The 56,560-nt window shown below is 67.0% G+C and carries 51 protein-coding genes (2 of these 51 only partly in view); 28 read left to right on the top strand and 23 right to left on the bottom strand.

Annotation, left to right across the window (positions count from 1 at the left end; translation table 11 throughout):
• Together ettA and BLV97_RS20775 are read left to right on the top strand one after the other, a co-directional pair.
• A protein-coding gene (ettA, locus tag BLV97_RS13100) for an energy-dependent translational throttle protein EttA (RefSeq protein WP_035846560.1) crosses the window boundary here: on the top strand, positions 1–1,115 show its 3' portion. The gene continues 541 nt to the left of window position 1, outside the view; only the last 1,115 of its 1,656 coding nucleotides appear in the window; its start codon lies beyond the left edge, outside the window; the stop codon is at positions 1,113–1,115.
• Between the two features lie 63 nt (positions 1,116–1,178).
• Entirely contained in the window at positions 1,179–1,964 is a 786-nt protein-coding gene (locus BLV97_RS20775; protein ID WP_143037532.1) for a DUF3800 domain-containing protein, read from the top strand.
• A 51-nt stretch (positions 1,965–2,015) separates the two neighbouring features.
• Here BLV97_RS20775 and BLV97_RS13095 read toward each other — a convergent pair whose 3' ends face one another.
• Together BLV97_RS13095 and BLV97_RS13090 are read right to left on the bottom strand one after the other, a co-directional pair.
• On the bottom strand, positions 2,016–3,509 hold the full coding sequence (locus BLV97_RS13095) for a TrkH family potassium uptake protein (RefSeq protein ID WP_244521024.1): 1,494 nt from the start codon (positions 3,507–3,509) through the stop codon (positions 2,016–2,018).
• Between the two features lie 21 nt (positions 3,510–3,530).
• Positions 3,531–3,953 carry a tellurite resistance TerB family protein gene (locus BLV97_RS13090; RefSeq protein WP_035846562.1) on the bottom strand — a complete coding sequence of 141 codons (423 nt, stop codon included), beginning with the start codon at positions 3,951–3,953 and terminating at the stop codon, positions 3,531–3,533.
• A 111-nt stretch (positions 3,954–4,064) separates the two neighbouring features.
• Here BLV97_RS13090 and BLV97_RS13085 point away from each other — a divergent pair, with 111 nt between their 5' ends.
• Together BLV97_RS13085 and BLV97_RS13080 are read left to right on the top strand one after the other, a co-directional pair.
• A complete protein-coding gene (locus BLV97_RS13085; protein WP_035846564.1) occupies positions 4,065–5,651 on the top strand; it encodes a lysine--tRNA ligase in 1,587 nt (528 codons plus the stop codon).
• Positions 5,652–6,001: 350 nt separating this feature from the next.
• Positions 6,002–6,829, top strand: a complete 828-nt coding sequence (locus BLV97_RS13080; protein ID WP_035846566.1) for a sulfite exporter TauE/SafE family protein — start codon at positions 6,002–6,004, stop codon at positions 6,827–6,829.
• Between the two features lie 110 nt (positions 6,830–6,939).
• On the opposite strand, the gene BLV97_RS13075 is transcribed toward BLV97_RS13080, so the two are convergent.
• From BLV97_RS13075 to BLV97_RS13045, 7 genes are all read right to left on the bottom strand, one after another.
• Positions 6,940–7,422 carry a hypothetical protein gene (locus tag BLV97_RS13075; RefSeq protein ID WP_051646317.1) on the bottom strand — a complete coding sequence of 161 codons (483 nt, stop codon included), beginning with the start codon at positions 7,420–7,422 and terminating at the stop codon, positions 6,940–6,942.
• Positions 7,423–7,470: 48 nt separating this feature from the next.
• Positions 7,471–7,881 carry an RcnB family protein gene (locus tag BLV97_RS13070; protein WP_035846569.1) on the bottom strand — a complete coding sequence of 137 codons (411 nt, stop codon included), beginning with the start codon at positions 7,879–7,881 and terminating at the stop codon, positions 7,471–7,473.
• 385 nt (positions 7,882–8,266) lie between these two features.
• Positions 8,267–9,142, bottom strand: coding sequence for a 3-hydroxyisobutyrate dehydrogenase (mmsB, locus tag BLV97_RS13065; protein WP_035846570.1), 876 nt, complete (start codon positions 9,140–9,142; stop codon positions 8,267–8,269).
• The gene (locus BLV97_RS13060) at positions 9,139–10,194 is read right to left on the bottom strand and encodes an enoyl-CoA hydratase/isomerase family protein (RefSeq protein ID WP_035846572.1); all 1,056 of its coding nucleotides are present in this window, start codon (positions 10,192–10,194) and stop codon (positions 9,139–9,141) included. Before BLV97_RS13060 ends, mmsB begins: the two co-directional genes overlap by 4 nt.
• The gene (locus BLV97_RS13055) at positions 10,194–11,339 is read right to left on the bottom strand and encodes an acyl-CoA dehydrogenase family protein (RefSeq protein WP_035846574.1); all 1,146 of its coding nucleotides are present in this window, start codon (positions 11,337–11,339) and stop codon (positions 10,194–10,196) included. The genes BLV97_RS13060 and BLV97_RS13055 overlap by 1 nt, the downstream gene beginning before the upstream one ends.
• Positions 11,340–11,428: 89 nt before the next feature.
• Positions 11,429–11,848, bottom strand: coding sequence for a hypothetical protein (locus BLV97_RS13050; protein WP_035846576.1), 420 nt, complete (start codon positions 11,846–11,848; stop codon positions 11,429–11,431).
• An 82-nt stretch (positions 11,849–11,930) separates the two neighbouring features.
• Positions 11,931–13,430: a CoA-acylating methylmalonate-semialdehyde dehydrogenase gene (locus BLV97_RS13045; protein WP_035846578.1), complete on the bottom strand. Its 1,500-nt coding sequence runs from the start codon at positions 13,428–13,430 to the stop codon at positions 11,931–11,933.
• A 132-nt stretch (positions 13,431–13,562) separates the two neighbouring features.
• Between BLV97_RS13045 and BLV97_RS13040 the strand changes: the two genes are divergently transcribed.
• From BLV97_RS13040 to BLV97_RS13025, 4 genes are all read left to right on the top strand, one after another.
• Positions 13,563–14,456 carry a LysR family transcriptional regulator gene (locus tag BLV97_RS13040; protein WP_035846579.1) on the top strand — a complete coding sequence of 298 codons (894 nt, stop codon included), beginning with the start codon at positions 13,563–13,565 and terminating at the stop codon, positions 14,454–14,456.
• 234 nt (positions 14,457–14,690) lie between these two features.
• On the top strand, positions 14,691–15,122 hold the full coding sequence (locus BLV97_RS13035) for a CBS domain-containing protein (RefSeq protein WP_035846581.1): 432 nt from the start codon (positions 14,691–14,693) through the stop codon (positions 15,120–15,122).
• A gap of 116 nt (positions 15,123–15,238) precedes the next feature.
• On the top strand, positions 15,239–15,727 hold the full coding sequence (gene coaD / locus BLV97_RS13030) for a pantetheine-phosphate adenylyltransferase (protein WP_035846583.1): 489 nt from the start codon (positions 15,239–15,241) through the stop codon (positions 15,725–15,727).
• 143 nt (positions 15,728–15,870) lie between these two features.
• The gene (locus tag BLV97_RS13025; RefSeq protein WP_051646318.1) at positions 15,871–16,713 is read left to right on the top strand and encodes a DsbA family protein; all 843 of its coding nucleotides are present in this window, start codon (positions 15,871–15,873) and stop codon (positions 16,711–16,713) included.
• A 61-nt stretch (positions 16,714–16,774) separates the two neighbouring features.
• On the opposite strand, the gene gap is transcribed toward BLV97_RS13025, so the two are convergent.
• Positions 16,775–17,776 carry a type I glyceraldehyde-3-phosphate dehydrogenase gene (gene gap / locus BLV97_RS13020; RefSeq protein ID WP_035846585.1) on the bottom strand — a complete coding sequence of 334 codons (1,002 nt, stop codon included), beginning with the start codon at positions 17,774–17,776 and terminating at the stop codon, positions 16,775–16,777.
• Positions 17,777–17,910: 134 nt separating this feature from the next.
• On the bottom strand, positions 17,911–18,054 hold the full coding sequence (locus BLV97_RS21215; protein ID WP_035846587.1) for a hypothetical protein: 144 nt from the start codon (positions 18,052–18,054) through the stop codon (positions 17,911–17,913).
• A gap of 173 nt (positions 18,055–18,227) precedes the next feature.
• Between BLV97_RS21215 and BLV97_RS13010 the strand changes: the two genes are divergently transcribed.
• The 4 genes from BLV97_RS13010 to BLV97_RS12995 all read left to right on the top strand — a co-directional run bounded on the left by BLV97_RS13010 (position 18,228) and on the right by BLV97_RS12995 (position 22,791).
• On the top strand, positions 18,228–19,172 hold the full coding sequence (locus BLV97_RS13010; protein ID WP_035846589.1) for a DUF808 domain-containing protein: 945 nt from the start codon (positions 18,228–18,230) through the stop codon (positions 19,170–19,172).
• Between the two features lie 236 nt (positions 19,173–19,408).
• Complete coding sequence (gene tkt / locus BLV97_RS13005; protein WP_035846612.1) at positions 19,409–21,430, top strand: transketolase; 2,022 nt, start codon at positions 19,409–19,411, stop codon at positions 21,428–21,430.
• A gap of 403 nt (positions 21,431–21,833) precedes the next feature.
• Positions 21,834–22,403 (top strand): hypothetical protein, encoded by a 570-nt coding sequence (locus BLV97_RS13000; RefSeq protein ID WP_035846592.1) that lies wholly within the window; start codon positions 21,834–21,836, stop codon positions 22,401–22,403.
• Entirely contained in the window at positions 22,396–22,791 is a 396-nt protein-coding gene (locus BLV97_RS12995; protein ID WP_035846594.1) for a cell division protein ZapA, read from the top strand. The genes BLV97_RS13000 and BLV97_RS12995 overlap by 8 nt, the downstream gene beginning before the upstream one ends.
• Positions 22,792–23,055: 264 nt before the next feature.
• On the opposite strand, the gene BLV97_RS12990 is transcribed toward BLV97_RS12995, so the two are convergent.
• From BLV97_RS12990 to bcp, 7 genes are all read right to left on the bottom strand, one after another.
• Positions 23,056–24,270, bottom strand: a complete 1,215-nt coding sequence (locus tag BLV97_RS12990; RefSeq protein WP_035846618.1) for a glycosyltransferase family protein — start codon at positions 24,268–24,270, stop codon at positions 23,056–23,058.
• Between the two features lie 16 nt (positions 24,271–24,286).
• A complete protein-coding gene (locus tag BLV97_RS12985; RefSeq protein WP_035846620.1) occupies positions 24,287–25,051 on the bottom strand; it encodes an HAD-IIB family hydrolase in 765 nt (254 codons plus the stop codon).
• On the bottom strand, positions 25,048–26,826 hold the full coding sequence (locus BLV97_RS12980) for a sugar phosphorylase (protein ID WP_051646320.1): 1,779 nt from the start codon (positions 26,824–26,826) through the stop codon (positions 25,048–25,050). The genes BLV97_RS12985 and BLV97_RS12980 overlap by 4 nt, the downstream gene beginning before the upstream one ends.
• A 162-nt stretch (positions 26,827–26,988) precedes the next feature.
• On the bottom strand, positions 26,989–27,504 hold the full coding sequence (locus BLV97_RS12975; protein WP_035846622.1) for a bactofilin family protein: 516 nt from the start codon (positions 27,502–27,504) through the stop codon (positions 26,989–26,991).
• Positions 27,494–28,834 carry a M23 family metallopeptidase gene (locus BLV97_RS12970; protein ID WP_035846681.1) on the bottom strand — a complete coding sequence of 447 codons (1,341 nt, stop codon included), beginning with the start codon at positions 28,832–28,834 and terminating at the stop codon, positions 27,494–27,496. The genes BLV97_RS12975 and BLV97_RS12970 overlap by 11 nt, the downstream gene beginning before the upstream one ends.
• A 322-nt stretch (positions 28,835–29,156) precedes the next feature.
• Positions 29,157–29,993 (bottom strand): ferritin-like domain-containing protein, encoded by an 837-nt coding sequence (locus tag BLV97_RS12965; RefSeq protein ID WP_035846624.1) that lies wholly within the window; start codon positions 29,991–29,993, stop codon positions 29,157–29,159.
• Positions 29,990–30,457 (bottom strand): thioredoxin-dependent thiol peroxidase, encoded by a 468-nt coding sequence (bcp, locus tag BLV97_RS12960; protein WP_035846626.1) that lies wholly within the window; start codon positions 30,455–30,457, stop codon positions 29,990–29,992. Before bcp ends, BLV97_RS12965 begins: the two co-directional genes overlap by 4 nt.
• Positions 30,458–30,548: 91 nt before the next feature.
• Here bcp and BLV97_RS12955 point away from each other — a divergent pair, with 91 nt between their 5' ends.
• Together BLV97_RS12955 and queA are read left to right on the top strand one after the other, a co-directional pair.
• On the top strand, positions 30,549–33,956 hold the full coding sequence (locus tag BLV97_RS12955; protein WP_051646321.1) for a YhdP family protein: 3,408 nt from the start codon (positions 30,549–30,551) through the stop codon (positions 33,954–33,956).
• Positions 33,957–34,130: 174 nt separating this feature from the next.
• Positions 34,131–35,183 (top strand): tRNA preQ1(34) S-adenosylmethionine ribosyltransferase-isomerase QueA, encoded by a 1,053-nt coding sequence (gene queA / locus BLV97_RS12950; protein WP_092164092.1) that lies wholly within the window; start codon positions 34,131–34,133, stop codon positions 35,181–35,183.
• Positions 35,184–35,234: 51 nt separating this feature from the next.
• On the opposite strand, the gene ssb is transcribed toward queA, so the two are convergent.
• On the bottom strand, positions 35,235–35,732 hold the full coding sequence (ssb, locus tag BLV97_RS12945) for a single-stranded DNA-binding protein (RefSeq protein ID WP_035846632.1): 498 nt from the start codon (positions 35,730–35,732) through the stop codon (positions 35,235–35,237).
• Positions 35,733–36,168: 436 nt separating this feature from the next.
• Here ssb and argE point away from each other — a divergent pair, with 436 nt between their 5' ends.
• The 5 genes from argE (at position 36,169) to BLV97_RS12920 (ending at position 41,127) form a co-directional block, all read left to right on the top strand.
• On the top strand, positions 36,169–37,338 hold the full coding sequence (gene argE / locus BLV97_RS12940) for an acetylornithine deacetylase (protein WP_035846634.1): 1,170 nt from the start codon (positions 36,169–36,171) through the stop codon (positions 37,336–37,338).
• A 509-nt stretch (positions 37,339–37,847) separates the two neighbouring features.
• A complete protein-coding gene (locus tag BLV97_RS12935; protein ID WP_051646322.1) occupies positions 37,848–38,720 on the top strand; it encodes a UDP-2,3-diacylglucosamine diphosphatase in 873 nt (290 codons plus the stop codon).
• Between the two features lies 1 nt (position 38,721).
• Entirely contained in the window at positions 38,722–39,858 is a 1,137-nt protein-coding gene (locus BLV97_RS12930) for a ceramide glucosyltransferase (RefSeq protein ID WP_035846636.1), read from the top strand.
• Between the two features lie 4 nt (positions 39,859–39,862).
• Entirely contained in the window at positions 39,863–40,438 is a 576-nt protein-coding gene (locus BLV97_RS12925) for a DedA family protein (protein WP_035846638.1), read from the top strand.
• Entirely contained in the window at positions 40,435–41,127 is a 693-nt protein-coding gene (locus BLV97_RS12920; RefSeq protein ID WP_035846641.1) for a glycosyltransferase family 2 protein, read from the top strand. Before BLV97_RS12925 ends, BLV97_RS12920 begins: the two co-directional genes overlap by 4 nt.
• Positions 41,128–41,277: 150 nt before the next feature.
• Here the strand turns inward: BLV97_RS12920 and BLV97_RS12915 are convergent, their stop codons facing one another.
• The 3 genes from BLV97_RS12915 to BLV97_RS12905 are packed head-to-tail and all read right to left on the bottom strand — an operon-like array spanning position 41,278 to position 43,408.
• On the bottom strand, positions 41,278–41,751 hold the full coding sequence (locus BLV97_RS12915; protein ID WP_035846643.1) for a CinA family protein: 474 nt from the start codon (positions 41,749–41,751) through the stop codon (positions 41,278–41,280).
• Positions 41,748–42,251 carry a phosphatidylglycerophosphatase A family protein gene (locus BLV97_RS12910; RefSeq protein ID WP_035846644.1) on the bottom strand — a complete coding sequence of 168 codons (504 nt, stop codon included), beginning with the start codon at positions 42,249–42,251 and terminating at the stop codon, positions 41,748–41,750. The genes BLV97_RS12915 and BLV97_RS12910 overlap by 4 nt, the downstream gene beginning before the upstream one ends.
• The gene (locus BLV97_RS12905; RefSeq protein WP_035846646.1) at positions 42,248–43,408 is read right to left on the bottom strand and encodes a bifunctional 2-C-methyl-D-erythritol 4-phosphate cytidylyltransferase/2-C-methyl-D-erythritol 2,4-cyclodiphosphate synthase; all 1,161 of its coding nucleotides are present in this window, start codon (positions 43,406–43,408) and stop codon (positions 42,248–42,250) included. Before BLV97_RS12905 ends, BLV97_RS12910 begins: the two co-directional genes overlap by 4 nt.
• A gap of 197 nt (positions 43,409–43,605) precedes the next feature.
• Here BLV97_RS12905 and dusB point away from each other — a divergent pair, with 197 nt between their 5' ends.
• The 9 genes from dusB to hflX all read left to right on the top strand — a co-directional run bounded on the left by dusB (position 43,606) and on the right by hflX (position 55,758).
• Positions 43,606–44,583 (top strand): tRNA dihydrouridine synthase DusB, encoded by a 978-nt coding sequence (dusB, locus tag BLV97_RS12900; RefSeq protein ID WP_035846649.1) that lies wholly within the window; start codon positions 43,606–43,608, stop codon positions 44,581–44,583.
• Entirely contained in the window at positions 44,580–45,677 is a 1,098-nt protein-coding gene (locus BLV97_RS12895) for a two-component system sensor histidine kinase NtrB (protein WP_035846651.1), read from the top strand. Before dusB ends, BLV97_RS12895 begins: the two co-directional genes overlap by 4 nt.
• Before the next feature lies 1 nt (position 45,678).
• On the top strand, positions 45,679–47,055 hold the full coding sequence (locus BLV97_RS12890; RefSeq protein WP_035846653.1) for a sigma-54-dependent Fis family transcriptional regulator: 1,377 nt from the start codon (positions 45,679–45,681) through the stop codon (positions 47,053–47,055).
• Positions 47,056–47,166: 111 nt separating this feature from the next.
• Positions 47,167–49,479, top strand: coding sequence for a sensor histidine kinase NtrY-like (locus BLV97_RS12885; protein ID WP_081825208.1), 2,313 nt, complete (start codon positions 47,167–47,169; stop codon positions 49,477–49,479).
• A complete protein-coding gene (gene ntrX, locus BLV97_RS12880) occupies positions 49,476–50,879 on the top strand; it encodes a nitrogen assimilation response regulator NtrX (RefSeq protein ID WP_035846655.1) in 1,404 nt (467 codons plus the stop codon). Before BLV97_RS12885 ends, ntrX begins: the two co-directional genes overlap by 4 nt.
• A gap of 280 nt (positions 50,880–51,159) precedes the next feature.
• Complete coding sequence (trkA, locus tag BLV97_RS12875) at positions 51,160–52,536, top strand: Trk system potassium transporter TrkA (RefSeq protein ID WP_035846657.1); 1,377 nt, start codon at positions 51,160–51,162, stop codon at positions 52,534–52,536.
• 1 nt (position 52,537) lies between these two features.
• Positions 52,538–54,046: a potassium transporter TrkG gene (locus BLV97_RS12870; protein WP_035846659.1), complete on the top strand. Its 1,509-nt coding sequence runs from the start codon at positions 52,538–52,540 to the stop codon at positions 54,044–54,046.
• Positions 54,047–54,215: 169 nt separating this feature from the next.
• Positions 54,216–54,449, top strand: coding sequence for an RNA chaperone Hfq (gene hfq, locus BLV97_RS12865; protein ID WP_035846661.1), 234 nt, complete (start codon positions 54,216–54,218; stop codon positions 54,447–54,449).
• 22 nt (positions 54,450–54,471) lie between these two features.
• Positions 54,472–55,758 (top strand): GTPase HflX, encoded by a 1,287-nt coding sequence (gene hflX, locus BLV97_RS12860; RefSeq protein WP_092164091.1) that lies wholly within the window; start codon positions 54,472–54,474, stop codon positions 55,756–55,758.
• A gap of 105 nt (positions 55,759–55,863) precedes the next feature.
• Here the strand turns inward: hflX and BLV97_RS12855 are convergent, their stop codons facing one another.
• Positions 55,864–56,560: the 3' portion of an NAD(P)-dependent oxidoreductase gene (locus tag BLV97_RS12855; RefSeq protein WP_035846663.1), read on the bottom strand. Its footprint extends 179 nt past the window's final position; only the last 697 of its 876 coding nucleotides appear in the window; its start codon lies off the right edge, out of view; its stop codon occupies positions 55,864–55,866.

The raw sequence follows: 56,560 nt of genomic DNA, 5'->3' as shown, positions 1-56,560 counted from the left end.
TGCTGGACGAGCCGACCAACCATCTGGACGCCGAAACCATCGCCTGGCTGCAAAAGCACCTGATCGAATACAAGGGCACGATCCTGTGCGTCACCCACGACCGCTACTTCCTGGACGACATCACGTCGTGGATCCTGGAGCTGGAGCGCGGCCGCGGCATCCCCTATGAGGGCAATTATTCCGCCTGGCTGGAGCAGAAGGCCAAGCGGCTGGAACAGGAGGCGCGCGAGGACAAGGCCAAGCAGAAGGTGCTGGAGAAGGAACTGGAATGGATCCGCGCCGGCGCCAAGGCGCGCCAGGCGAAATCCAAGGCGCGGATCTCGGCCTATGAGAAGCTGGCCGAGGAAAGCGTCAAGGATCGGGTCGGCAAGGCGCAGATCATCATCCCCAACGGCCCGCGCCTGGGCGGCAAGGTGATCGAGGCAGTCGGCCTGAAAAAGCACATGGGCGACAAGCTGTTGATCGAGGATCTCAGCTTTTCGCTGCCGCCGGGCGGCATCATGGGGGTGATCGGCCCCAACGGCGCCGGCAAGTCGACGCTGCTGAAGATGATCACCGGCCAGGAAGCACCCGACGCCGGCAGCATCACGATCGGCGACACCGTCAAGCTGGCCTATGTCGACCAGTCGCGCGACGCGCTCGATCCCGATCACAACGTCTGGGAGGAAATCTCGGGCGGGGCCGAGCTGATCCATCTGGGCGATGCCAGCGTGGCCAGCCGCAGCTATGTCGGGGCCTTCAACTTCAAGGGCGGCGACCAGCAGAAGAAGGTGGGCCTCTTGTCGGGCGGCGAGCGCAACCGGGTGCACATGGCCAAGCTTCTGAAGGAAGGCGGCAACGTGCTGCTTCTGGACGAGCCGACCAACGACCTGGACGTCGAAACCCTGCAGGCGCTGGAAGCGGCGATCGAGGATTTCGCGGGTTGCGCGGTGATCATCTCGCACGATCGCTTCTTCCTCGACCGGCTGTGTACCCATATCCTGGCCTTCGAGGGCGACGCGCATGTCGAGTTCTTCGAGGGCAACTTCGAGGATTACGAGGCCGACAAGATCCGCCGTCTGGGCCCCGACGCGGCCGAGCCGAAGCGGGTGAAGTACAAGAAGTTCACGAGGTAAATGCTGACTTGATATCTGCATTCAATTGATCAACTCTCCCCCTGCGGGTGAAAGGGGGAGATCTTGACTTCTTATGTTTTCTTGGCCGACGAGAGCGGCAATGTCACGCAAGAGGCCGGCATTTCGGATGAGGTTGGGCCGTCCCGATATTTGTGTATGGGAGGAGTGCTTATCCCAAGCGATTCACTCTCAGAGGTCCATCTTGCGCTAGATGGTGTCGCGAGAAAGTTTAAAAAGAAGAATAAACTGCACGCGACTGACATTAGCCATGTGCAAAAAGTGTTTCTTGCGAGAGAAGTCCTAGGGCTGAAGTTTCCAATGTTTGGGGTAGTCAGTGATAAACATACACTGGGAGGCTTCAAAAATCTTTCTGGGGGGAAGGCTCAGGATTACTACAATCGTACGGCGCTTTACTTGTTAAGTCTGCTAGGGGTATTTCTTAACTCATCCAATATTTCTGGGGATGATGTCGCTATTGTGTTCGAGGAGCGGACGCATGACTATGGGCGCTTCAAGAACTATGTTCGAAGGGTAAAATCTAGGCCGACCGGGGACTTTGTCGATGGGATACCTTACATAAGCCCTGATCTTATTTCCTCGAAGCGGAAAGAGGATGAGCATGGATTTGCGATTCCGGATTTAATCGCCCATGCGGTCTTCTCTGCATTTGATAGAAACAGGAATAACTTCGGAATTACCGAGGCGCGATACCTGTCTGAGATGATGCCCGCGTTCTGCGAAAAAGGGGTAGCCAAAAGATTTTACCCCATTCAGCGAGAAAAGATGAGAGATGTGTGTGAACCCACAGTCGATCTGATGAAGGCGTATGGGTTCGAACTTGGGAGTTGAGGTTAGGGCTTACCATTCGCACGCGGGACTTAGACGTTTCCTTGCCACATCCTAAGCCCGCCAGAACCGCGGCAGCAGCAGCACATAGCCCGCGACCATCCCCAGCCGGCCCATCAGCATGGCGATGATCATCAGCCATTTGGCGGTGGTGTCGAAATTCACCATCGTGCCGGTCGGCTGGGTGGCGGTGCCGAAGACATAGCCGATATTGCCGATCGAGGTCCAGATCGCCATCAGTGCGCTCTCGATGTCCACCCCGGTCAGGCTGACCCCGATCGACAGCACCAGGATCGTCACCAGATAGCCGGTCAGATACATGATCAGCGGGTTCATCACCTCGTCGTCCAGCACCACGCCATCATAGCGCACCACCGACAGGCGGTTGGGCGAATGCACCTTCTGGATCTGCGCCTTGATCGCGGCGAACAGGATCTGGGTGCGAAACACGCTGAACGCGCCCGAACTGGACGACGAACACCCCCCGATCAGCCCGACCGCCAGCGCCACCACCACCGGGAACGGCCCCCAGGAATTCACGTCGGCCGAGGAAAATCCGGTGCCGGTGAAGATCGACACGATGTTGAACAGCGACTGGCGCACGATCGTCTCGACCGGGGTTTCCGAGGTCGCCAGGCGGTAGACGACCACCAGGCCGACGGCGATCGCGATCCAGCGCAGGAAGGCGCGGACCTGCGGGTCGCGCAGCATCGGGCGGTAGCTGCCGCCCATCATCTGCACGAAGCGGATATAGGGCAGGGCCGACATGATCATGAAGAACGACCCCGCATATTCGGCCGCGCCGGCATATTTGCCGAACGAGGCGTCCGAGGTGGAAAACCCCCCCGTCGCCACGGTGGCGAAGGCGTTCACCACGGCGTCGAGCAAGGTCATGCCGAACACCATGTAGGTGCTGATGCAGGCCAGCGTCAGCAGCACATAGAAGGCCAGCAGCCGCCGGGCGATGTCGGTGGCGCGCGGCAGCACCTTGCCCATCGTGTCGAAGCCCTCGGTGCGGAAGAACTTCATCCCGCCGACGCGCATCACAGGCAGGAAGATCATCGCCACGAAGGCGATCCCCAGCCCCCCCAGCCAGTTCAGGATGCCGCGCCACAAAAGCACCCCCGGCGGCAGGTTGTCGAGATGCGGGATCACCGAGGACCCGGTCGTGGTGATGCCGGATACGGCCTCGAAATAGGCGTTGGTAAAGCTGATATGCGGCGCGCCGACCATGAAGGGCAGGGCGCCGAACAGCGGGATGAAGGCCCAGATCCCGGTGGTCAGCAGGAACGCCTCGCGCACGGTGAATTCACCCGCGGTCTCTAACCCCGATCGGCACGACAGCGCGATCATCGCGCCGGTGACGCCGGTCACCATCGCGGATTCGAAGAAGGCTTCCCAATTGCGGGCACCGACCAGCAGATCGACCGTCAGCGGCGCCAGCATCGCCAGCCCCAGCGCCACAAGCAACAGCCCCAGCACGAAGCCGACCGAGCGGATGTCGATCAGCGCGGCGTCATGGGCAGTGGCGTCCCTGGTGGCCGTCACGACCGCCTCGCGGGTCTGGCGTCAGGCATGGGTGAACCGCGCCCGCGCGCCGCGTTCGATCGCGGCGGCATGGAGACGGTCGATGTTCAACTCGTAACGCACTTCCTCAAGCAGCCGCAATTCGGTCTCGCTCAGGGATCCGTCCGCGGCGGCCACGTCGCACGACAGCGCATAGGCGGTCTCGTACAGGCGTTCGGGCAGGGCGTCGCGGATCAGCCCGAACAGCGCGTCCAGCCCGTCCTCTTCCTCGAACAGATCGAACACCACCTGCGAGATCTGCTTGAAGCGGTCGGCGTCGTAATCCTCGAACACCGGCAGCGTGTTCACGATACCCTGGATCATGAACAGCTCGGACGAGCGGATCGTCTCATCCGAGGCCGAAACCGCGATCATCAGCGCGATCAGGCTGTCTTGCGGCGTCATGGATGCGGTGTCGAAGGTCATGGGCGTCCTTTCCTTGTTGCGGCGCAGAATATTGACCCGGCCCGACGCGGGCAATAGGAGAGGGGGCCGCGTGAGACAAGGGGTTTCGCGCGCCGGACGAGGATGTGAACGATGACGGACCTTCGCGACGCCGCGATGAACTCGAAAGCCTGGCCGTTCGAGGAAGCCCGCCGCATCCTCAAACGCTACGAGGGCGCGCCGCCCGAAAAGGGCTATGTGCTGTTCGAGACCGGCTACGGCCCTTCGGGTCTGCCCCATATCGGCACCTTCGGCGAGGTCGCGCGCACCACGATGATCCGCCGCGCCTTCGAGGCGATCAGCGATATCCCGACGCGGCTGATCTGTTTCTCGGACGACATGGACGGGATGCGCAAGGTGCCCGAGAACGTGCCCGATCGGGACCTCCTGCATGCCAATATCCAGAAGCCGCTGACCAGCGTTCCCGACCCGTTCGGCGAATATGAAAGCTTCGGCGACCACAACAACGCCATGCTGCGGCGGTTCCTCGATACCTTCGGGTTCGAGTACGAATTCTATTCGGCCACCGAATTCTACAAGTTCGGCCAGTTCGACGAGGTGCTGCTGCGCGCCGCCGAACGCTATGACGACGTGATGGCGGTGATGCTGAAATCGCTGCGCGAGGAACGCCAGCAGACCTATTCGATCTTCCTGCCGATCCACCCCGAGACCGGCCGCGTCCTTTATGTGCCGATGAAGCATGTCGACGCCCGGGACGGCACCGTCACCTTCGATGACGAGGACGGGCGCGAATGGACGCTGCCGGTCACCGGCGGCAACGTGAAGCTGCAGTGGAAGCCCGATTTCGGCGCCCGCTGGGCCGCGCTTGGCGTCGATTTCGAGATGTACGGCAAGGACCATTCCACCAACACCCCGATCTACGACCGGATCTGCGAGATCCTGGGCGGCCGCAAGCCCGAGCATTTCACCTATGAACTCTTCCTCGACGAGAACGGCGAGAAGATCTCGAAATCCAAGGGCAACGGGCTGACCATCGACGAATGGCTGACCTATGCCTCGACCGAAAGCCTCAGCTATTACATGTTCCTCAAGCCGAAGACGGCAAAGCGGCTGTCGTGGGACGTGATCCCCAAGGCGGTGGACGAATACCACCAGCAGCTGCGCGCCTTCCCCGATCAGGACATGGTGGCGCGGGTGAACAATCCGGCCTGGCATATCCACGCGGGCCAGCCGCCGGCCAGCCACATGGTCGTACCCTTCGCGATGCTTCTGAACCTGGCTTCTGTCGCGGCGGCCGAGGACAAGGCGGGGCTGTGGGGCTTCATCCGGCGCTACGCCCCCGAGGCCAGCCCCGAGGCCAACCCCGATCTCGACGCGGCGGCCGAATTCGCGGTGCGCTACTTCCGTGATTTCGTGGCGCCCTCGCGGCAGTTCCGCCCCCCCACCGCGTCCGAGCGTGCCGCGATCGAGGATCTGCTGGCCCGGTTGCGGGCCTGGGACGGCGGCGCCGATCCCGAAGAACTGCAAAGCATGGTCTTCGCCGTCGGCAAGGACCATGGCTTCGAGAACCTGCGCGACTGGTTCCGCGCCCTCTACGAGGTGCTGCTGGGCCAAAGCCAGGGTCCGCGTTTCGGCGGTTTCATCGCGCTCTACGGCGTCGAAGAGACCGCGGCGCTGATCGAGAAGGCCCTGGCCGGCAAGCTGACGACCGCCGAGTAACCCAAGCCGGGCCTCGGCCCCGCTGCGGGCCCGATCCCGCCGGCCTGATTTCACCCGGGTGACGACGGGGGCGCGAAGACGGGCGCCCGAAGACGGGGACGCGGCGTGGCCCGTGCGGGCGGGCGGGGCCGGGGGGCGTCTTCGCCCAGGGCAGGGCGGGCCTTTGGGGCCTGGCCGGACCACGGCGCGCCGGACCGGTCATGGCGCTTACTTCGGCAGTTGCGCCGCTGTGGCCTGCGCGTCGCGGCATGTGGCTGTGATGCGACACAAGGACGGGGCGGCCTCTGGCCCCCGATCCTGCGCCGGGGTAAGAGGCCAGGGACGATTCTGCACCGCGAAAGGCCCCCTATATGCCCGATATGTCGCTTCTCCTGCCGATGCTGGTGCTGCTGCTTGTGATCGGCGCCTTTGCCGGGGTGATTTCGGGATTGCTGGGCGTGGGTGGTGGGATCATCCTGGTGCCGGCCTTCTTCTACGCCTTCGGCTATCTCGGCTATGGCGGCCCGGGGCATCCGCAGCTGATGCAGATCTCGATCGCGACCTCGCTGGCGACGATCATCTTCACTTCGATACGCTCGGTGCTGGCGCATCACCGCAAGGGCGCGGTGGATTGGCATATCCTGAAGACCTGGGCGCCGGGGATCGCGGTGGGCGCGGTGCTGGGAATGCTGGTCGTGTCACATCTGCGCACCCATACCCTTCAGGCGATCTTCGGCGAACTGGCGCTGGTGGTGGCCTTCTACCTGGGCCTTGGCCGGTCGGAATGGCGGCTGGGGCAGGCGATGCCGGGGGGCTGGCTTCGTGCCCTGCTGTCGCCGCTGATGGGGTTCTTGTCGGTGCTGATGGGGATCGGAGGCGGCAGCTTCGGCGTCCCGTTGATGAGCCTTTACAACTCGCCGATCCACCGCGCGGTGGCGACGGCGGCGGGGTTCGGCGTCACCATCGCCGTGCCCTCGGTGATCGGCTTCCTGCTGACCCCGGTGCCGAGCGCGCCGCCGTTCACGGTGGGGGCGGTCAACCTGCCGGCCTTCGTGGTTATCATCACCATGACGATGATCACGGCCCCCCTGGGGGTGAAGCTGGCGCATGCGATGGATCCCAAGCCCTTGAAACGGATCTTTGCGCTGTTTCTGTTCGTCGTCGCGGTGAACATGATCCGCAAGGCCTTCGTCGGCTGAGGCGCCTCGCCTCCCCCGTGGGGGCGGGGGCGGGGGCGGCGAAGGTGCCGGGGCCGCAGGCTTCCGACAAGAGCGGGCACGAGCGGGCGGTGGCCGCGGCGCCGGTGCCGCTAGTTGTTGAGCAGCCCGTTGATCAGGCCGACCTCGTCCATCACGGTCATCATGTTGCTGTCCACCCGCAGCACGCGGTCATGATCGACGACCACATAGTATTGGCCGTAGGGTGGGCGCGGAAGGTTGTAGGTGCGCCAGTTGCTCAGCACGCGGAACTCGCCTTCGCGCAGATGCTCGCCGCGGTACCAGGCGCCGTCGCGCTCGCCCTCGCCGCGGTCGCGCCACCGGCGGCCATGGTCTTCCTCGCCGTCGCGCCGGTGCTCACGCCGGTGCTCACGCCGCTGTTCGCGCCAGTGCTCGCGCCGCTGTTCACGCCAGTGCTCGCGCCGGTTGTCGTGCCAGTCGTCACGATGATCGACATGGATGTGGAAATTACCGTCGTCGCCGCCGTCGGCCAGGGCGGGATTGCCCAGCGATACCGTCAGCACGGCCACCGCGGCGGAAATCGACAGGGCCGACAGAATGGGTTTGTGTTGCATCGTTTCCTCCGGGATTGAAGGGGTGGCGGAATTGAAGGGGACGGGGGACTAGCCGACGCCCAGGATCGTGTCCACCTTTCCGACCGAGGCCACGACCTTCCAATCGCGCATGTCGACACGCAGCACCTGGGTGCCAAGTGCGACATAGACCTCGCCGGAGGGCGGCGGCGGCAGGCGATAGCGCTTGTAGGAGGCGATCAGGTGAAAGTTGAATTGCCCGATCTTGTCTCCCGCGCGCCAGACCCGCTCATACTGGCCGTTGCCCCAGGGGTTGAGAATGGCGCCGCCGTCTTCCGCCGACGCGCTTGGGGTGGGCGCGACGGGCGTGGGGCGCGGCTTCGGTTGCGGGCTCTGCGCCGGTGCGCCGGCAAAAGCGCCGGCCCCAAGGCCAAGGGCCGCGGCGATGACGGCGGCAACCGACAAGGGGGCGACGCGGGACGAAACATGGGCGCACATCATCTTTTCCTCCTGGTTGCAATCTGTGCCGGAACAACCGCTGGCAGGCGGTCCGGGTTCCGGCCGAAGCGGAGGAGCGCCACACAAAGGCGTGCCGGGCGTGTGAAACCGGCCCGGCGGCGAGGACCGGCGCACGAGGCCGAACGGATCGAACGACAGCGCCCCGCCGGACGCCGATCTGGCGCACATGCGGGCCGTGCGCGCCTGCGCTACGTGGGGAAGCGGACGCGTCCGGCAAGGAAGAAGAAGTCCGGCAAGGAAGAGACGGTATCGCCGCGGCGCCGGCCTGGCCGATCAGGCGGCAGCCCGTAACTCGGCGCCCCGGAAGGCGGCGGGGCGGCAGGTGGCAGTGCGGGTCAGTGCCGGGCGCGGACGGCCAAGTGCCGCGTCACTTGTCGCGTCCGCGGCGCTCGAACCGCGGCAGCATGGCCGAAAAGTCGCGGCCTGCGCCGTCCTCGTGCTCGACGAACCGGGCGTAAAGCGCCATCGCCTGGGCGCCCATCGGCGTGTCCGCATCCACCGCCTCGGCGGCCTGCTGGGAAAGGCGCAGGTCCTTCAGCATCAGGTCCGCGGCGAAGCCGGGCTTATAGTCGTTGTCGGCCGGGCTTTGCGGGCCGACGCCCGGCGCCGGGCAATAGCTGTTCATCGACCATGAAGATCCCGAAGAGGTCGACACCACATCGAACATCTTGGCACGGTCGAGGCCCAGCTTGTCGGCCAGCGCGAAAGCCTCGCAGGTGACGATCATGGTGGCGCCCAGGATCATGTTGTTGCAGATCTTCGCCGCCTGGCCGGCCCCCGAGGCGCCGCAATGCACGGCCTTCTGACCCATCACCTCGAACAGCGGCGCGACGGTGGCGAAGGCGGTGTCGTCGCCGCCGACCATGAAGGTCAGCGTGCCCGCAGTGGCGCCGCCGACGCCGCCCGAGACCGGCGCGTCCAGCGCGCCCAAACCCGCCGCGCGCGCCTGGTCGGCCACCGCGCGGGCGCTGTCCACATCGACGGTGGAGCAATCGCAAAACACCGTGCCCGCCGTCATCGCGGGGATGATCTGATCGGCCACGTCACGCAGGATCTTGCCGTTCGGCAGCATCGAGATCACCACCTCGGCGCCATCGGCCGCGGCGGCGGCGGTGGCGGCGCGGGTGACACCCTCGGGGCAGGGGGCGGCGGGGTCGAAGCCGGCCACCTGATGACCGGCCGCGACCAGGTTGGCGGCCATGGGGGCACCCATGTTGCCCAGTCCGATAAATCCGATATTCATGCACTTTCCTCCTCGAAAGTCAGTTCCTCGTCGCCCAGCGGCGCCAGCATCGCGGCGACCTCTTCGGCCGAGGGCTCGGCGCCGGCGTGGCGCCAGCGGGGATTGCGGTCCTTGTCGATGATCTGGGCGCGGATCCCTTCCAGGAAATCCGCGTGCTGTAGCGCGCGATGGGTGAACCGGTATTCCAGGGTCAGCGCGTGGCGCAGGCTGGGCGCTCGGCGCACCGCCTGCAACAGCGCCAGCGTCGCCGCCGCCGACAGCGGCGAGGCCCGGTCCAGCGCCGCGAGGGTATCCGTGGCGAAGCCTGACTCGGCCTGCGTCAGCGCGGCGCGGATCGCGGCCAGGTCAGGCCCGGCGAAGGCGCGGTCGATCTGGGGGCGCAGCGCTTTCAGCTGGCCTTCGGGCGGCATTGCGGCGGCCTTGGTGACGGCATCCGGGCGGCCGGTTTCCACCAGCGCGGCGCGCAGCGCGGGCCAGGCGGCCTGGGGGACGAAATGATCGGCAAATCCCGCCAGGATCGCGTCCTCGGGCGCCATCCGGGCGCCGGTGGTGCCCAGATATTCCCCCAGCCGCCCCGGCGCGCAGGCCAACAGGAAGGTGCCGCCGACATCGGGGATCAGCCCGATGCCGCATTCCGGCATCGCCATGCGGGTGCTTTCGCACACCACGCGGTGCCCGACGTGACAGCCCAGCCCCACGCCGCCGCCCATGACGAAGCCCTGCATCAGGCTGACCACCGGCTTGGGATATTCGAAAAGCCGCGCGTTCATGCGGTATTCTTCGCGCCAGAAGGTTCGGGCCGGGGCATAGTCGCCGCGCATTCCCTGGGCGTGGATCGCCGCGATATCGCCGCCGGCGCAGAAGGCGCGCTCGCCCTCGGCCTCGATCAGCACCAGATGCACCTGCGGGTCGGTCTGCCAGGCGATCAGCGCCGCGTCGATTGCGCAGCACATCGGATGGGTCAGCGCGTTCAGCGCCTTCGGTCGGGTCAGGCGGATGACGCCCGCGCGCCCCTCGCGGGTGATCGAGACGTCTTCGTCCGCCCCGGCCATCAGCCGCGCTCCGCCAGCATCGCGCGGCTGATGATCAGGCGCATGATCTCATTCGTGCCCTCCAGGATCTGATGGACGCGCAGGTCGCGCACGATCTTCTCGATCCCGTAATCGGCCAGATAGCCATAGCCGCCATGCAGTTGCAGGCATTGGTTGGCCACGTCAAAGGCGGCATCGGTGACGTAAAGCTTGGCCATGGCGCAGAACTTGGTGGCGTCGGGGGCGGCATTGTCCAGCTTCCACGCCGCCTGACGCAGGAAGGTGCGGGCCGATTGCAGCTTTACCTCCATCTCGGCCAGCCGGAATTGCAGCGCCTGGAACTGGTCGATGGGGCGGCCGAAGGCGCGGCGCTCGCCCATATAGGCCAGCGTCGCGTTCAGCGCCGCCTGTGCGCCACCCAGGGCCGAGGCCGCGATGTTCAGCCGCCCGCCGTCCAGCCCCGCCATCGCATAGCTGAAGCCGCGCCCTTCCTCGCCCAGCAGGTTCGCCGCCGGCACCTTGCAATCGTCGAACTGCACCTGCGCGGTGGGCTGGGCGCGCCAGCCCATCTTGTCCTCGAGCCCGCCGAAGGACAGCCCCGCGCTGCCGTCCTCGACGATCAGGGTGGAAATGCCCTTGGGCCCCTCCTCGCCGGTGCGGCACATCACGACATAGACGTCGGAATAGCCGCCGCCCGAGATGAACGCCTTGGTGCCGTTCATCACATAGCCGTCGTTGGTCTTCTCGGCCCGGCAGCGCAGCGCCGCCGCGTCCGAGCCAGAGCCGGGTTCCGTCAGAGCGTAGGAAAACACCTTGTCCATGCGGGTCAGCGCCGGCAGCCAGGCGGACTTGACCTCCGCGCTGGCGAACTTGTCGATCATGCCGCCGCACATGTTGTGGATCGACAGGAACGACCCCACCGCCGGGCAGGACATCGCCAGCGCTTCGAACACCAGGGTCGCGTCCAGCCGCGTCAGGCCCGACCCGCCATATTCCTCGGAGACATAGATCCCGCCCAGACCAAGCGCGCCGACCTTGGGCCACAGACCCTTGGGGATGGTGCCCTGGGCTTCCCAGGCGCGGGCATGGGGGGCGATGTGCTCTTGCCCGAAGTCCCGGGCCATCTCGAAGATGGCTTGCTGCTCGTCGCTCAGTGCAAAATCCATGAACGCCTCCCGCCGAATAAATTGAACGCTTGTTTAATTCGCAAATCCTGGGGCCCCATTGCAAGCCCGAAACTGGGGCGGCGCGCGCATTATCCGGCGCCGGCCAGCAGCTCGGTCAGGCTGCACTCTGGCTGGCCGAGGATCTCCAGCGCTTCGGCCTCGGTCCCGGCGGTGCGCATCACGATCCCGTCGAGTCCCTCCCACGAGCGGCGCACGATTGCGGCCATCTCGTGGGCGATGCGGGTGGGCGCGTAATAGACCAGCACCGTCTGACGGCCTTGTTCGAGGAACGTCTCGGCCTTCTGTGCCTGGATCTGCAGAATCCGTGCGTAATCGGCATCATACCCGGTCACAGCCGCCAGATCGACCAATTGCTTCTGGCCCGGGGCGCGGTCCGGGTGGCGGCTGTAGGCGGCCAGGGCCTTTTGGGTGTCGTCAGGATGCACGAAGCCTTCATAGCGGACATAGACCAGACCGCGGCGCGGAAGGATGGTAAAACTGACCGACATGAAGGCTCCCTGAAGTGGATACGAACAACAAAGGGGCACCGACATTCGCCGGCACCCCCAGTTTATCAGCGAAAATGGCGCGTTAGTCCATCTGCTTGAAGTGGAACTCGCCGCCTTCCTTGATGCCCGAGAACCAGCGCTGGGTGACAGTCTTGGTGCGGGTGTAGAACTTGAACGCGTCGGGGCCGTACTGGTTGAGATCGCCAAAGGCCGATTTCTTCCAGCCGCCGAAGCTGTGATAGGACAGCGGCACCGGGATTGGGAAGTTGATCCCCACCATGCCCACGTTCACCTTGTTGGCGAAGTCGCGTGCGGTGTCGCCGTCGGCGGTGAAGATCGCCGTGCCGTTGCCGTAGGGGTTGTCCTTCACCAGCTTCAGCGCGTCGTCATAGGTCTTGGCGCGCACCTGGCTAAGCACCGGGCCGAAGATCTCTTCGCGGTAGATGTCCATCTCGGGGGTGACGTTGTCGAACAGCGAGGCGCCGACGAAGAAGCCGTTCTCGTAGCCCTGCAGCGAGAAGCCGCGCCCGTCGACTACCAGTTTGGCGCCCTGCGTGACACCCGCTTCCACCAGCCCGTCGATGCGGGCCTTGGCGGCGGCGGTGATGACCGGGCCGAAGTCGATGTCGTCGCCCGCGGTATAGGGGCCGACCTTCAGCTTCTCGATCCGCGGCACCAGGCGTTCGATCAGCGCGTCGGCGGTCTTTTCGCCCACCGGCACCGCGACCGAGATCGCCATGCAGCGTTCGCCCGCCGCGCCGAAGCCCGCGCCTACCAGCGCGTCGGCGGCCTTGTCGAGGTCGGCGTCGGGCATGATGACCATGTGGTTCTTGGCGCCGCCGAAGCATTGCGCGCGCTTGCCGTTGGTCGCCGCGCGGCCATAGATATACTGCGCGATCGGGGTGGATCCGACGAAGCCCACGGCCTGGACCGTGTCATTGTCAAGGATCGCGTCGACCGCTTCCTTGTCGCCGTTGATGACCTGCAGCACGCCGTCGGGCAGGCCGGCCTCTTGCAGCAGTTCCGCCAGACGCAGCGAGGTCGAGGGGCAGCGCTCGGACGGCTTCAGGATCATCGCGTTGCCCGAGGCCAGCGCCGGGCCCATCTTCCACAGCGGGATCATCGCGGGGAAGTTGAACGGCGTGATGCCCGCGACCACGCCCAGCGGCTGGCGCATGGAATAGAGGTCGATGCCCGGGCCGCCGTCATTGGTGTATTCGCCCTTCAGCATATGGGGGGCGCCCATGCAGACCTCGATCACCTCCAGCCCGCGCTGCACGTCGCCGCGCCCGTCGGGCAGGGTCTTGCCGTGTTCGCGGCTGACCAGTTCGGCCAATTCGTCCATATGCTTGTTGATCAGGGCGCCGAAGGCCATCATCACCCGCGCGCGACGCTGCGGGTTGGTCGCGGCCCAGCCTTCCTGCGCCACGGCTGCGGCGGCGACCGCGGCGTCCAGCTCGGCCTTGGTGGCCAGCGGCACGCGGGCCTGCACCTCGCCCGTCGCGGGGTTCATGACATCGGCGAAGCGTCCCGACGTGCCCTTGACGTGCTGGCCGCCGATCCAATGGGTCAGTTCTTGCATCCTATCCTCCCGGATTTGGTTCTGGCGCAGCATAGGCTTGCGTTTTTGCCGGATAAAGGGGCAAGTTCTCAAAAGAGTTTTGCATAATTGCAGGTGTCGCGGGCGTATTTGGGGAACAATGAAAGGGCAGGGATGGCGGATTGGGACGATCTGAAGGTGTTTCTGGCGGTGGCGCGGGCCGAGAGCCTGAGCCGGGCCGGGCGGGTTCTGCGGATCGATCCGGCGACCGCGGGGCGGCGGGTGGCGCGGCTGGAAGAGGCTTTGGGGGCGCGGCTGTTCGCCAAATCGCCGCAAGGCTATGCGCTGACGGCCGCCGGGGCGCGGCTGCTGGATCATGCGGTGCGGGCGGAACAAGCGGTGGCGGGCGCGATCAGCGAATTGCGCGACGAGGCCGATCTGCTGTCGGGGCAGATCCGCATCGGTGCGCCGGATGGCTGCGCGGCCTATATCCTGCCGCAGGTGGTGGCGCGGATCGCGGCCGATCATCCCGGGCTGGAGGTGCAGATCGTGTCGCTGCCGCGGGTTTTCAGCCTGTCCAAGCGCGAGGCCGACATGGCGATCGGCGTCAGCCCGCCGGCGGCGGGGCGGCTTTCGGTGCAGAAGTTGACCGATTACCACCTGCATCTGGCCGCCAGCCGCGACTATCTGGACCGCCACCCGCCGATCGAGAGCCCCGCCGATCTGAAGGCGCATCGCTTCGTCGGCTATATCCCTGACATGATCTTCGACAAGGAACTGGATTACCTCGACGAGGCCGGCGGTGCCGACCTGGCGCTGGCGTCGAACTCGATCGCGGTGCAGCTGGCCTGGGCGCGGCAGGGGGCGGGGCTGGCGGTGATCCACGCCTTCATGATGCCCGGCGCGCCGGAACTGGTGCCGGTGCTGCCCGACCGGATCCGCCTGACCCGCGCCTATTGGCTGATCCGCCACCCCGATGATCGCCGGGTCGAGCGGCTCAACCGTTTCGCGGAACTGATTGCCCACGGGGTGCGGCGTGAGGTCGCACGCCTGGAGCGCGTCGTCTGAAACGGGGCCGGGGCGCGGATCCCGGTGCGGGGCGGCGACGGTGGCGGGGCGAAAGACACGCGGGAAATGGCAAGCCACGCAGGGGGAAGGCCCGTATTCCGCGTGTGGCGGTCGCGTTCTGGTCGCGCCACGCCTGCGCCCGGATCCCTTCGGAGCCGGGGCGGCGCCGGTCTTGACAGGCTGGCAGCATGGGTGAAGTCTCGGCGTCAAGGCGCATAACCCGGGAGGATAGCGATGCAGGTCCAGCACATTCTGCAGACGAAGGGCGGTGCGGTCGCCAGCGTGCGCCCCGATTGCACGGTCGCCGAGGCGGCCGAGACGCTTTCGGCCCGTCGCATCGGTGCGCTGATCGTCACCAGCGACGGCAAGCATGTCGAGGGCATCCTGTCCGAGCGCGACATCGTGCGCGAGCTGGGCCGCCGTGGCGTGGCGTGCCTGCCGGACCGGGTGGACGCGCTGATGACGCCCAATCCGATCAGCTGCACCAAAAACCAGACCGCCAGAGAAGTTCTTGAGATCATGACGGAAAAGCGTTTCCGCCACATGCCCGTCGTGGAAAAGGGAGAGATGATCGGCCTGATCTCGATCGGGGATGCGGTGAAGGCGCGGCTTGATGAATTGGCGATGGAGAACGAGGCGCTTGAGGGCATGATCAAGGGTCTCTAGGCGGCACCTCGCTGTACTTGCAGTGCGGCGGAAAATCCTGCCGCGCGCACAAAGTTCCCTTGCAAAGCCGGACGCAATCTTGTTGCGTGCGCCGGGCGAGCAACGGGAGGAACCTCATGCGCATCGGCCTTTATCCCGGCACATTCGATCCGGTCACGCTGGGGCATATGGACATCATCAAGCGGGCGGCGAAGCTGGTCGACCGGCTGGTGATCGGGGTGGCGATCAACCGTGACAAGGCCCCGCTGTTCGACCTGGAAGAACGGGTGGCGATGATCAAGGCGGAGTGCGCGACCCTTGGCGATGTGGGCTGCGAATTCCTTGTGCATCCGTTCGAGAACCTGCTGATCGACTGCGCCCGCGATGTCGGCGCCGGGGTGATCGTGCGCGGCCTGCGTGCGGTGGCGGATTTCGAATATGAATTCCAGATGGTGGGGATGAACCGCGCGCTCGACGACTCGGTCGAGACGGTGTTCCTGATGGCCGATGCCCGCCGCCAGGCGATCGCGTCGCGGCTGGTGAAGGAGATCGCGCGTCTGGGGGGCGATGTGTCCAAGTTCGTGCCCGCGCGCGTGAATGAGGCCCTGGTCGCCAAGTTCGACTAGGCCCCGCGCCGGTTAGGCCCGGCGCCGGGGGCGACCCCGGTGCGATGTCGGCGTGTGCCTTCCGGGACGTATCGAGGCGTTTTCCCGCACGCGTTGGGTCGGCGGGCCTTGTGCCCTGGCGTCGCATGGGGTTTGGTCTTGGCATGCACCGCCCCCCCATCCCGCCGCCCGATGCTGCAACCGATCGCCCGCCAGTTCCGCCTGCGCGGAAATGGCGGCGCCGGGCGGTTCTGGCCAGCGGGGCGGCGGCGCTTTTCCTTTGGGTGCGGTATCTTCCGAAATTGCCGGAAATCTTCGCCTCTGGCCCGGAATATCATGCCATCCCCGGCCTCGCGCCGTTCCGCTCGCTGGACGCGCAAGGGTCGGTGACGGCGGGGGGCGGCGGCGCCTTGATCGGGATAGAGCCGACCGGCGAGGCCCCAAGCTGGCACGCCTGGGTGCCGCGGGTGACCGCCGATCCCTGCCGCTATCTGTTCGGCGCCGAGGGCGCGGCTGGCGGCGCGGCGGTGCCGGTGGCCTATTTCACCGATTACCAATGCCCCAACTGCCGCCTGCTGGAAGCGCGGCTTGCCGATTACGCCAAGGACCATCCCGGCAGGATCGTCCTGATCCGCCACGAATTGCCGCTGTTGGGGCCCAGCTCGGTAATCGCGGCGCGCGCCGTGCTTGCGGCGCGCCTTCAGGCCGGGTCGGCGGCGTTCGAGCGGCGGCTGATGCAGGGGCGGGTGGTGGCCAGCAGGCCGGCGATGATGGCGATCGCGGATTCCGTGGGGCTGGATCCGGCGCGCCTGGCGCGCGACATGCAGGGGCAGGCGGTGCAGGACGTGCTCGACCGTGATCGCGCCCTGGCTGCGGTCTTCGGGTTCTTCGCCACTCCGGGCTGCGTCATCGGCCGCACCGCCTTTCTGGGGGCGGTGGATGCCCGGCTGCTGGGCCGGCTGATCGACGCCGAGGCGGCACTTGGCCCGGTGCGCTGCAAGACCTGACGCCGCAACGAAAACGGGCGCCCGAAGGCGCCCGCCGCACCGCCCCGATGTCCGGGGCGGCCTAGATCAGCTTGCCCATCGCCACCGCGGTATCGCTCATCCGGTTGGAGAAGCCCCATTCGTTGTCATACCAGGTAAGGATGCGCACCATGTTGCCATCCATCACCTTGGTCTGGTCCATGTGGAAGGTCGAGGAATGCGGATCGTGGTTGAAATCCATCGAGACGAGGGATTCGTCGGTATAGGCCAGGATCCCCTTCAGCGGCCCGTCGGCGGCGGCGCGGATCGCGTCGTTGACCTCTTGCACCGTGGTGGCGCGCGCGGCCTCGAACACCAGATCGACGACCGAGACGTTGGGCGTGGGCACCCGGATCGACACGCCGTCGAGCTTGCCGTTCAGTTCCGGCAGCACCAGGCCCACGGCCTTGGCCGCGCCGGTCGAGGTCGGGATCATCGACATCGCGGCGGCGCGGGCGCGGTACAGATCCTTGTGCATCGTGTCCAGCGTCGGCTGGTCGCCGGTGTAGCTGTGGATCGTGGTCATGAAGCCCTTGGTGATGCCGATCGCGTCGTTCAGCACCTTGGCCACCGGCGACAGGCAGTTCGTCGTGCACGACGCGTTCGACACGACCAGGTCATCCTTGGTCAGCGTGTCGTGGTTCACACCGTAGACGATGGTCTTGTCAGCCTTGGCGCCGGGCGCCGAGATCAGCACCCGCTTCGAGCCGTTCTGCAGGTGGATCGCGGCCTTCTCGCGGTCGGTAAACAGGCCGGTGCATTCCATCGCGATGTCGACATCGCCCCAGGGCAGTTCCTTCGGGTCGCGGATCGCGGTGACCTTGATCTTGCCGCGGCCCAGGTCGATCGTGTCGCCGTCGACGGTGACGGTGCCGGGGAAGCGGCCATGGACCGAGTCGTAGCGCAGCAGGTGGGCGTTGGTCTCGACCGGGCCGAGATCGTTGATCGCGATCACCTCGATATCGGTGCGCCCCGATTCCACGATTGCGCGCAGCACGTTGCGGCCGATGCGCCCGAAGCCGTTGATGGCAACTTTCAAAGTCATAGCGATCCTCCGTTGCGGATTGGCCCCTCGACGCGCGCCCCGCGCGGTGGGCCGCGCCCTCCACCCCCGTGGTGGATCGGGTCTGGACCGCAAAGGCCAGATTTCAACGAAAAGATCAACCTCCGCGCGCGCTGTTAGCGCCAGAACTGCAGGTAATTTATCAATCCGGCAAGCTTCCTGACGAGGAAAAGCGTGACATGGGCATTGTTCAGCATGAAATCCGCCCCGATCAGCACGATCAGCAGCGCGGCAAGGATCAGGGCTAGGCGGTCGGTCATGCGGCCTCCGTGCGGGCTTTGGCGGCAATCTAGACGAGCGCGCGGAAAAGGAGAAGGTCGCGCGGCAGGCGCGGCGCCCGGGCAAAATTGCAGCTTCAACTTGTCTCAGGGACAGGGGGCTTGCCCTGGCGTCGGCTTCCGAAGAGGCTGGTCCGGCTTGGGAAGGGAACGGGATGAGCGGACTTCTGGCATTGCTTGACGACGTGGCGGCGATCGCCAAGCTGGCGGCGACCTCGGTCGACGATATCGCGGGGCAGGCGGCGAAGGCGGGGGTCAAGGCCTCGGGGGCGGTGATCGACGACGCCGCGGTGACGCCGAAATTCGTGCATGGCATTCCGGCGGCGCGCGAATTGCCGATGGTGGGGCGGATCGCGCTGGGATCGGTGCGCAACAAGCTGGTGTTCCTGTTGCCGGCGGCGCTGATCCTGTCGGCATTCGCGCCGGGGCTGATCCAGCCGCTCTTGATGCTGGGCGGCGGCTATCTGGCCTATGAGGGCGCCGAGAAGGTGCTGCACTGGCTGCGTCCCGGCCATGCGCCGGGCCAGGAAGGCGCGCGCAATGCCGCGCGGCTGGAAGAGGCGCGCGTCAAGGGCGCGATCAAGACCGATTTCATCCTTTCGGCCGAGATCATGACCATCATCCTGGCCGAGATAGCCGAGCCCAACCTGTGGTGGCGCGGGGCGGTGCTGGCGCTGGCGGGGCTGATGATCACGGCGGTGGTTTACGGCGGGGTGGCGCTGATCGTGAAGGCCGACGATCTGGGGCTGTACCTGGCCCGCGTCGGCCGGCTGCGCGTGACGCGGGTGCTGGGCCGGGGATTGGTGCGCGCCATGCCGGGCTTTCTGGCCGGGCTTGCCGCGGTGGGGACGGTGGCGATGCTTTGGGTCGGGGGCGCGATCGTGGCGCATGGGCTGGCAAGCTTTCATGTCGAGGCGCCCGAGCATGTGGTCCGGCAGCTTTCGGACGTCGCCGCCGGCGCCGTGCCGGGGGCGCTGTCCGCCGCGGCGGGCTGGGCGGCGGGGGCGCTGAGCCACGCGGTGATCGCGCTGGGATTGGGGGCTGTGCTGCTGGCGCTGGTCTCGGGCGGCGCGCGGCTATGGGGCAAGGGCGGGCACTGAGGGCACGCGGGGGGCTGCGCAGGCCCCCGCGCGCCCCGGCGCAAGCCCGCGTCACGCCGCGCCGAAGTCCCCGGGGGGCCGCATGCGGCGTTCCAAGAGGGGCTGCACGCCGCCCGGCAGGTCAAACCCCGCCCATCTTGGCCCCGTGCCACCTGTCTTGCTTGATCTCGCCCGTCAGGCTGCTATGACCGCCACGAACAGGCGCGCCCGGCGCCCGGATTGCTTTGGAGGCCCCCTTGGACATCGCCACGCTGCGCAAGACGCACCCCGAACACTGGATGAAAGCCGCAGCCCTTCGGGTATTGGCGATGGATGCGGTCCAGGCCGCGAATTCGGGCCACCCCGGCATGCCGATGGGCATGGCCGATGTCGCCACCGTGCTGTTCGAAAAGCATCTGAAATTCGACGCCTCCGCCCCCGACTGGGCCGACCGCGACCGTTTCGTGCTGTCGGCCGGCCATGGCTCGATGCTGCTGTACGGTCTTTTGCACCTGACCGGCTACGCCGACATGACGATCGAGGAGATCCGCAATTTCCGCCAATGGGGGGCGAAGACCGCGGGCCATCCCGAATATGGCCATGCCAAGGGGATCGAAACCACCACCGGCCCACTGGGCCAGGGCCTTGCCACCGCCGTCGGCATGGCGATGGCAGAGGAAAGCCTGCGCGCCCGCTTCGGCGGCAAGGTGGTTGACCATTACACCTATGTCATCGCCGGCGACGGCTGCCTGATGGAAGGCATCAGCCAAGAGGCCATCGGCCTTGCCGGGATGCAGAAACTGTCCAAGCTGATCGTGCTGTGGGACAACAACGACATCTCGATCGACGGCCGCATCAGCCTGTCGGACCTTACCGACCAGCGCGCGCGCTTCGCCGCCTCGGGCTGGAAGGTGCTGCATTGTGACGGCCACGACCCCGCCGATATCGACCGCGCGCTGACCGAGGCGAAATCCTCGGATCGCCCCGTGCTGATCGACTGCAAGACCCATATCGGTTTCGGCTCTCCGGGCAAGCAGGACACCAAGGGCGCGCACGGCTCGCCGCTGGGCCCCGAAGAGATCGCCAAGGTGCGCGAGATCTACGGCTGGACCGCGCCCGCCTTCGAGATCCCGCCCGAGATCAAGGCCCAGTGGGAAGCCATCGGCAGCCGTGGCGCGGCGGCCCGCGCTGAATGGGAGGCCCGCCTTGCCGGGCTGTCGGCGGCGCGTCAGGCGGAATTCGGCCGGGTGACGGCCGGCGAGGCGCCCAAGAAGCTGACCGCCACGATCCGCGCGCTGAAGAAACAGGCCGCCGAGGCCCAGCCCAAAGTCGCGACGCGCAAAAGTTCCGAGATGGTGCTGGAGGTGGTGAACCCGGCGATGCCGGAAACCATCGGCGGCTCGGCCGATCTGACCGGCTCGAACAACACCCTGACCGCCGATCTGGGGATCTTCGGCCCCGAGAACCGCAAGGGCCGCTACATCCACTACGGCATCCGCGAACATGGCATGGCCGCGGCGATGAACGGGATGGCGCTGCATGGCGGCGTGCGCCCCTATGGCGGCACCTTCATGTGCTTTACCGATTACGCCCGCGGCGCAATGCGGCTGGCGGCGCTGATGGGGGCGCCCAGCGTCTTCGTCATGACCCACGATTCCATCGGCCTGGGCGAGGACGGCCCGACCCATCAGCCGGTCGAGCATCTGGCGATCTGCCGCGCCACGCCCAACACGCAGACCTTCCGCCCCGCCGACACGGTGGAAACCGCCGAGGCCTGGGAAATCGCGCTGACCACGCATGACCGGCCCTCGGTCATGGTGCTGAGCCGCCAGAACCTGCCGACGGTGCGGGTGAAGCATACCGCGAAGAACCTGACCGCCCAGGGCGCCTATGTGCTGGCCGAGGCCACCGGCAAGCGCCAGGCGATCCTGATCGCGACCGGCTCGGAGGTGGAGATCGCGCTGAAGGCGCGCGAGATACTGGAAGAGGCCGGGATCGGCACGCGCGTGGTGTCGATGCCGTCGATGGAGTTGTTCGCGGCCCAGGACGCGGCCTATCGCAAGAAGGTGCTGCCGGCGGGCCCGGTGCGGGTGGCGATCGAGGCCGCCGGCCGCCTGGGCTGGGATCGCTGGCTTCTGGGCGAGCGCGGGCGCGAGGCCAAGGCCGCCTTCATCGGGATGGAGGGCTTCGGCGCCTCGGCCCCGGCGCCGGTGCTTTACGAGAAGTTCGGCATCACGCCCGAGGCCACGGTCGCCAAGGTCCGCGAACTGCTTGGCTGATCGCTGCCCGGCATCCGGGCGGCGGATGTCGCGGCGGCGGGGGCATTGCCCCATCGCCATTGTCGCTCGGGCCGATGGCGCGACAATGGCGATCCCCCGGAGTATTTGCGCCAAGATGAAGGGGGCAAGGGGCAGGGCCCGTCGTTGCGGCCGATTTGAAGGCCGGGCGGATGGCTGCGGGCCTTGCGGGGCGGCGTGGGCCGGCAAAAAACCGCCGTGCTTGAACTTCGCGGGCTAGTCTTCTGCGGTCATTGACTCTTATCGTTCGTCACCGAATTTTCGGGGGGCGGAAATCGGGCGGAGTTTGGTCTATCATCGCCTCTAGGCATGCGGTGTGGCCGATTCGCGACTGGCTTTGCCGTCGCGCGTGGCGGGGCAGGCGCCGGCAAGGAGGACGAGGCTGATGAGCGAAATCGCTGAGCTTGAACGGCGCATCACCGCCGCGCTGGAACGGATCGGTCGCGGGCTTGACTCGCTTCCCGCCGGGACCGGAGCCGGTGCGGAAGGCTCCGCCGACCGGCAGATCACCGAGGAGGCCTCCGAACAGCTGCGCGCGCGCGACGCCGAGATCGTCGATCTGCGCGGCCAGCTGGCCGCCGAACGTGCCGCTGGCGCACAGCTTTCCGAGCGCATCAAGGCGGTGAAGGAAAAACAGGAGACCGGCATCGCGGCGCTGGAACGCAAGGTGGCGGACATGACCCGGCAGCTTGACGTCCAGGGGCTGGAACTGCAGCGGATGAAGAAGACGAACGTCCACCTGCGCGAAACCATCCGCATCTTGCGCGAGGCGATGCAGGAAGGTCTGGCCGAGCCGCACCTGATCAACAAGTCGATGCTGGCGGAGCTTGAGGCGCTGCGGGCCTCACGCGCCGCCGAGATGGCCGAGATGGACGAGATCCTGAGCGGGCTGGAGCCCTTGCTGGGCCGGACTGCCCCCCGCGAAGCCGCGACGGGAGAGAATGGCAATGCCTGATATCGAGATAGAGATCGGTGGTCGCACTTTTCTGGTCGGCTGCCAGGAGGGCGAAGAGCATTTCCTGCGCACCGCGGCGCAGATGCTGGATACCGAGGCGCAGGCGCTGCTGGTACAGACCGGACGCATCCCCGAGGCGCGGATGCTGCTGATGGCGGGGTTGATGCTGGCCGACAAGACCGCCGGCGCCGAGGATCAGTTGCGCGAATCCCAGGCCCGGGTGGCCGAACTGGAGGCGCAGCTGGCCCAGGCGCAGGCCCGCCCCGCGCCGGCGCCCGAACGCGTCGAGGTGGCGGTGATCCCGCAGGTGGTGAACGACACGCTCGCCGAGATCGCCGCCCGCGCCGAGGCCCTGGCCGGCGCGGTCGAAGAAAAAGCCGCGCGCTAACCCGCGCGGGGGCGCGGCCTGCGGGCCCGGCCCAAGTGGAACCACGCAATGCCCCCCCCCCCCGGGGCTGGCGCTCCATGCGCTTGGGGGTGGGCCGCCGCCGCCATCGGGCGCGCGCTGGCCAGTGTCTTGCCGCCGGGCGCGGCCTCGACACACCGGGTTGACCGGGTGCGAAGCCCGATCCCGTCGCGGCGGGACGCAGGTTCGCGGCGCGAACATCAATACACTTGTGTCAGGGAATGATGCCCCGGCTCGGCCATCGTTTCAGCGCGCATTGTCCTCGCGCACGGCCTCGCGGATCAGGCGCAGGATGTCGGGATTGGCCGATTGCGCGCGGCTCCAGTTCGGGATGAACGGCGTCTCCATCGGGTTTTCCAAAAAGACATTCCCGGCCTCGACGATATTGGCAGCGAACAGCTCGACCGATTTCTCCTCGGTGTGGCGATCCACGGACAGTCCGTTCATCTTGGCGTCGTTGTAATACATCTCGACCAGATCCAGTGCGATCCGGTAATAGGTGGCCTTGATGGTGCGGAAGCGCTCGGTCGAGAAGGTCACGCCATCGGTTGCCAGCTTGCGAAACAGCGCCTTGCAGATGTCCATCGACATCCGCGATAGGCCGCGCGTGGCGTCTTCTTCCGACAGGGGCTGGTGCTTGTGGTCGTAATGTTCGGCGATGTCGGTCTGGCAGACCGCGTGGCGCGACAGGTTGCGCCAGACCTCGCTGAGCACGCCGATTTCCAGCCCCCAGTCCGAGGGGATGCGCATGTCCGGCAAGATCGCGGTGCGCATCGCGAATTCGCCCGCCAAAGGATAGCGGAACGACTTGAGGTATTCGACGTAATCCGATGGGCCGCAACACTTTTGCAAGGTCAGCAGCAGCGGCGTGACCAGCAGGCGCGTCACCCGACCGTTCAGCTTGTGATTGGCGATACGGGGGTAGTAGCCCTTGCAGAACTGATATGGAAATTCCGGGTTCGCGACCGGATAGACCAGCCGCGTCAGCATCTCGCGCTTGTAGGTGACGATGTCGCAATCATGCAGCGCGACCACGTCGGAATTGGCCGAGGCCAGCGTATGGCCGATGCAATACCACACGTTGCGGCCCTTGCCCGGCTCTTCCGGCGCAAGGCGGGCGGTGCTCAGCCCGTCGTGGATGGCGCGTAGCCGCGGGCCGTCGTTCCACAGGATGTCGTGGCGCTGGGGCAGGCGCGAGAAGAAGTCGCGCGCATAGGCGAATTGATCGGCATCGGCGCGATCGAGGCCGATGACGATATGGTTGATGTAGCGCGCGCCCGCGAGTTCGTCGACGATGCCTTCCAGCGCCGGGGTTTCAAGCTCCGAGAACAGCGAGGGCAGGATCAGGGTGATCTTGCGGGTCTCGGCGATCAGGTCGAGGCGCCGCTCCAGCTCCGCGATCGGGCGCTGGTGCAGGTTGTGAAGCGTCGCGACGCTGCCGGTCTGGTGAAAATCCGCCAAGCCAAGTCCTTTCCGTTCAATCCGTCAATTCCGCCAGCAGGGCTTGAACCGCGGCCGCCCAGCCCTTGGGACCCGGCGCGGGCGCCAGGCGGATGCGGTGGCCATCCGCCGCAAGCCCCGGCCCCGGATGCGCGGGATTTGGCACGATCACAGCGTGATCGGCCGCGCGCAGCATGGCCGCGTCATTGGGCGCGTCCCCCAGCGCGATGGTGCGCGGCGGGCCGGGCATCTGCGCCGCCAGCTCTGCCATCCGCCCCGCCTTGCTGCCCCCGAAGGAGAGGGTCAGGAAACGTCCGCCCTGCGCGGCGGTGATCCCAGTCCGGGCCAGGGATTGCAGAAATTCCGCGCGCCGCGCTTCGGGGCCGGTATAGAGGCCCGGCTCGGAAAAGTCGCGCAGCGCCGCGCGGCCGGCCGCCTGCGGGGGCAGGCCAGTGCGGCGGGCAATCTCTTCCGGGTCCCAGTCGCTGAAGCCCGCGAACCACGGCGGCAGGGCGGCAAGGGCCGCGCGCAGGCGGGGATGGGTGCGGCTTTCACCAGGGCGTTCGGTGCCGGGGGGCAGCACGCCCGCGCCATTCTCGACGATCGCCGGACAATGGGCAAAGCCCATCTCGGCACGCAGCGGCGCGATTTCGGCCGCCGTTTTCGACGAGGCCAGCACCAGCGCGACGCCCGCATCGCGCAGCCGGGCCAGGCAGGGCGCGGCGGGGCGCCAATCATAGGTTTCGTGGTCCAGCAACGTGCCGTCGAGATCGCTGAAGATGGCGAACGCGCGCGTTTTCATGGCGCGCCGTTGGTGATCCAGCGCGACTGATAGGGCGCCAGCGGGATCTCGCCGCGGGTCTCGTCAATCGCCTCGTCCGAGAGCAGATCGTACCAATTGTGCCCGTCGATCAGGTTCAGCGCCAGCGCGGGCACACGGACGCCATGGTCGGTGACATTGGCGATGATGAAGATCGATTGCGCGCGGTCCAGGCTCTGGCGCCAGAAGCCAAAGACCTCGTCGCCCAGTTGCAGGGTGAACTGGGTGGCGTTGGGGTGAAAGCCGGGCTGGGCGCTGCGGATACGGATCATCCGCATCATGGCGTCCAGAACTTGCCGGTTCGGTGTATCCGGATTGTCAAGAAGTGCGCGCAAGCTATCGTAATCCCAACGTTTTCTATTGATCGCGCGATTGTAGCCCAGCTTTTCCACCCCCTCGGGATCATTGGGCGTGGCGATCAGGGAATGGATGTAGAAGGCGGGGATGCCTTCCAGCGCCATGGCGATCGCCTGGCTGCACAGGAAGCGCGGGATCTGCAGATCGTCTTCGCCCGCGCAACTGCCCTTGAGCGCGTCGAACAGCGCCACGTTCACCTCATAAGGTTTTTCGGTGCCGTCCGACATCCTGCGCATCGACACGCGCCCGCCAAAGCGCCGCACGGCGGCGACCATGGCGTCGATCTCGTCGGGCGGGATCAGCCCCTCGGCGGGGCGCAGGCCGATGCCGTCATGCGAGGCGGTGAAGTTGAGATAGGCGCAGCCCAGCGGTGCCGGCGGCATGGCCATCTGCCATTTGCGCAAGGCCCGCGACGTTCCATTAAGAAGTGCGTGTAAAATCAACGGGGGCAGGGAGAAATTGTAAACGACATGGGCTTCGTTTCGGTTTCCGAAATAAGATAGATTCTCGGAATTCGGGACATTTGTTTCGGTGACCAGAACAATCGGCACCGGATCGTGATCGGCCAGCAGCCGCATCAGCCGCACGATCGCATGGGTCTGGGCCAGATGGATGCAAGGTGTGCCCTCGATCTTCCACAGGAAGGCCACGGCGTCGAGCCGCAACGTGCGCACGCCCATGTCGACATGATGGCGCAACACCCGCAGGAAGGTCAGCAGCACTTCGGGGTTGGCGAAGTCGAAATCCACCTGATCATGGCTGAAGGTGCACCAGACATGGCGCGGGCCGTTCACGGTTTCGACCTCGCGCAGCAATGTGTGGGCGCGGGGGCGGACGACGGCGCCAAGATCCGCGTTCGGGTCGGCCTCTCGGAAGAATTTGTCATAGGGTGCATGGCCTTGGAGGTATTCGTTGAACCAATGCGACTGGCTGGAGCAATGGTTCAGCACCAGATCCGACATCAGCCGGAATTCCTGCCCGATGCGGCCTATGTCCTCCCACGCGCCAAGCTGGGAATTGACCGCGAAATAGTCGATCACTGCAAAGCCGTCGTCCGAGGTGAAGGGGAAATAGGGCAGCACATGGATGCCACGGATGCCCGGCCGCAGGTAGCGACCGGCGAAATGGCGCAGCAGGTCCAGCGGCTTGTGTTCCCCGTCGACGATCGAATTGCCATAGGCGATGACGTAATTGTCGCGCTGGTCCCACAGCGCGTTGCCCGGCACGCGGGCCCGGCGGCGGGGCGCGCGCCCAACGGGCCAGAAGGCCGCGATCACCTGGTCGCACAGCGCGCCCGCATCGTCCTGCGGATAGAGAAACGCCAGGATCTGTTCGAGCCGCGCGCGCAGCGGGCGGGGGATGATCTTCGGTTCGGGGGCGGGGCTGTCGGCGGCGCTCATGCGGGCAGTGTCGCGCCGGCTTGGGGGCTTGGCAAGCGGACCGCTGGGCGCAGGCCGGCGGAACAAGGGGTCGCGCGGGCCGCTTTTCGTACTGCCATGAAAAAAGGCACCACCCGGGGGCGATGCCTGATTTCTACACAGTCGGTACGCCGCCCGTGCGGCTTAACCGTTCGAGGCCCCGGCGGCTTTCGGCGCCGCGGCGGGCGCTGCGGCGGGCTTTCCGGCGCTGCTTTGCAGCGGGTCGTCCTGGCGCTGGACCGAGCCTTCGAAATGGGCACCACTTTCGATCGCGATGGTCTTGTGGATGATGTCGCCCTCGACCCGGGCGGTCGAGGTCAGCCGGACCTTTAGGCCGCGCACCCGCCCGACGATGCGACCGTTCACCACCACGTCGTCGGCCACCACCTCTCCGCGGATCGTGGCGCCTTCGCCTACGGTCAGCAGATGGGCGCGGATATCGCCCTCGACCACGCCCTCGACCTGGATGTCGCCGCTGGTCTTGAGGTTGCCGGTCACCGTCAGATCCGAAGACAGCACCGATGGCGCGGCCTTGGGCTTGGGGGCCGGCGCGGGCGCGAAATCAGAGGCAGGTTTCGGCGCCGCGGGGGCCGGGGTTTCGATTTTCTCGGACTCGACGGCCTTGGGCCCGGGTTCGTTTATCCTGCTTTTAGAAAACATTTGCTGCAGCCTTGATGTAGGTCATCGGGTTGACGGGCTTGTCGCCCTGGCGCACCTCATAGTGCACATGCGGTCCGGTCGACCGTCCAGTCGATCCCATATCACCGATCCTTTGCCCGCGCGAGACCCTTTCGCCCACCTTGACCCTTATGCGCGACATGTGGCCAAAGCGTGTGGACAGGCCGAAGGAATTCTTGATCTGCACCAGATTGCCATAGCCGCGCACCCAGCCGGCGATCACCACCACGCCCGAGGCGGTGGCGTAAAGCGGCGTGCCCCATTTGGCGGCGATGTCCTGACCGGGGTGGAATTCGCGCCCCGATCCCATCGGATTCTTGCGCCAGCCGAAGCGAGAGGAATAGCGAAACGCCGCATGTAGCGGCAGGCCCAGCGGGATCTGGTTGACGCCCTGGCGCAGCATCGCCAGCCGGTCGAAGCCCGCAAGCACCTTGTTGGCGTTGGCCTCTTCCTCTTCGGTCGCGGGATCCGAAGCCGCCATGCTGATCTTGGTCTCCGGGCCGCCGACGCCCGTATAGCCGCGCTTGACCTCTCCCAGCACCGTCTCGGGAGAGATGCCGACCTTCTTGAACAGCTTGTCGAGCGGTTTGGTCGTGGTGGCGATGACATTCTCGAGCTTCGAGAAGATCATCTTGTTGCGTTCCTGCATGAGCCGCTTGTCGAGCGCCAGCTTGTCGGCCTCTTTCCGGGCGGCCTGCGCGTCGCTGTCGGCGCTGTCGCGGGCGGCGGCGGTGTCCGACAGCGCCGAGGACAGCATCGCCACCGTTTCCTCCATATCCTTCGCCTGGCCCGCACGGGTGTGGGTGGTGCCGTTCCTGGCCACGAGCGTCGCGCGCGCCTTGGCCAGCTGGGCCCGGGCCGCGTCGCGTTCCTCGATCGCGTTCTGCAGGGTTTTCTGGATCACGTCGATGCCGGTCTCCAACTCGGCGCGGCGGTTTTCCGAGGCCAGCAGTTCGGACTGCATCCGCGAGACCTGCTCCAGCGCCACGTTGAACCGCGCCTGGGCACTGCGGGCCTCTTCGGTGCGCTTCTCGCTGTCGGCCGACAGCGCGTTCAGCCGCGCCTCATAGGCGATCTGTTCGCGCCTTGTCTGTTCGCGCGCATTACCGGCGCCCAGCGAATCCATCATCAGAATGGCCGAGGCCACGATCGTCCAGGCGACCACCGCGCCGCCGGTCCCCAGGGCGATCGCCTGGGTGGCGGGGGTGAGACGGATGAAGCGGGTCTCGGTGTCGGATCTCAGGAACAGGCGTTGTTCCGGCAGGTAGCGAGAAAACGCGTGGTTCAGGCGGTGTATGATCCGTCCCGTCAATACTCTGTCCCCATGGTCTTCGTTCTTGCCGTGCCGCGCGGTCCCCATGGCGGCCTTTGCGGACGCCCCCTGTCGCGACTTGGGTTCCTGAATGCCCGACCCCGCCCGCTGGGGCAAGTTTTATGACCGGAACGGCGGCGAAATCGTGAGCATTCGGGTTAATTTGAGCAATTTCCCGCCGATCGCACTCTGGTTTCAGGGCCGGACGCAAGGGTGCGCGCACGGGACGCCACAGCGAAGGGCAGGGCCGCGGGGCCGGACCCGTGGCCCCGCTTTGGGGCCCATGCGGCCGCGGGGGGCTGGGTGGGGCCGCAGGGCGGCGCTAGCCCCTCTGTTCGGCGAGCGGCCAGTAGAAATCCGGCGGCAGGCCGGCCTCGGCGCGCTTTTCCTCGTTGAAGGGTGGCTTCAGCGCGCCGTGGAAATAGTGCCGCACCAGGCGGTGGAACTCGTCCTTGGGGTCCAGCCCGGCGCGCCCGCACAGCCAGTTGAACCATTTCGAGCCATAGGCGACATGGCCCACTTCCTCGGCATAGATCACCTCCATCGCCGCGACGGCCTGGGCGGCGGACGCGTCGCCGGTGGCGGCGGCCTTGCGGAAGATCTCGATCATGCCGGGCGTCACGTCCAGACCGCGCGCCTCCAGCACCATCGGCACCACGGCCATGCGGCCGGGCAGGTCATCGACGGTATCCTCGGCCGCGCGCCACATGCCGGCATGGGCGGGCAGGGCGCCGTAATGGCTGCCCATGGCCTCGAGGCAATCACAAACCAGGTTGAAATGTTTCGATTCCTCGGCCGCCGCCTTGACCCAATCGTCGTAGAAGCCGATCGGCATGGCCTGATCGCCGTAGCGCGCGATCACGTCCCAATGCAGATCGACGGCGTTCAGCTCGATATGCGCGACGGCATGCAAGAGCGCAATGCGCCCGGCGGGGGTGCCGGGGCGCCGGCGGGGCACGTCGCGCGGCGCCAGAAGGTCGGGCTTTTCGGGCCGCGCCGGGCGCAGCGGCGGCCGCGCGGTGCCCACCTCGATCGGGGTGCCGGCGTCCCGCGCCGCCACCCAGGCCGCCGCATGGGCGCGGCTGATGCGGGTCTTTTCACGCCCGTCGGCGGTGGTCAGAACCTCGACCGCCCGTTCGGTAAGCGATTTTCCGCTCATGCGCCGCGGACCGCGGCCAGCACGTCCTCGGCATGGCCTGCGACCTTCACCTTGGGCCAGACCCGCGCCACGCGCCCGTCGGCGCCGATCAGGAAGGTTGCGCGGGTGATGCCCTGAAAGGTCCGGCCGTACATCTTCTTCTCGCCCCAGACGCCGTAGCTTTCGCAGACGCAGCCCTCTGCGTCCGAGGCCAGGATCACCCCAAGCCCATGCTTGGCGCTGAATTTGTCGTGTTTGGCGACGCTGTCCTTGGAAATTCCCACCACCACGGCGCCGGCGTCCTCGAACGCCTTGGCGCGGGCGGTGAAGTCGAGCGCCTCGGTCGTGCAGCCTGGCGTGTCGTCCTTGGGGTAGAAATACAAAACCACCTGCCTTGGCGCCAGTGCGGACAGGGTGATGGAGCCGCCGCCGTCGCGGGGCAGGGTGAAATCGGGGGCCTTGTCGCCGATCCCGGGCTGGGTCATGTCGTCTCCTGCAGAAGGCTTTGTGTTTTAGTTGCCTTCGCGAGAGGATAAAGACAAGCCGGCAGCAAAGATCCAGACCGACAGGGCAGCCTTGGACGACACCCCGCGAGATCCCGCGCCAGACAGCGGCCCGACCTTGGGGAAGGCGCCGGACCGGACGGCAGGGGACTGCCCGGCCGGGACGGGCCGCGCGACGGCCGACGACACCGGCCGCAGCCAGGCCGACACGCCCGACGAGACCCGGCGCCGGCGGGGGCGCTTCGGGTTGTGGATGCTGCTGAGCTTGGTGCTGCTGGCGGGCGCCGGAGGGTTCGCGCTGATGGTGGTGACCGGCAAGCCGCTGGTCGCGCCGGCCTGGGTCGTCGCCCGGGTGCAGGGGGATCTCAACCAGATGCTCGACGGTCGCGGCCGGGTCAGCCTGGGCAGCGCCGCGGTGGTGCTGGATCACAACCATGTGCCCCGGGTGCGGCTGCGCGATGTCAGCTTCCTGGACAGTTCCGGCAATGCGGTGGTGGCCCTGCCCGAGGTGCAGGTGTCGCTGGCGCTGGAGCCGCTGCTGCACGGCAAGATCCGGCCGGTGCGGCTGCGGATTTCCGGCGCCAGCCTGACACTGAAACGGGCCCGGGACGGCCGCATCGACCTGGCCATGGGGCAGGGGATCGGCAGCGGCGGGCCGGGGTTGCAATCGGTGGGCGAGGTGCTGGACCGGATCGACAACATCCTGACCCAGCCCGAATTGTCACGCCTGACCCGGATCGACGCCGACGCGCTGTCGATCACGCTGGATGACAGGCGCGCCGGGCGGGTCTGGAACTTCAGCGACGGCCGCGCGACCATGGTGCAGGACGCGCGCCAGGTCTCGATCGAGGTCGGCTTCGGCCTGGCCGGCGGGCGCGAGGAGCCGGCGCGCGCCGTCTTCACCTTCGTCACGCAGAAGGGATCGCCCGCGGCGCGGATGTCGGCGCGGGTGACGGGGGTGTCGTCGCGCGATATCGCGGCGCAATCGCCGGCGCTGGCCTGGATGAAGCTGATCCGCGCGCCGATCTCGGGCGATTTCCGCGCCTCGGTCGACCCTCAGGGCGATCTGGGCCCGATGGAGGGCCAGCTGCAGATCGGCAGCGGCGCGCTGATCGTGGGCGAACAGGTCAAGCCGGTGCCCTTCCAGCATGGCACGCTCTATTTCACCTATCATCCCGAAAGCCAGAAGGTGACCATTACCGAGGCCTCGGTGGACAGCCGGATCCTGCGCATCCATGCCTCGGGCCAGGCCTATCTGGAAGACATGAAGAACGGCGTGCCCCAGGCCTTTCTGTCGCAGGTGAAGTTCAGCCAGGTGATGGTGGACCCCGAGGGTCTGTTCGAACAGCCGGTGCGGTTTTCCCAGGGCGCGCTGGATCTGCGGCTGCGGCTGGATCCGTTCGACGTGCAGGTCGGCCAACTGGCGCTGATCGAGGGCAAGCGGCGGATCGACGCGCGCGGGCGGCTGACGGCGACGGGCAAGGGGCTGAAGGTGGCGCTGGACGCCAAGGTCAACGCGATCCGGCACGACCAGCTTCTGGCGCTATGGCCGGTCAGCGTGGTCGACAAGACCCGCGAATGGCTGGCCGAGAACGTGTTGACGGGGCTTTTGACCAATGTGAACGTCGGCCTGCGCATCGACCCCGGCACCAAGCCGGAAATGGCCCTGGGGTACGATTTCTCGGGCGCCGATGTGCGGGTGATCAAGACGCTGCCGCCGGTCGAGGATGGCCAGGGCTATGCCACGATCAATGGCGACCGCTACACGATGGTGATCCGCAAGGGCCATGTGACGCCGCCCAAGGGGGGTGTGGTGGATGTGGCGGGATCGGTCTTTCAGGTGCCCGACATTACCCAGAAGCCCGCCCCCGCGATCGTCGATCTGCAGACCCGCAGCACCGTCACCGCCGCCCTGTCGTTGCTGGATGAGCCGCCGTTCGAATTCCTGCGCAAGGCGGGACAACCGGTGGATCTGGCGCAGGGGCACGCGCGGATGCGTGCGATCATCAAGCTGCCGCTGAAGGACAAGATCGAACTGCCCGACGTGCGCTATGACGTATCCGGCACGATCAGCGATGTCCGATCCGACAGGATCGTGCCGAAGCGAGAGCTGACCTCGGCCCGGCTGCAACTGCATGCCGACAATGCGGGGCTGAAGATCTGGGGGCCGGGCAAGCTCGGCCCGGTGGCCTTCGATGGCGCCTGGGCGCAGAAGTTCGGGCCGAAATTCAAGGGCCATTCCGAGGTGACCGGAGAGGTCACGCTGTCGCCCGCCTTTGTCGACGCCTTCCATATCGGCCTGCCCAAGGGCTCGGTCCTGGGGGCGGCGCAGGGCCAGATGCGGATCGAGCTGGACAAGGGGCAGGCGCCGCGCTTCAGCCTGCGCTCGGGGCTGAAGGGGTTGCGGATTGCGATCCCGGAAATCGGCTGGGACAAGCCCGCCGCCACCCCCGGCCGGCTAGAGGTATCGGGCACGCTGGGCAAGCCGCCCGAGATCTCGAAGCTGTTGCTTGAGGGGCCGGGATTGCGGGCGCAGGGCGATGTGGTGATCAACCCCGACGGCACGCTGAAGGTGGTGCATCTGACGCGGGTCGAGGCGGGCGACTGGCTGGATGCGCCGGTGGATCTGGTCGGCCGGGGCAGGGGACGGCCGGTGGCGATCACGGTGCCGGGCGGGCGGATCGACCTGGCGCATCTGCCGGTCGGGGCGGCAGCGTCGAAGGCCGAGGCGGTGCCGATCACGCTTCGCCTTGACCGGCTGCAGATCAGCCAGTCGCTGGCGCTGGACGGCTTCACCGGATCATTCACCACGTTGGGCGGCTTCAACGGGCGCTTCGCGGGCAAGGTGAACGGCGCGGCCCCGGTCGAGGGCGTGGTGGCGCCCGCCAGCCCGCGCCCGGGCGCGCGCAGCGCGGTGCGGGTGACTTCGCAGGATGCCGGCGCGGTGTTCCGGGCCGCCGGGATCTCGGATCGGGTCTTTGGCGGGGCGATGGACATGACCCTGGTACCGCGTGTCAGGAAGGGCGAATACGACGGCCGGTTGCGGGTGTCGAACATCCGGGTGCGCAACGCCCCGGCGCTGGCCGATCTGCTGAGCGCGATCAGCGTGGTCGGCTTGCTGGAGCAACTGAACGGCCAGGGCCTGGTCTTCGCCGATGTCGGCGCGCGCTTCAAGCTGACCCCGCAGGGGGTCGAGATCGACAAGGGCTCGGCCACGGGGGCTTCGCTGGGGGTTTCGGCGGCGGGGACCTATGATTTCGCCGACAAGCGTTTCGACATCCAGGGTGTGGTCTCGCCGATCTATATGCTGAATGGGGTCGGGCAGTTGGTGTCGCGCGAGGGCGAGGGGCTGTTTGGCTTCAACTATTCGCTGAAGGGGACGGCCGCGCATCCCAAGGTGTCGGTCAACCCGCTGTCGGTGTTGGCGCCGGGCTTCCTGCGCGATCTGTTCCGGCGCCCGGCCGCGAAGCTGCCGAACTAGCGGCTGGATGAGGGGCGGCGTTCGCGTATTTGGGGAACAATGAAAGGGGGGAGGGGATCGGTTCGCGTGCCCGGGCCGCTTGGGGCGGCTGCGGGGCTTGGCCGGCGCGGGTCGGGGCGGGGGGGGGTGCATTGGCCTCTTGCGGCGGGCGGAAGTCCGCGCCATAGGGGCGCCATGAAGCTGAGCGATTTCGATTTCGATCTGCCCGAGGCGCTGATCGCCACGCGCCCGGCGCGGCCGCGCAGTTCGGCGCGGCTGCTGGTGGCCGAGGGTGGCGCCATCCGCGATCTGCATGTGCGCGACCTGCCCGATCTGCTGGGGCCCGGCGACCGGCTGGTGCTGAACAATACCAAGGTGATCCCCGCGCGGCTGAGCGGGACGCGCGCCCGCGAGGCTGCCGCCCCCGGCGAGGGTGTGGCGCAGATCGAGGCGACGCTGCTTGAACCCCGTCCCGGGGGCGCATGGCTGGCGCTGGCCAAGCCCGCGCGCAAGCTGCGCCCCGGCGACGAGATTCGTTTTTCCGAGGTGCTTTCGGCCCGGGTCGAGAGCCGCGCCGGGGGCGAGGTCGTGCTGGCCTTCAACCTGACCGGCGAGGATTTCGACGCCGCGCTGGCCGAGGCGGGGGCGATGCCGCTGCCGCCGTATATCGCCGCGCGCCGCGCCGCCGACGAGCAGGATCGCGACGATTACCAGACCGTTTTTGCGCGTCACGCCGGAGCGGTGGCGGCGCCGACGGCGTCGCTGCATTTCGACGCGCCGCTGCTGCAGGCCCTGCGCGACCGCGGCGTGGCCTTCACCGAGGTCACGCTGCACGTCGGCGCCGGCACCTTCCTGCCGGTGAAGGTAGAGGACGTGACCACCCATCGGATGCATTCCGAATGGGGCGAGGTGACCGAGGCCGCCGCCGCCCAGATCAACGCGACCCGCGCCGCCGGTGGCCGGGTGATCCCGGTCGGCACCACGGCGTTGCGGCTGATCGAGAGCGCGGCCGATCCCGAGGGCCGGATGCAACCCTGGCGGGGAAGCACCGACATCTTCATCTATCCGGGCTATCGCTTCCGGGTGACCGATGCGCTGATGACCAATTTCCACCTGCCGAAATCGACGCTGATGATGCTGGTCTCGGCATTGATAGGCAAGCCGGAGATCGACCGGATCTATGCCCATGCGGTGGCGCAGCGCTATCGGTTCTTTTCCTATGGGGACGCGTCGCTGCTGATCCCCTGAGGCCCCCTGCCGGACCGGCCCCGCAAGGCCGGTCGCGTCTTCGGGCCTGCCTCAGAACGGAATGTCGTCATCCATGTCGCTGCGTCCGCCGCCGCCCGCGCCGCCCTGGTCGCCGCCGCCGTATCCGCCCCCGTAGCCGCCGCCCGAGGGCGCCCCGCCGCCATAGCCACCGCCGCCACCGCCCTGGCCGCCTTCGGAGCGGCCGTCCAGCATGGTCAGTTCGGACCGGTAGGGCCGCAGCGCGATCTCGGTGGTGAAGCGATCCTGGCCGGACTGGTCCTGCCACTTGCGGGTTTCCAGCTGGCCCTCGATGTAAACCTTCGAGCCCTTGCGCAGATATTGCTCGGCCACCCGGACCAGCGGTTCGGCATAGATCGCGACACGGTGCCATTCGGTGCGCTCGCGACGTTCGCCCGAGTTGCGGTCGCGCCAGGTTTCCGAGGTCGCGATGCGCAGGTTGCATACCTTGCCGCCCGAGGGGAAATCGCGCACCTCGGGGTCGGCCCCGAGATTGCCAATTAGAATGACCTTGTTGACCGAACCTGCCATGGCGCTCTCCCGTCGAATCTCGTCTGTCGTTTGTGTCGGATTTGTCTGCTTACAACATTCGCGGGGGGATAGCACAAGCCTAAGGCTGGCGACATCGCCGCGACATGGCCCTGTCCGGGCGTCGCGCTCAGCCGCCCGGCCGCTATCGCAGGATGCGCGCGGGACAGATAGGCACCACGGCGGGCGGCGACCCGCGATCCCGCCCGCGCGGCCAGGCTGCGCATGTGGGCGATTGGCGGCGGGCGCCGGGGGTGGCGGCGCGAAATCCACGCGGGTCAGGGCACCCCGATGGACCGGCGCGGCGGCACCAAGCGCCGGCAAAAAAAACTGCCACGGACGGCATTTGCACCGCGCGTGACACAGGGGCTAAACCTCCCCCCTTTTCCGTGGCACTCTGCGCGACCGAATCCGCATCCGCCAAGCAAGGAGCGCAGCAATGACCAGCCTCGAGACCACCCAGGCCTATCTGGCCGAAATGATCGCCCATCCCACGGTGTCGAGCGAGTCGAACCTGCAGCTGATCGCCTGGTTGGCCGAGCGGCTGGAATCTGCGGGCGCGCGATGCGAGATCTTCCTTGATCCCACCGGAACCAAGGGCAACCTTTTCGCCACCATCGGCCCCGAGGGCGACGGCGGTATCGTGCTTTCGGGCCATACCGATGTGGTCCCTGTGGCCGATCAGGCCTGGACATCGGACCCTTTCGCGATGGAGGAACGCGCAGGCCGCCTTTACGGCCGCGGCAGCTGCGACATGAAGGGCTTCATCGCCGCCTGCGTCGCCATGGCGCCGGTCTACGCCGCGCAAGACAGCCGCCGCCCGGTGCACTTCGCCTTCACCCATGACGAAGAGGTCGGCTGTGTCGGCGGCGCCGCCCTGGCCGGCGCGCTGCGCGAGCGCGGCCTGCGCCCGGCGCTCGCCATCGTCGGGGAGCCGACCGAGATGCGCATCATCGAGGGCCACAAGGGCTGTTGCGAATACACCGCCCGGTTCTCGGGGCTGGAAGGCCACGGCTCGTCCCCCGACCGGGGTGTGAACGCGGTGGAATATGCGGTGCGCTATGTCGGCCGGCTGCTGGAGCTGCGCGAACGGCTGAAGGCCCGCGCCCCGCATGGCAGCCGCTTCGATCCGCCCTGGAGCACGATCAACCCCGGCGCGCTGAACGGCGGGCACGCCCACAACGTGATCCCCGGCCTGGCCGAGGTCGCCTGGGAAATGCGCCCGGTGCGCTGGGAGGATGCCGATTTCGTCAAGGCGGACCTCGCTACCTATGTGGCCGAGGAATTGCTGCCCGCGATGCGCGCCGTCTGCCCCGAGGCCGCGATCGAAACCGAGGTGATCGGCGAGGTCGCGGGGCTGGAGCCGATGGAGGTGAACGCCGCGCGCGATCTGGTGGCGGAACTGACCGGGTTCAACGGCGCCGAGACCGTGCCCTTCGGAACCGAGGCGGGCCTGTTCCAGGCGCTGGGAATGTCGGTTGTGCTGTGCGGGCCCGGCTCGATCGCGCAGGCCCACAAGCCGGATGAATATGTATCGCTCGATCAGCTCTCGCAATGCCTGGGCATGTTGGAGAATCTGGCCCCGAAACTGACCCGCCCCCCGGTCTGAGCCCCCCGGAGCAGGGCGCGACGGTACCCCCGCGGCGCTGTCGCCCCCGCAGGGGTTACTGGGCCGCCGGGACATAGGGCACAAAGCGAAATCCGGCGTGCTTTGCGGGTTATTTCTGGCGGCCATATCCCCGCGATGCAGGGGGCAGAGCCCGCCCGGGGCCTCGCGCTGCCGTGAGCAATCCGGGGAACCGATCTCGCCCTGACAGGGTTAAAAAAGGGCAGCGCGACGCGCGGCAACAAATATTAAAGATTTGTGAGAATGCGGTCAGGCGCTTGCAAGCCCGCCGATGCAGTTGCATGAGGGTAATGGGGCTTGGGGTGAAGCGCGCGCTTCGCTGAGACGGATTTGAACATGCCGCGAAAAATTGCGCGATGGGACGCCCGGGGCCTGATCCCGCCAGAAATGTCACACTCCTGTGAGCCGCGCCTGCGACAAGCATTGCGCACCCGCGGACTTTCCAGATATCGGGGATGCGGGGGGTGCGACAACAAGATAGGGGAAGGCGCATGAGGGACGACAGAGCGACCTTCGAAGCGATGCTTTCAGGCCCGGACGCGCCGCGCCCGGTTCCGACACGGCCCAGGCGCCATTTTCGCGCGCTGTTCATCTCGGACGTGCATATGGGCGCTCGCGGCTGCCGGATCGAGGCGCTGGTGGATTTCCTGACCCATGTCAGTGCCGACACGATCTATCTGGTCGGTGATATCTTCGACAGCTGGGTGCCGATCGGCAAGAACTGGACGCCCGCGCATGACATGGCGGTGCGGCTGATCCTCGATTTCGCCGAGGCCGGCGCGCGCATCGTCTATCTGCCCGGCAATCACGATGCCTTCCTGCGGCGCCATTACGGAACCTATTTCGGCCAGATCGAGGTGGTCGAACAGATCCGCCACCGCGCCATCGACGGGCGCGAATATCTGGTGCTGCACGGCGACCAATGCGACATCTTCCAGCGCAGGCGGGCGCGCTGGATCTCGCTTATGGGCGCGCATGTCGACAGCGGGCTGCGCGGTCTGTCGTCGCTGGTGAACCGCGTGCGCAAGCTGCTTGGGATGGAGGAATTCATCGTCATCGAGCGTGCGCTTTTGCGCTTCAACAGCCTGATCCGCTATGGCAACCGTTTCGAGAAGCGCCTGGCGCGGCTGGCCCGCGACGGCGATTACGACGGGGTAATCTGCGGCCATTTCCATAAACCCGCCCTGCACGAGGATTTCGGCGTGATCTACGCCAATTGCGGCGACTGGATCGACAGCTTCACCGCCGTGACCGAAGCCCGCGACGGCACGCTTCAACTGCTGCGCTGGGCCGGCGTGCCGGCCTCTGCCGCGCGGCCGGTCGACCTGCCCGAGGCCGAGGACGCGCCGGGCTGGGTCGCCTGAGATGGGCGCAGCCACGGCCATCCTGACGCTGTTTGTCCTGGGGGCGCTGGGGCTTCACCTGCTCAGCGTGACGATCGTGTCGCTGCGGCTGGCGCGCGCGCGCCGAAGCACCGCGCGCGCCGGGCAGCCGCCGGTATCGTTGCTGCGGCCGCTTTGCGGGCTGGAATACGCGCTGGAAGAGACGCTGGCGACCTCGTTCGCGCAAGAGTATGCCGAATATGAGGTGATCTTCTGCGTCGAACGGGTCGATGATCCGGCCATACCGCTGGCCGAAAAGCTGATCGCCGCGCATCCCGACGTGCCCGCGAAGCTGCTGATCGGCACCGATCCGATCAGCGGCAACCCCAAGCTCAACAACCTGGTCAAGGGCTGGAACGCGGCGCGCCACGACTGGATCGTGATGTCGGATTCCAACGTCCTGCTGCCGCCGGATTTCCTGCGCGTCTCGGTCAGCCGTTTCGACGCGCGCACCGGCCTTGTCAGTTCGCCCCCCGTGGGGATTCGGCCGGAAAACGCCTGGGGCGCGCTGGAATGCGGCTTTCTCAACACCTATCAGGCGCGCTGGCAGCTGTTGGCCGACAGCCTGGGGCTGGGATACGCGCAGGGCAAGACGCTGTTCTGGCGCCGCGGCGTGGTCGAGGCCGGCGGCGGGCTGGCGCGGCTGGGCGGCGAGATGGCCGAGGATGTCGCCTCGACCAAGCTGGTGCGGGGGCTGGGGTTGAACGTGCGGCTGGCGCCCGAACCCTTCGCCCAGCCGATCGGGCGGCGCGGCTTCGGCACGGTCTGGTCGCGACAGCTGCGCTGGGCGCGGGTACGGCGGCTGGGTTTTCCGCTGCTGTTCACGGCCGAGATCCTGACCGGCGCGTTGCCGCCCGTGCTGGCGATCGCGGCGCTGGCTGCGGCGGGGGCGGCCAGCTGGATCTGCCTGCCCGGGCTGGTCATGCTGTGGTTCGCCGCGGAATGGGGCCTGGCGCGTCAGGCGGGCTGGCCCCAGGGCGCGCGCGACGTGGCGATGTGGATGCTGCGCGATCTGATGCTGCCGGCGATCTGGGTCGCGGCCTGGGCGGGAAGGGGCTTTACTTGGCGCGGCAATCAGATGGACAAGGCCGGCGCCGACGGGCTGAGCACGGCGAAATAGACCCATGATCAGCCTTGCCACCATTCTTTCCCTGGTTCAGGCCCATGGCTTGCTGCTTCTGTTCCTTCTGGCGGTGGCCGAGGGGCCGATCGTCTCGGTCATCGGGGCCTATCTGGCGAAGCTGGGCTTCATGGATGTCTATGCCGTCTTCGCGGTGGTGGTGGCGGCCGATCTGATCGGGGACATGCTGTTTTACGAATTGGGGCGCAACGGGTCGCGCTGGCTAAGCCCGAAGTGGCAGCATCGGCTGCGTCTGGACGACAGCCGGATCGGCAAGCTGAAAGAGCATTTCCGCGACAAGGGCGGCCGGACCCTGGTGATCGGCAAGATCACCCATTCGGCGGGGATGCTGGTACTGGCGGCGGCGGGGGCCGCGCATATGAACGTGGCGAAATTCCTGGGCTGGAACCTTGTCGCGACGATCCCGAAAAGCGCCTTCTTCGTGATCCTTGGCTATTCGCTGGGTTACGCCTACAAATCGATCGACGGCTATCTGTTCAAGGCGTCGATGGTGATGCTGGCGCTGATCGTCATTGCCGCCGTCGCCTGGTTCACCCATCGCTGGATGAAACGCTCGTGACCGCGATTTCCTGCATCATCCCGGTCCATAACGAAGCCCCGCGCATCGCCGCCGTGCTGGCCGCCGTCGCGGGCCACCCCGACCTGGAAGAGGTGATCGTCGTCGATGACGGATCGACCGACGGCACTGGCGATCTGGTCGCGGAGCTGATCGCGTCGGCCGCCAATACCAGATTGATCCGGCTGCATCCGAACCGCGGCAAGACCGGGGCTCTTTCGGTCGGGATATCAGAGGCTTCCGCGCCACTTCTGATGTTGATCGACGGCGATCTTCTGGGTCTGACGGCGGATCACGTCGCGGCGCTGGCCGCGCCGGTGCGCGCGGGGCTGGCCGAGATGTCTATCAGCCTGCGCGACAACGCCCCCCGGCCCTGGCACTGGATCGGGCTTGATTATATCTCGGGCGAGCGCGTGCTGCCGCGCGCGGTGCTGCAAGAGGGTATCGCGGCGCTTGATGCGCTGCCGCGCTTCGGCTTCGAGGTGCATCTGAACAGCCTGGCGTTGCGCCAGGGGGTGCGGATTTCGGTGGTGCGCTGGCGCGGCGTGCGCAGCCCCCTGAAAGGCGCCAAGATGGGCCGCTGGCGGGGGATCAAGGCCGACTTGCGGATGATGGGGGATATCTTTCGTACCGTCCCGCCGCACCGCATCGTGGCCCAGATCGCCCGGATGCGCGCCCGACGGGTGCACTGAGGGGATTTGTTGTGAGCCCGGCGGCGGGCGCGCTGCCCTCTGCACCCCCGGGATGTTTGTGCCGGAAAGAATAACAGGAATGGCGCCTTGGGTGCGGCTCCGGGGCGCGAGCAGAGCGGGCGCGCCCCCCCCCGGCGCGCGGTGCCCGGCTTAGGAGTTGAGCGCGCCGATGAGCAGGTCGAGCGCATGTGTCACCGTTGCCGCACGGACCTGCGTGCGCCCGAGCGTGCCGAAATCGACCGTCTCGGTCCGGGTGGCCTGCCCCGTGCGCGCCAGACCGAAGCAAACCCGGCCCTCGGGCTTGTGTTCGGATCCGCCGGGGCCAGCGATGCCGGTGACTGCGACGGCGAGGGTGGCATCGGACCGTGCCAGCGCGCCCTCGGCCATCTCTCGCGCGACCTCTTCGGACACCGCGCCATGGGCGGCCAGGGTCTTGGCGGCGACGCCTAGCATCTGCTGCTTGGCAGCGTTGGTATAGGTGACGAAGCCGCGATCGAAGACATCGGATGAACCGGCGACCTCGGTGATTGCGCCGGCGATCAGCCCGGCGGTGCAGCTTTCGGCCGTGGCGATGGTCGCGCCCGCTTGCCGGGCGGCGGCCAGAAGGCGGCTGGCCCGGCTCATCCGTGGATCATCTGCCATAGCAATACCGGCCCGTGGAAAACTGCTGCCAGCGCGATCGTCGCGATGCCGGCGAAAAGCCCCGCCCAGAGGTCATCAAGCATCACCCCGGCCGCATCGTGGCGGCGGTCGGCGCGGCCCACCAGCCAGGGCTTCCAGATGTCGAACAGGCGAAACAACAGGAAGGCGAAGACCGGGCCGGGCCAGACGATCTGATGCCCGATCATCCAGAAGCCATAGGCCGGGAACAAGAGCGCCAGCCACTGGCCCGCGACCTCGTCGATGACGATCTCGGACGGGTCCTCGCCCGAGCGCCCGGCAAGTTCGCGCGCGCAGGCCCAGAAGCCGGCGGCGGTGGCGATCACGAAGGCCAGCACCAGCGCCGGAAAGCCCAGCCAGATGTCAATGGCCCAGCCGATCAGCAGCGCGACGAAAGAGCCCCAGGTGCCCGGCGCGGGGCGCAGCAGGCCGACGCCGAAGAAAATCGCGACGGCGCGGCTCATGCCGGCACCAGAAGCGCGGTGGCAAGCGCCGCGATGCCTTCCTCGCGGCCGGTGAAGCCCAGCCTCTCGGATGTCGTGGCCTTGACGCTGACACGGTCCATTTCGACCTCCATTATCCGCGATAGTTCGCGTTGCATTTCAATGGCGTGCGGGCCGATCTTCGGGTGCTCGCAGATCAGCGTGACATCGCAATTCGCCAGCCGGAACCCGCGCGCGCGCACCAGCCCGATCGCATGGGCCAGAAAGACATGCGACGCCGCGCCCTTCCATTGCGGATCAGAGGGCGGGAAATGGCGGCCGATATCGCCCTCGGCCAACGCGCCGTAAAGCGCATCGGTCAGCGCATGCATTCCGACATCGGCATCGGAATGGCCCACAAGGCCTTGGGAATGCGGTATTTTCACACCGCCAAGCCAGACATGATCGCCCGGTCCGAAGGCGTGGACGTCAAAGCCGTTGCCGCTGCGGATCTCCATGTTGCGCCCCCTTGCCAGGATCGCCTCGGCGCGGGCGAAATCCGCCGCGACCGTCAGTTTCAGATTGTCTTCCTCGCCCTCGACGATGCGCACGTCAAGCCCCGCCGCGCGGGCGACCTCGACATCGTCGGCGGCGCCGCCCGGATAGGCGCGGTGGGCGGCGAGAATGGGCGCGAAGTGAAAGGCCTGCGGCGTCTGTGCCCGCCACAGCCCGTCGCGCGGCAGGGTTTCGGCCACGCGCCCTTCCTCCCCGCGCCAAAGCGCATCGGTGAGCGGCAGCGCCGGTGCCGCCGCCGTGGCGCCGTCAAGCGCAGCCTGCATCCGCGCGATCAGGTCCAGGCCGATCAGAGGGCGCGCACCGTCATGGATCAGGACACGAGAAACGTTTGTGTCGACAAGGGCTTCCAGTGCATTCTTCACGGATTTCGCGCGGGTGTCGCCACCCGAAACGATCAGGTCTTCGGGACGGATCAGCGCCGCGGCGCGATCCCGGTCCTCGGGGTGCAGCACCAGAACCAGCCGCCCGATCGCTGGCGCGCGGCGAAACGCCTCGATCGTGCGGGCCAGCACCGGGCGGCCGCCCAGATCACGCCATTGCTTGGGCAGGCCGCCGCCCGCGCGCAGCCCGCGCCCGGCGGCAACGATGATGGCGGCCGTCTCGGGGGCGGCGGCTGTTGTCATGGCGGCCCTCCGGTTGCGGCCCTCGTGGTTGCGGCCTGTCTAGGCCATGGCGCGGCGCGTGACAATGCGGCAGCCATGCCCCCGGCGCTGCCTAAAAATTAGGCATCTGCTGATTTTCCCTCGTGCGGCCGAGCCGCCCTGATTGTATTGAAAGGTGTCACGGGGTAGCCCGAAGATAACGCACAAGGATTAGGCAAATGGCCATTCGATTGGCAGGCATCACTTTGGACCCGCCGGTTTTCCTGGCGCCCTTGGCCGGGATTACCGATCTGCCGTTCCGGCAGCTTGTGGCCTCGTTCGGCGCCGGTCTGGTGGTGAGTGAGATGGTGGCGAGCCAGGAGGTGGTGCAGGCGAAGCCTCTGGCGCGGGCCCGGGCGGAGCTGGGCTTTGACCAGGCGGCGACGGCGGTGCAGCTGGCGGGACGCGAGGCCTATTGGATGGCCGAGGCGGCGCGCTATGCCGAGGCGCAGGGCGCGAAGATCATCGACATCAACATGGGCTGTCCGGCGCGCAAGGTGACGAACGGCTATTCCGGCTCGGCGCTGATGCGCGATCTCGACCACGCGCAAAGGTTGATCGAGGCCGTGGTGGGCGCGGCGTCGGTTCCGGTCACGCTGAAGACGCGGCTGGGGTGGGACGACGACCTGCGCAACGCGCCCGAACTTGCGCGGCGGGCCGAGGGTGCGGAGGTGGCGATGGTCACGATCCATGGCCGCACACGCTGTCAGTTTTACAAGGGCCGCGCCGATTGGGCCGCGATCCGGGCGGTGAAGCGGGCGGTGGCGATCCCGGTGGTCGCGAATGGCGATATCGTCGACGCGGTCTCTGCGCGGCAGGCATTGGCGGCGTCGGGTGCCGACGGGGTGATGGTCGGGCGCGCGGCGCGGGGGGCGCCCTGGCGGCTGGCGCAAATCGCCCATGCCTGCCTTGGTGCCCCGGCGCCGAGGATCCCGAGAGGGGGGGATTTTTTCGAAATGGTTGCAGGGCATTATGAGGCGATGCTCAGCTTTTACGGCAAGGATCCGGGGCTGCGCGTGGCCCGCAAGCATCTGGGCTGGTATCTGGAGGGCGTGGCGCCGGGATTGCGGCGCCCGGTGCTGATCGCGGATTGCCCGGCCGAGGCGCTCCGGCATCTGCGCGCGGCGCTTTGCCGGGGCGAAAGGGCGGCCGCATGAAGGGGCCGAAGGGGCCGGTCAAGGGGGTGGTGTGGCAAAGCCTGCCGCTTCCGGCGATCCTGATCGAGCCGGGCGGCACGATCGAGGACATCAACCCGGCGGCGGAAGCCTTCCTGAACACCTCGGTCAAGTCGATGCGCGGGCAGCTGGCCTTCGAGCGGCTGGCGATCAACGCGCCGCTGGAAGAGGCGTTCCAGCGCGCGCGCCAGAACCAGGCGCCGCTGTTCATCCACGATGTCGATGTCGGCACGGGCGACCGGCCGCCGGTGCAGTGCAACATCCAGATCGCGCCGCTGACCGATGACAGCGACGTGCTTTTGCTGCTGATCTCGCCCCGCGACATCGCCGATCGCCTGGGCCGGGCGATGAGCGTGAAATCGGCGGCGCGGTCAGCCATCGGCATGGCCGAGATGCTGGCGCATGAGATCAAGAACCCGCTGGCCGGGATCGCCGGGGCGGCGCAGCTTCTGTCCATGGGGCTGAGCGCCGCGGACCGCGAACTGACCGATCTGATCGTGGCCGAGACCCGCCGCATCGTCGCGCTGCTGGAGCAGGTCGAACAATTCGGCAATCTGCGGCCGCCGGCCCGGCGCGCGGTGAATATCCATGATCTGCTGGACCGCGCGCGCAAATCCGCGGTGGTGGGCTTTGCCGCCAACATGCAGGTGATCGAGGATTACGACCCTTCGCTGCCGCCCACCTGGGCGGACGGGGACCAACTGTTGCAAGTCTTCCTGAACTTGTTGAAGAACGCCTCGGAAGCCTCTGGAAGGAATGGAGGAATCATCCGAATTCATACATTCTATGAGCATTCCCTGCGGCTGCGGCGCAAGGATGGGCCAGGCAACGCGCTGCCGCTGCAGGTCGAGATCATCGACGACGGCCCGGGCCTGCCGTCCGAGATTGCTGACCAGATTTTCGAACCCTTCGTATCGGGGCGCGAGAACGGTACCGGGCTGGGGCTGGCGCTTGTATCGAAGATCATTTCCGACCACGACGGCTGGATCGCGGTGGATTCGGTGCCCGGACGCACCGTGTTCAAGATCTCGCTTCCCGTCGCCCCCAAAGATCAACGAGAAACGGAGACACCCTGATATGGACGGCACTGTTCTTGTCGCCGACGACGACCGCACCATCCGCACCGTCCTGACCCAGGCTTTGACACGGGCGGGCTGCAAGGTGCATGCGACCTCGTCCCTGACGACGCTGATGCGCTGGGTCGAGGAGGGCAAGGGCGATCTGGTGATCTCCGACGTGATGATGCCGGACGGCAACGGGCTGGAGATGCTGCCCAAGATCGGCCAGGAACGCCCGGGCCTGCCGGTGATCGTGATTTCGGCGCAGAACACCATCATGACGGCGATCCAGGCGGCCGAGGCCGAGGCCTATGATTATCTGCCCAAGCCTTTCGACCTGCCTGACCTGATGAAACGCGCGGCGCGGGCGCTGGACCAGAAACGCCGGGTCGCGCCGAAGAAGACCACCGCGCCGGCGCGCGGCGACACCGCGGGCGACGATCTTCCGCTGGTGGGCCGCACCGCGCAGATGCAGGCGCTGTACCGGCTGGTGGCGCGGGTGATGAACACCGAGCTGCCGGTGCTGATCACCGGCGAAAGCGGCACCGGAAAATCCCTGATCGGCCGGGCGATCCATGACTTTTCGGACCGGCGGACCTTGCCCTTCGTGGTGGTCAGCGCCGCCGATCTGGCCGGAATGGACGGGCCCTCGACGCTGGTTTCCAGGGCCAAGGGCGGATCCATCGTCTTCGACGAGGTCGCCGATTACGACAGCGAGACCCAGGCGCGCATCGTGCGGATGCTGGATACGCTTGGCGATACCGCGCCGCGGGTGATGGCCACCTCGCAGGCCGATCTGATGGGCGAGATCGAGGCCGGCCGCTTCCGCCAGGATCTGTTCTATCGCCTCGGCGGGGTCACCATCGCGGTGCCAAGCCTGCGCGAGCGCGTCGACGACATCCCCCTTCTGGCCCAGCATTTCCTGGGCCGAGGCGAGCGCGAGATCGGCCTGACGCGGCGGCTTTCGCCCGAGGCGATGGAACTGGTGCGCGCCTATTCCTGGCCCGGCAACGTGCGCCAGCTGGAAAACACCCTGCGCCGGCTGTCGGTGACCTCGCCCGAAGAGGAAATCACCCGATCGGAGGTCGAATCCGTCCTGGGCAGCCAGCCTGCGATGGAACCGCTCAGGGGCGTTGGCGAGGCCGACAAGCTGTCGGCTTCGGTGGCCAAGCATCTGCGCCGCTACTTCGATCTGCACGGCGGAAACCTGCCGCCGCCCGGGGTCTATCAGCGGGTGCTCAAGGAGGTCGAGATGCCGCTGATCGAGATCGCGCTGGATGCAACTGGCGGAAATCAGGCGAAATGTGCCGACCTGCTGGGCATCAATCGCAATACTCTGCGCAAGAAGATCACCGACCTGGATATTCGCGTGACACGCCGCCGAAAGTTGATGTAAAAGCGCAACAGAGGCGTGGCGCTTCGGTTATAACCGGGCAAGAGACCACGAAATATGGCGGTCGGGGCGCGGGGCGTCCCAGAATCGGGGGCCAACCCTGTGCAGCGGGCCATGCGCGCAGTAACCTTTCAGCGACTCTCGCGGCTGCGTCGGCAGCGGCGGGTTCAGACGGCGATGACCTTCGCGCTGGTGGCGCTGGGGCCGGTCTTGGCGCTGATGACCTTCGTTGCGCTCGGGCCGTTGAACGAGGGCGCGCAATCGCCGATCTTGCGGATCACGCTGCTGGGCGATCTGATCTATGTGCTGGTGGTGGCGGCGCTGGTGGCACAGCGGGTCATCACGCTGGTGGCGGACCGGCGCTCGCAATCGGCGGGGTCGCGGTTGCATCTGCGGCTGACCGGCGTCTTCGCGCTGATCGCGCTGGTGCCGACGGTGCTGGTTGCGGTTTTCGCGGGGCTGACCATCAATGTCGGGCTTGAGGGCTGGTTTTCCACCCGCGTGCGGCAGGCGGTGGGGGCGTCGCTTGCCGCCGCGCAGGCCTATGAGGGCGAGCACCGCCACGATCTGATCGAGGATACCGATGCGCTGGCGGCGTTCCTTGACCTTGCCAAGCGGCAGAACTTCTTCATCGACGACGGCGAGCTTCGGCAATTGCTGACCCAGGGTCAGTCGCATATCCAGCGCGGGCTGCGCGCGGCCTTCGTGATCGACGGCGCAGCGAAGATCCGCGCCCGGGGCGACCGGTCTTACCTGTTCAACTACACCCCGCCCTCGGCGCGGGACCTGGCCGAGGCACGCGACGGCAAGACCGTCATCATCGAGGATCTCAAGGACAACGAATTCCGCGCCCTGGTCGAACTGAAGCCCTATGTGAACCGCTACCTCTACGTCAGCCGGGTGGTCGATGGCGGGCTGATCAAGCTTTTGGACGAGACCAAGCAGACGGTGCACCTGTACCAGCAGCTGGAACGCGACCGGGGCCGGCTTTTGTTCGAATTCGGGCTGCTTTACCTGGGCTTCGCGCTGATCCTGATCCTGGCGGCGATCTGGCTGGGGCTGTGGTTCGCCGAACGGCTGGCGCGGCCGGTGGGCCGGCTTGCGGGGGCGGCGCAGCGCATCGGCGGCGGCGATCTGGACGTGCAGGTGCTGGAAGAGGACGGCGACGACGAGATCGCCATGCTGGGCCGCATATTCAACCAGATGACCCGTCAGCTGAAGGGCCAGCGAGAGGCGCTGATGGACAGCCACCGCCAGACCGAACGCCGCCGGCGGCTGTTCGATTCGGTGCTGTCGTCGGTGACCTCCGGCGTGATCGGGCTGGACGCGCGCGGCCGGATCGATTTCGCCAACCGTTCGGCGCTGCGGCATCTGGACATCGAGCCGGGCACCGAACATGGCGCGGTCCTGGCCGAGGCGGTGCCGGAGTTCGAGGCCGTGTTCGAGCGCCTGATGCAGGGCGCCGCGGAAGTGGTGCAAGAGGAAATCCGCGTCTCGCGCCTGGGGCGGGTGGAAAGCCTGCTGGTACGGGTCGCGCGGCGGCGCACGCGCGAAGGCCGGCTGGAAGGTTATGTCGTGGCCTTCGACGACGTGACCGATCTGGTATCGGCGCAGCGGATGGCGGCCTGGGGCGACGTGGCGCGGCGCATCGCGCATGAGATCAAGAACCCGCTGACCCCGATCCAGCTGTCGGCCGAGCGTATCAAGCGCAAGTTCCGCGCCCTGGCGGGCGACCAGGCCGAGGCGCTGGATCAATATACCGACGTGATCGTGCGTCAGACGGGCGACCTGCGCCGCATCGTCGACGAATTCAGCCGCTTCGCCCGGATGCCCGAACCCGAGCGGCGCGAACACGATCTTGTGCGACTGGTGCGCGACGCGGTGGTGTTGCAGGAAAGCGGACTGCCCGGCGTGCGCCTCACCGCCTCTTTGCCGTCTTCGGCCATGCTGGCCGAGATCGACGCGACGATGATTTCCCAAGCCTTGACAAATCTGATCAAGAACGCCGGAGAAGCGATTGAAAGCCTGCAGGAAAATTCCCCGCCAAAGGACTATGGGCCAGAGATCCGCGTGACCCTTTCGCAAGAGGGCCAGGTGGCGCTGATCACCGTGGCCGACAATGGCGTCGGCCTGCCAGAGGACCGCACGCGCCTGTTCGAACCCTATGTGACGACCCGTGCCAAGGGCACCGGTCTGGGGCTTCCCATCGTCAAGAAGATCATCGAGGAACATGGCGGGACATTGTCGCTGGCCGACGCACCCGCCTTCGCGCCCGGCGGCCACCGCGGCGCACTGGCCGAGGTGCGGCTGCCCCTGAAGGGGCGGCTCGTGGCCGAAGACGCGGCGCAAGATGCACAACAAGATGCGGATCAGGAGGGGGCGGCGGACGGCCCCTTCGGTCCGAAACCGGAGGATGAGGTGACATGAGTGGGATCCTGATTGTCGACGACGAACGCGACATTCGCGAGCTGATCTCGGATATCCTGCGCGACGAGGGCTTTGAAACCCGCCTGGCGGGCACCTCCGACGATTGCATGGCCGAACTCAACGCCGACCCGCCGGCGCTGATGATCCTGGATATCTGGCTCAAGGACAGCAAGATGGACGGGATCGACATCCTCAAGCATGTCAAGCGCGACAACCCGGATGTGCCGGTGGTGATCATCTCGGGGCATGGCAATATCGAGATCGCGGTCGCGGCGATCAAGCAGGGCGCCTATGATTTCATCGAGAAGCCGTTCAACATCGACCAGCTGATGGTGGTGGTGCGCCGCGCGATGGAGACGTCGCAATTGCGGCGCGAGAATTCCGACCTGCGCCGCCGCGATGTCACCTCGGCCGAGATGGTGGGCACCTCGCCCGCCTTCAAGGCGTTGAAATCGCAGCTGGAAAAGGTGACGAAATCGAACGGAAGGGTCATGCTGACGGGCCCCTCGGGCGCCGGCAAGGAGGTTGCCGCGCGGTTCATCCACGCCCAATCGGCGCGGGCCGCGGCGCCCTTCGTGACGGTCTCCTCGGCCTCGGTCGAGCCCGAGCGGATGGAAGAGGTGCTGTTTGGCCGCGAAACCCCCGAGCGCGGGCTTGAGAAGGGGCTTCTGGAACAGGCCCATGGCGGGGTGATCTATTTCGACGAGGTCGGCGACATGCCGCTGGGTACCCAGTCGAAGATCCTGCGGGTGCTGGTCGAGCAGCAGTTCACCCGCGCCGGCGGCACCGACAAGGTGCGCGTCGATCTGCGGGTGATCTCGTCGACCACGCGCGATCTGGGGCATGAGATCGCCGAGGGGCGTTTCCGGCAAGAGCTTTACGACCGGCTGAACGTGGTGCCGATCGCGGTGCCCTCGCTCGAGGACCGGCGCGAGGACATACCCGAGCTTGCCGCGCATTTCGTCGAGATGTTCAACCGCACCCAGGGGCTGCCGTTGCGCGCGGTGTCGGACGAGGCCGTGGCGCTCTTGCAGACGATGCGCTGGCCGGGCAACGTGCGCCAGCTGCGCAACGTGATCGAGCGGGTGCTGATCCTGGGCGAGGGCAGCGGCCCGATCGAGCCGCGCGAATTGCCGGGCCAGGACGAGGCGCCGAAGGACGAGGGCAGGGTGATCCTGTCGGGGGGGCTTGCAACCCTGCCGCTGCGCGAGGCGCGCGAGTTGTTCGAGCGTGAATATCTGCTGACCCAGATCAACCGTTTCGGCGGCAACATCAGCCGCACGGCGAATTTCGTCGGCATGGAGCGCTCGGCCCTGCACCGGAAATTGAAGTCTCTGGGCGTGGTGACCACCGCGAAGGCCGGCGCCCGGGTCGCGCGGCTGGAGGACGAGGAGGAATAGGCGGCGATCCGTCGCCGAAGCGCGCGGCCCCGCGCGGGGCTGCGCCCCTAAGATGAGTATTTTTGCCAAGATGAAGGGAAAGGCCCCAGCTTGTTCTTCATCTTGGCGAAAATACTCCAACGGCGATGGCATTCTCTCGCGGTCGCCCGGAAAGAGGGTGACGACCCGGGGGGAAGGCCGGCTTGGGGACCTCGCTTCGCGGCCGCTGTCGATTGACCCGCGCCGTCCCATCTGCCAATGATCGGGCCGCTGTTCGGGCGGGCCAGGCGGGGAACCAGGCATGAAAGTCATCATCTGCGGCGCGGGCCAGGTGGGCTGGCAGATCGCGCGGCATCTGTCGGGCGAGAACAACGACGTCACGGTCGTCGATTCCAACGCCGATCTGGTGCGCCGCGCGACCGATACGCTGGACGTGCAGGGGGTGGCGGGTTTTGCCTCCTACCCGGATGTGCTGGAACGCGCCGGCGCGGCGGATGCCGACATGATCATCGCCGCCACCCATTCGGACGAGGTCAACATGGTCACCTGCCAGGTGGCGCATTCGGTGTTCGACATCCCGCGCAAGATCGCCCGGCTACGCGCGCAAAGCTATCTGGACGCGATCTACGCCGATCTTTACCGCCGCGACCATCTGCCGATCGACGTGGTGATCAGCCCCGAGCGCGAGGTGGCCGAGGCCGCGCTGCAGCGCCTGGCGGCGCCCGCGGCCTTCGATACCGAAAGCTTCCTGGGCGGCAAGGCGCAGCTGCTGGGCATCGCGCTGGAGGAAGACTGCCCGGTTCTGAACACGCCGCTGCGGCAGCTGACGGACCTGTTCTCGACCCTGCGTGCGATCGTCGTGGGGGTACGGCGCGAAGGCACGCTGTTCGCGCCCGAGCCGGGCGATCAGCTGTTCGAGGGCGATCAGGTCTATGTCTTCAGCCACACCGATGATGTGAACCGCACGCTCGAAATCTTCGGCAAGACGACGCGCAAGCAGGAACGCATCGTCATCATCGGCGGCGGCAACGTCGGCCTGGCGGTTGCGCGGGCGCTGGAATCGCGCACCGACCGGGTGCGCGCCAAGGTGATCGAGAAATCCCGCGCCCGGGCCGAACGCGCGGCCGACGCGCTGGAGCGCACCATCGTGCTGAACGGCGACGGCATGGATACCGACCTGCTGATGGAGGCCAATATCGAGCGCGCCGACGCGGTGTTGGCGGTGACCGACGACGACAAGACCAACCTTCTGGTGTCGGTCCGGGCCAAGCAGGCGGGGTGTCCGATGGCGATCGCGCTGGTCAACGACCCGACGCTGGTGCCGCTGATGGGGCCGCTGGAAATCGACGCCTATATCAACCCGCGCGCCACCACCGTCAGCTCGATCCTGCGTCATATCCGCCATGGCCGGGTGCGGGCGATCTATTCGATCGGCGATGCCGAGGCCGAGGTGATCGAGGCGCAGGTGCTGTCCACCTCTCCCATTGCCGGGCGGGTGATCCGCGACATCGACTTTCCCGAAGGTGTGCTGGTCGGCGCGGTCATGAAGGGGGAGGTGCTGCACAAGCCCTCGGGCGATCTTCGGATCGACGAGGGCGACGTGATCACCATTTTCGCGATGGCCAAGGATGTGCCCGAGGTCGAGCGCCTCCTGCAGGTCTCGGTCGATTTCTTCTAGCATGGGCCGGCTGCTCGATCTGCCGCTTCTGGTGATCTTGATGGGGATCACGGCGCTGGCGATGCTGCTGCCCGCTGCCCATGCCTTCGTGCTGCGCGATTTCTTCACCTCGCGGGCGTTCTTCTATTCGTCGATCCTGTTTCTGGTGCTGACTGCGATCCTGGGGGTGGCGACGTCGAACTACACCCCGCGCAACGCGGCGCGCAGCCATCTGGCCGCGCTGCTGGGCGCCTATCTGGTGCTGCCGGTGATGATGGCCTTCCCGTTTGCCGAGGCCGTGCCCGACACCAGCTTTGCCAATTCCTGGTTCGAGATGGTATCGGATTTCACCACCACCGGCGCCACGCTTTACGCCCCCGACCGGCTGGCGCCATCGGTGCATCTGTGGCGCGGGCTGGTGGGCTGGGGCGGCGGCTTCTTCATCCTGCTGGCGGCGCTGGCGGTGCTGGCACCCCTGAACCTGGGCGGGTTCGAGGTGCTGTCGGGCGGCGCGGTGGGGCGTGGCGTGGGCGGTCAGATCACCCGCGTCGCCGACCCGTCAGAGCGGCTGATCCGCTACACGCTGGTGCTGTTTCCGGCCTATGGCGGGCTGACCCTGGTGTTGTGGATCGGGCTGCTGATCGCCGGTGATCCCTCGCTGGTGGCGCTGATCCACGCGATGTCGACGCTCTCGACATCCGGCATCTCTCCGGTTGGGGGGCTGGCGGGGGCGCGATCCGGCATCCCGGGCGAGATGCTGATTTTCCTGTTCCTGATCTTCGCGATCTCGCGCCATTCGCTGCCCGGCGTCAGCCAGGTCGAGGGCCGCCGCGATATCCGCACCGATCCCGAATTCCGCATGGGGGTGACGGTGGTGGTCGTGGTCACGCTGTTGTTGTTCCTGCGCCATTGGACGGCGGCCTACGAGACCCGCACCCCCGATCACCTGATCCAGGCGCTGCGCGCGCTGTGGGCCAGCGCCTTCACGGCGCTTTCGTTCCTGTCGACCACCGGTTTCCAGGCCGAGGGCTGGGATACCGCGCAAACCTGGTCGGGGCTGAACGCGCCGGGGCTGATCCTGGTCGGGCTGGCGCTGATGGGCGGCGGCGTCGCCACCACCGCGGGCGGCGTGAAGCTGTTGCGCATCTATGCGCTTTTCAAGCATGGCCAGCGCGAGATGGAAAAGCTGGTGCATCCCAATTCGATCGGCGGGGCGGGTCCGATGGCGCGCCGGCTGCGGCGTGAAGGCGCCTATGTCGCTTGGATCTTCTTCATGCTGTTCGGCCTTGCGGTGATCCTGGTGATGGCGCTGCTCACCCTGACCGGCATCGCGTTCGAGCCGGCCCTGGTGTTCTCGGTCGCGGCGCTGTCCACCACCGGGCCGCTTGCCACGGTCGCCACCGAGATGCCGCTCAGCTATGCGGCGCTGGGGCTTGACGCCAAGCTGATCCTGGCCGGGGCGATGGTTTTGGGCCGGCTCGAGACACTGGCGATCATCGCGCTTCTGGCCCCCGATTCCTGGCGGAATTGACGCCCCTGGAAGTGGCCTGAAGGCCGCAGCCAAGGATAGGTCCGTAACGAACTGTTTTTTGGTCTGGAATCTCCGCGAATCTCGCGCGATACTCGGTCCGCCGGGGGCTCTCGGCCACGTAGGAGGGACGCCGCGACGACCGGCGCTAAGAAACAAAAGGCAAGAACACATGGCCGCCGACAAACAGAATTTGCAGGACGCGTTTCTGAACCACGTCCGCAAGAATAAAATTCCAGTTACCATTTTCCTGATTAACGGCGTGAAACTACAAGGCGTCATAACGTGGTTCGACAACTTCTGCGTACTGCTGCGCCGGGATGGTCAATCGCAACTGGTCTACAAGCACGCGATCTCGACAATCATGCCGGGACAGCCGATCAACCTTTACGACGGCGAAGATTGACCTCGCCGCTTTGGCATAGATCTTGACCCAGACCCAGACCGAGACCCGCGCGCCCCTGACACGGGCCTATGTCCTGCATCCCGACATCACCTCGGAGCGCCGCCGCCGCCCGGCGGCCCGCGCGCTGGAGGAAGCCACCGCGCTGGCCGCCGCGCTGCCGGGGCTGGAGTTGGCCGGCGCCGAAGTCGTGCGCCTGCCCAAGGTCGCGCCGGGGACGCTGTTCGGCTCTGGCAAGGTCGCGGAACTGAAGGCGAAACTTTCGGCGGCCGAGGTCGATCTGGTGCTGGTCGACGGCCCCGTCAGCCCGGTGCAGCAGCGCAACCTGGAACGCGAATGGAAGGTCAAGCTTCTGGACCGCACCGGCCTAATCCTGGAAATTTTCGCCGACCGGGCCCGCACCCGCGAAGGCGTGCTGCAGGTGGAACTGGCGGCGCTTAGCTACCAGCGCACGCGGCTGGTGCGCGCCTGGACGCACCTGGAACGCCAGCGCGGCGGCCTGGGCTTCGTCGGGGGCCCCGGCGAAACCCAGATCGAGGCCGACCGCCGCGCCATCGACGAACAGGTCACCCGGATCCGCAGGCAGCTGTCGAAGGTGGTGAAAACGCGCGAACTGCACCGCGCGGCGCGGCGCAAGGTGCCGTTCCCGATCGTCGCGCTGGTGGGCTATACCAACGCCGGAAAGTCCACGCTTTTCAACCGAATGACCGGCGCCGAGGTGATGGCGAAGGACATGCTTTTCGCGACGCTCGATCCCACGATGCGCGGCATCGAACTGCCGGGCGGCCAAAAGGCGATCCTGTCCGACACGGTGGGCTTCATCTCGGATCTGCCGACCCAGCTGGTCGCGGCCTTCCGCGCCACGCTCGAAGAAGTGCTGGAGGCCGATCTGATCTTGCATGTGCGCGACATCTCGCATCCCGAGACCGAAGAACAGGCCGCCGACGTGGCCGATATCCTGCGCGGGCTGGGCCTGGATGCGCAGGTGCCGCTGATCGAGGTCTGGAACAAGATCGACCAACTCGTCGCGCCCGCGCGCGAGGCGCTCGAGGTCCAGGCCGCGCGCAGCGACAACGTGCGGGCGATCTCGGCGCTGTCGGGGCAGGGGATGGCGGCGCTGTTGGCCGGGATCGAAACCGGCCTGGCCGAGGAACGCATCGAGCGCGTGCTGGAGCTGTCCTTCGCCGAGGGCAAGCGCCGCGCCTGGCTGCACGACCAGGGCGTCGTGGTCGACGAGATCGAAACCGAGACCGGCTACCGCCTCACCCTGCGCTGGACCCCACGCCAGGAACAGGCCTTCCGCGACCTGTGATGCTTCGGTCCGGGCCCGGCGTGCATCCTTTCATTGTTCCCCAAATACGCCCGCGGCGCCGGCCCCCCGTGCCGTCCGGCGCCGTCTGGCCCCCGGTCGTCGCACCTACCCGTCGAAGGCTTTCAGCCGCTTGATCAGCGACGAGGTATCCCAACGGCCGCCGCCCATCGCCTGCACATCCTTGTAGAACTGATCGACCAGCGCCGTGACGGGCAGTGCGGCGCCCAGTTCCTCGCCCGTGGCCAGGCAGATCGCCAGGTCCTTGCGCATCCAGTCGACGGCGAAGCCATGCTCGAACTCGCCCGCCAGCATGGTCTTGTAGCGGTTCGCCATCTGCCACGATCCGGCCGCGCCCTGGCTGATCACCTCGACCACCGCGGCGCCGTCCAGCCCCGCCTTCTCGCCGAAGGCCAGCGCCTCGGACAGGCCCTGCACCAGGCCGGCGATGCAGATCTGGTTCATCATCTTCGCGGTCTGGCCGGCGCCGGTGTCGCCGATCCGGCGGCAGATCCTGGCATAGGCGTCGATCACCTTCTCGGCCTTGTCATAGGCCGCCTGGTCGCCGCCGCACATCACCGACAGCACCCCGTTCTCGGCCCCCGCCTGACCGCCCGAGATCGGCGCGTCCACATAGCCGATTCCAGCCGCGGCGGCGGTCGCGGCCAATTCGCGCGTCACCTTCGCCGACACAGTGGTGTGATCGACGAAGATCGCGCCCGACGACATTCCCGTGAACGCCCCGTCAGCGCCGGTGCAGACCCCGCGCAGATCATTGTCATTGCCGACGCAGGCCATGACGAAT

This window comes from Allgaiera indica, assembly GCF_900106675.1.
GTDB classification, from domain to species: Bacteria; Pseudomonadota; Alphaproteobacteria; order Rhodobacterales; family Rhodobacteraceae; genus Acidimangrovimonas; species Acidimangrovimonas indica.
Note: the sequence above shows the minus strand (reverse complement) of the source record. Positions and strands in the feature narration are given on the sequence as shown.

What these genes read in the sequence shown, in the direction of transcription:
- BLV97_RS13090 (WP_035846562.1), bottom strand. Translation starts at nt 3,953, where the DNA reads ATGACCTTCGACACCGCATCCATGACGCCGCAAGACAGCCTGATCGCG.
- BLV97_RS13050 (WP_035846576.1), bottom strand. Translation starts at nt 11,848, where the DNA reads ATGTCGGTCAGTTTTACCATCCTTCCGCGCCGCGGTCTGGTCTATGTC.
- BLV97_RS13010 (WP_035846589.1), top strand. Translation starts at nt 18,228, where the DNA reads ATGAGCGGACTTCTGGCATTGCTTGACGACGTGGCGGCGATCGCCAAG.
- BLV97_RS12980 (WP_051646320.1), bottom strand. Translation starts at nt 26,826, where the DNA reads ATGAGCGCCGCCGACAGCCCCGCCCCCGAACCGAAGATCATCCCCCGC.
- BLV97_RS12935 (WP_051646322.1), top strand. Translation starts at nt 37,848, where the DNA reads ATGAGGGACGACAGAGCGACCTTCGAAGCGATGCTTTCAGGCCCGGAC.
- BLV97_RS12985 (WP_035846620.1), bottom strand. Translation starts at nt 25,051, where the DNA reads ATGAAAACGCGCGCGTTCGCCATCTTCAGCGATCTCGACGGCACGTTG.
- BLV97_RS12965 (WP_035846624.1), bottom strand. Translation starts at nt 29,993, where the DNA reads ATGAGCGGAAAATCGCTTACCGAACGGGCGGTCGAGGTTCTGACCACC.
- BLV97_RS13055 (WP_035846574.1), bottom strand. Translation starts at nt 11,339, where the DNA reads ATGGATTTTGCACTGAGCGACGAGCAGCAAGCCATCTTCGAGATGGCC.
- BLV97_RS21215 (WP_035846587.1), bottom strand. Translation starts at nt 18,054, where the DNA reads ATGACCGACCGCCTAGCCCTGATCCTTGCCGCGCTGCTGATCGTGCTG.
- BLV97_RS12905 (WP_035846646.1), bottom strand. Translation starts at nt 43,408, where the DNA reads ATGACAACAGCCGCCGCCCCCGAGACGGCCGCCATCATCGTTGCCGCC.
- BLV97_RS12930 (WP_035846636.1), top strand. Translation starts at nt 38,722, where the DNA reads ATGGGCGCAGCCACGGCCATCCTGACGCTGTTTGTCCTGGGGGCGCTG.
- hfq (WP_035846661.1), top strand. Translation starts at nt 54,216, where the DNA reads ATGGCCGCCGACAAACAGAATTTGCAGGACGCGTTTCTGAACCACGTC.
- queA (WP_092164092.1), top strand. Translation starts at nt 34,131, where the DNA reads ATGAAGCTGAGCGATTTCGATTTCGATCTGCCCGAGGCGCTGATCGCC.
- BLV97_RS13045 (WP_035846578.1), bottom strand. Translation starts at nt 13,430, where the DNA reads ATGCAAGAACTGACCCATTGGATCGGCGGCCAGCACGTCAAGGGCACG.
- BLV97_RS13085 (WP_035846564.1), top strand. Translation starts at nt 4,065, where the DNA reads ATGACGGACCTTCGCGACGCCGCGATGAACTCGAAAGCCTGGCCGTTC.
- BLV97_RS13025 (WP_051646318.1), top strand. Translation starts at nt 15,871, where the DNA reads ATGCACCGCCCCCCCATCCCGCCGCCCGATGCTGCAACCGATCGCCCG.
- trkA (WP_035846657.1), top strand. Translation starts at nt 51,160, where the DNA reads ATGAAAGTCATCATCTGCGGCGCGGGCCAGGTGGGCTGGCAGATCGCG.
- coaD (WP_035846583.1), top strand. Translation starts at nt 15,239, where the DNA reads ATGCGCATCGGCCTTTATCCCGGCACATTCGATCCGGTCACGCTGGGG.
- BLV97_RS13075 (WP_051646317.1), bottom strand. Translation starts at nt 7,422, where the DNA reads ATGCAACACAAACCCATTCTGTCGGCCCTGTCGATTTCCGCCGCGGTG.
- BLV97_RS13080 (WP_035846566.1), top strand. Translation starts at nt 6,002, where the DNA reads ATGCCCGATATGTCGCTTCTCCTGCCGATGCTGGTGCTGCTGCTTGTG.
- BLV97_RS13000 (WP_035846592.1), top strand. Translation starts at nt 21,834, where the DNA reads ATGAGCGAAATCGCTGAGCTTGAACGGCGCATCACCGCCGCGCTGGAA.
- gap (WP_035846585.1), bottom strand. Translation starts at nt 17,776, where the DNA reads ATGACTTTGAAAGTTGCCATCAACGGCTTCGGGCGCATCGGCCGCAAC.
- BLV97_RS12995 (WP_035846594.1), top strand. Translation starts at nt 22,396, where the DNA reads ATGCCTGATATCGAGATAGAGATCGGTGGTCGCACTTTTCTGGTCGGC.
- BLV97_RS12910 (WP_035846644.1), bottom strand. Translation starts at nt 42,251, where the DNA reads ATGAGCCGCGCCGTCGCGATTTTCTTCGGCGTCGGCCTGCTGCGCCCC.
- BLV97_RS12975 (WP_035846622.1), bottom strand. Translation starts at nt 27,504, where the DNA reads ATGTTTTCTAAAAGCAGGATAAACGAACCCGGGCCCAAGGCCGTCGAG.
- BLV97_RS12895 (WP_035846651.1), top strand. Translation starts at nt 44,580, where the DNA reads ATGAAGGGGCCGAAGGGGCCGGTCAAGGGGGTGGTGTGGCAAAGCCTG.
- BLV97_RS12885 (WP_081825208.1), top strand. Translation starts at nt 47,167, where the DNA reads ATGCGCGCAGTAACCTTTCAGCGACTCTCGCGGCTGCGTCGGCAGCGG.
- bcp (WP_035846626.1), bottom strand. Translation starts at nt 30,457, where the DNA reads ATGACCCAGCCCGGGATCGGCGACAAGGCCCCCGATTTCACCCTGCCC.
- BLV97_RS12925 (WP_035846638.1), top strand. Translation starts at nt 39,863, where the DNA reads ATGATCAGCCTTGCCACCATTCTTTCCCTGGTTCAGGCCCATGGCTTG.
- BLV97_RS12890 (WP_035846653.1), top strand. Translation starts at nt 45,679, where the DNA reads ATGGACGGCACTGTTCTTGTCGCCGACGACGACCGCACCATCCGCACC.
- BLV97_RS12870 (WP_035846659.1), top strand. Translation starts at nt 52,538, where the DNA reads ATGGGCCGGCTGCTCGATCTGCCGCTTCTGGTGATCTTGATGGGGATC.
- BLV97_RS13040 (WP_035846579.1), top strand. Translation starts at nt 13,563, where the DNA reads ATGGCGGATTGGGACGATCTGAAGGTGTTTCTGGCGGTGGCGCGGGCC.
- BLV97_RS13035 (WP_035846581.1), top strand. Translation starts at nt 14,691, where the DNA reads ATGCAGGTCCAGCACATTCTGCAGACGAAGGGCGGTGCGGTCGCCAGC.
- mmsB (WP_035846570.1), bottom strand. Translation starts at nt 9,142, where the DNA reads ATGAATATCGGATTTATCGGACTGGGCAACATGGGTGCCCCCATGGCC.
- BLV97_RS13070 (WP_035846569.1), bottom strand. Translation starts at nt 7,881, where the DNA reads ATGATGTGCGCCCATGTTTCGTCCCGCGTCGCCCCCTTGTCGGTTGCC.
- argE (WP_035846634.1), top strand. Translation starts at nt 36,169, where the DNA reads ATGACCAGCCTCGAGACCACCCAGGCCTATCTGGCCGAAATGATCGCC.
- BLV97_RS13060 (WP_035846572.1), bottom strand. Translation starts at nt 10,194, where the DNA reads ATGGCCGGGGCGGACGAAGACGTCTCGATCACCCGCGAGGGGCGCGCG.
- dusB (WP_035846649.1), top strand. Translation starts at nt 43,606, where the DNA reads ATGGCCATTCGATTGGCAGGCATCACTTTGGACCCGCCGGTTTTCCTG.
- ntrX (WP_035846655.1), top strand. Translation starts at nt 49,476, where the DNA reads ATGAGTGGGATCCTGATTGTCGACGACGAACGCGACATTCGCGAGCTG.
- ssb (WP_035846632.1), bottom strand. Translation starts at nt 35,732, where the DNA reads ATGGCAGGTTCGGTCAACAAGGTCATTCTAATTGGCAATCTCGGGGCC.
- BLV97_RS12915 (WP_035846643.1), bottom strand. Translation starts at nt 41,751, where the DNA reads ATGAGCCGGGCCAGCCGCCTTCTGGCCGCCGCCCGGCAAGCGGGCGCG.